This window comes from Amphritea pacifica (assembly GCF_016924145.1).
GTDB classification, from domain to species: Bacteria; Pseudomonadota; Gammaproteobacteria; order Pseudomonadales; family Balneatricaceae; genus Amphritea; species Amphritea pacifica.
In genome coordinates, this window is the sequence record NZ_JAFFZO010000010.1 from 57672 (window position 1) to 115342 (window position 57671).

The window sequence follows — 57671 nt, forward strand, 5'->3', positions numbered from 1 at the left end:
AATGCGCATTGCACCAGACGAGCTGAATAAATTAGATCAACATGCTGAATCTCTGGCCCGTTCATTATACAACAACGGGATTGATTTTGAGATTAAGACGGTCGTAATAAGGCAAAACGATTCTAAACAAGCCCATTGGGTACGCTTTAAGGTTAATGGACACGCTTTTCTCTACAAAAGTGGAGTCTTGCTCGATTCAGACAAAGGCAGCCAGAGGACTTTGGGAAGAAATATTAATTACCTCTCATCACTTTTAGTCGCAGATAAGCATTTAACCAAGGAACATCTAAGAGCGAATAATATTAATGTTCCAAGGGGTGAAAAATTTCGCCGCAGAAACCTGAAACAAGCACTGGATTATTTTGAACAAAGAGCATACCCCTTATGTGTTAAGCCAAACAACGGGCGCATGGGGCATTGCGTAACATCCTCAATTGTATCTTTTGAGCAGTATAAGCGCGCCTTGGACTATGTTGCCGAGAATTACGTCAATATTGTTATTGAGGAGCATGTTGAAGGTGAACATTTCCGTTTTTTTTACGTTGAACCCAACGTTATAGCGATCAGACAGGGGATACCGCTGAGTGTCGTTGGTGATGGCCACAGATCCATAAGCACCCTATTAGACGAGAAGAATCAACAACGGCGTAAGCGCAATCTGGTCACCCACCCTACTGTTGAAATTGATAGTCATATCAATCACTTTCTTGAAGCACAAGGCTATAGTCCATCATCTGTACCTGCGAAAAACAGCCGGGTATTCTTACGCTCATCTGCGGGTCATTCAGAAGCAGCTGATACCATCTTAATTGCCCCAGAAGAGATACACCCTGATTACCTGGAAATTGTTGCTAAAGCCTGCAAATCAGTACCTGGACTTTACTACTCTGGGGTCGATATTGTCATTAAAGATAAAAGCCAGCCGGCCTCTGATGATAATTACTGGCTTATTGAGTTAAATGCCAATCCAGGCTTATCACCCTATTATTATCCATGGGTAGGGGATAAGGTAGATGTATGCAAAAACTTAATAAATTTGATTTCACAGAAGTACCCGTTTAGCTAATAAATCGAACAGCTTACATATACCAGAAAGACATAATGCAGATTAAAAAACTAAATGCTTATACGCGCTGGGGCTATATACCTGAATCAGTTATCATACCCTCTCTCAACGACAAGGAGCGCCATCAATTCGATATTGGTATCGAAAACCTTCTTTGCGAGCGGGAAAAAGTCGAAAAATTTGCAGATGGTACTTACGACGAACTCTTGTTATTCAGTAAAACCCCAGGGGAAAACACTATTTTCTGGTGTTTTAACAATTGGTCTGAGCCCCTACTACTAAATAGACAACTTCCTGAAACCATATCACTTTGCGCTGGGACATCTGCGCATTTATTGACTCAAAAATGGTGGTTTAAAACCCGATTTCATGAGCACTTAGTCGGTCGTTATTTAAACACGCTGGAACAGATACAATTAATTCACAGTGATATGATTATCGGAGGTAACTGCCAGGGGGCACCAATTGCTGAGTCGCTGGCGATACGCATAAAAGAAAAGACAGGGTACGAGCCCCTGCTGATCACTCTAGACTATGTACCCCGTAAACAATACGACGGGCCTATGTTTATGATGTTCGGTGAAGATAGTACTTTCAATCCATTTAATTGCGAAATTGAACCTTTACCTATTTTTCAGAAAAGAAAAGGCGATTGGGGTATTGGGATACTTAACGCAATGCATGGCCAATATTTTCGCGAACCGACCCTGTTTGAGTTACGGGATTACATTCTTACTGCAACAGGCAAGTTTCTTACTCGAAGCAGATTTGAACACAGTTTTTTCTAATTTATTCTGCTTTCAGACTTCCAGGGACTTGTATCAAATCAGCAAACACGCCGCTATCTGACAACTTGCTGATTGGATGCCGGCAACTCGTATCCATTTATAACCTTAACTCCGACATCTAACCCACTGCGACAATCTGCCACATTCATGACTTAAGGCGCTTGGTTATAATTCTGCTTTCTGCCAAGCTAGCGCTATGAACTACACCAGCAACACCCGCCATCAGCTATTGCAGCTCAGTTATATCCGTACGGTCACTATTTTCGGCCAGAGCGGGTTGTTGCTGTACCTGTTTTTTGGCCTGCATGTCACACTTAATTTCTGGCTGATCGCGTTTGCGCTGCTGGCGATGGCGTTGCTTAACCTGTTATCACTCCTGCGGCTGCGCTCCCCCATGCCCCTGACACAGCTGGAGTTTTTCTTTCAGCTGGTTGCAGACATCGCGTTTTATGTCTGCTTGTTATATCAGATGGGTGGCGTGGGCAACCCCTTCTCCGCACTGCTGCTGATCCCCCTGATTATCAGCGCAACCTCACTGCCGCGACAATACACCTGGCTGACTGCACTGATGGTGACCATCAGCTACTCTCTGCTGATGCGCTTTTTTATCCCCATCAACCTGCCGGATACGGGGCATCAGCATCAGGCCGATGCACTGTTGAATCTGCACCTTGCCGGGATGTGGGTTAACTTTATTCTCACGGCAATTCTGATCACCTGGTTTGTTGTGAATATCCGCGAGAATCTGCAGCGTCAGGAGCTGAGCCTGAATCGTGCGAGAGAATCCAACCTGCGCAATCAGCAGTTGCTCTCTCTGGCCACCATGGCCGCCGGTACAGCCCATGAGATGGGAACACCGCTGGCCACCATGCGGGTCCTGCTGCATGAGATTAAACTTGATCACAGTGGAGATCAGGAACTGCTGGAGGATATTGAGATCCTGCAGGCTCAGGTGGAAAACTGTTCCGATCGTCTGAAACACCTGGCGGAATCAGTCAGGCAGGAGCAGCAGGAGTCCCGCGCACTGCCTGCCGCACAATTTTTCGCTGAAATTCTGGACCGCTGGTTGCTGATGCGCCCCACTGCACGCTTTAATCCCCCGGTGATCAACGTCAGTGGTAATCCGGTCATACTCAGCTCTATCCCTCTGCAACAGGCGTTTATTAATCTGTTGAATAATGCTGCTGATGCATCGGATAAGCCGCTGCAGATCGAGGTATCGTCTGATTCACAACAGATACTCTTTACTATTCTGGATCAGGGGCCGGGGATACCTCTGGAGCAGGCGGAACAACTGGGCAGCCCGTTTATCACCACCAAAGGTAAAGGGCTGGGCATAGGACTGTTTCTGACTGCCAGCGCACTGGACAGCTATGGCGGAGAGGTCCGGCTGTTTAATCACCCAGAAGGGGGGACACTGACCGAAGTTAAACTACCGGTCATTAAAGAGGGGCATAACAATGGATACTAATTCGTCAGCTTTGCGTTTTCTGATTGTTGATGATGACGAGACGTTCTCCCGGGTATTAAGCCGGGCAATTAAACGACGGGGTTATGAGACGGCGGTGGCCGGTTCAGCAGAACAGGCTCTGGAGATGTTACAAACCTTTACCCCGGATCTTGCCACTCTGGACCTGAAGATGGATGGTGCCTCAGGCATCACCCTGATTCCCCGTCTGAAAGCACTTAACCCCGATATCAGAATTCTGATTCTGACCGGCTATGCCAGTATCTCTACGGCGGTTGAAGCGATCAAGCTGGGGGCTACCGATTATCTCGCCAAGCCTGCCGATACCGACCAGATTCTCGCAAAATTGAACACTACAGAGCCGGACCCGGATATTGAAATTGCCGATAAACCTATGTCCGTAGGACGACTGGAGTGGGAACATATTCAGAAAGTGCTGACAGAACATGATGGCAACATCTCGGCTACCGCCCGCGCCCTGGGCATGCACCGGCGCACCCTGCAGCGTAAACTACAAAAGCGCCCGGTCAGGGAAGAGCATTAACGTTGCTCGTTGTAGGAGCGGCTTCCAGCCGCGAATGAATATTTTCATATATTCTCGCGGCTGGAAGCCGCTCCTACAAATACAAAGAAGGCTTTTATCGAACAACGAACAAGTGACGTCGAGCAACGAGCAACGGTTTTTAAAGCTTTTTGTGACAATCCAGCCAGATTGCTTTACTGATCATCAATATATTTTTTGGCGTCGAAGGTGCGGATCCAGTCAGGATAGAACACCATCATCCCGGTCATGATGATGCCGTTGAGCAGCCCCTCAGGAAAGACAATAAGTGGCAGTATCTGTATATACTCGCTATAGATCTTATCACTGCTGTAAACGTCACTGATCCACAACAGAAACCCCATGCTCAGCCCGCCAGCGAGGGTCGCCGCCCCCGCTCCCAAAAAAGCACAGAGAAACAGATAGACAAAAAAGTTAGGTGGCAGTCGTGCTTCAACCTGACGCAGAATATAATAGCTAACCAGCGAAGGAATGACGACGGTGCAGAGCCCGTTCACCGCGAAGCCGTCCCAGCCCTCCCGCCCGATCAGGGTAGTCCCCAACAGTGCCAGACTGGCGGACAGAATCGCCAGATCCCAGCCAAACATCAGGGTAAGCACCGTCACCCCGAGAAAATGGATACCCAGTCCGGGCGAGATACCGGCCCGCATCTGCCATAAAATCATCAGCCCGACGGTCGTTCCCAGAAACAGATGTTGCAGCTGCCGGTTACTGACGAGCGTCGACCAGGGCGCAGACCATATCGCCAGCCCCAGCAACAGAAAATAGCCGGCCTGGGCAAACCAGAACCAGAAGCCGGTGATCAGGTCTGTGGTTAAATTCATGACGTTGCCGAATCCCTTGAGTAGACTCTCTAATCAGTGAGTTCTGTCGAGTTTAGCGCGCTGACGGTAAAATAAGATTGTTACAGCTCATTAAAATAGCATCTTCACTGCCATTCCCGCTTGGATAATAGCCTTTACGAATACCATCTTCTGTATAACCCAGCCGCAGATAGAGTCTGCGGGCGGCCTCGTTAGAGCGGCGCACCTCGAGCATATTCCGGTGAATATCGTCGTTGTGAAGCTGCTCATGAACATAGTGCATCAGCTCAGTCGCCAGCCCCTGGCCACGGCACACAGGACGCACGCCGATCTGCAGCAACTCAGCCTCATCCAGAACCGTTGACAGCAGAGCAAACCCTGTCAGTCGCCTCTCCTGCCATACACCATAACAACGATATCGCTGACCAGACAGATACGTGTGTAACTGAGTTTCAGACCAGGGGGAAGCGAAACACAGGGTCTGCAGCTCTGACAGCTGCGACAGATCGTCGACCTTAAGCGGTCGCAGGTGATTATCGCTCATCGCCAGCCGGTTGTTTTTCCAGATGATCGAGCAGCGGCTGCAGATCCTGCCACACCTCCCGCTTGCAGCCCGGCACCATCATCATCTCGGTAAGGCTGGCAGAGGCCAGGGTTTTAACGCTGGAGCGCAGACTGAACAGCATACCGCGCAACTGATCCAGCGGCTCAGTCCGTTCCAGCACCATCTGGGCGGCAGACTCACCCAGCAGTAACACAGTACTCACCGGATTCTTTTGCAAACTTTTCTTCAGTTTATGCTGCACGGTGAGGCGAGCCTGTTCAGCCCCCTGATCCAGCGATTTGCTGGCAAACATCGGCCAGGGCAGGGTATAAAACTCAGCCGCACTACCGCCGCTAAGACCGATAGAGCGCAGAATTTTATCGAGTAGAATCTGGTGATGAGCATCGGCCTGCCCGCTGTTCAGCTGCGCCCGCGCAGACACTGACACCGGCGGCAGAGAATCGATGACCAGGCAGTCCTGATATACCATAAAGGCCAGCTTAAACGGTTTCTGCTCAGTCTGTGCGGCGGGATCGGGGAGATCGATATCCACCGATTCAGAGAGGGTTATATCCGCCACCGCAGTTACAGGAACCGCTTCTGAAGGCGCAGTTGGGGGCACCTCTACCTCAGGCCTTGCTGGCGCAGCGGTTGCAGGCGCATTACCGGCTGATGCCGGTTTCTGCTCAGCCCCAAAACTGGCACTCAGCTCAGCCCGGGCCTGTTTAGCAGCATGAGCGCGATCCGCCGGTTTAAGGATTGGGGCAGATGCCGTGGTAGCAACATCAGCCGCAGTTGCAGGCTGCGGCCAGCAGTACTCCCACACCCAGTCCGGGGTGGGACGGGCACCGGGGAGCTGTCGACGGGGCAGCCAACTGACAATGCCCAGCGTTTCCAGATACTGATTTCGTAGCGACTGCTCCATTATGCTGTTCCCTTTACCCTGAACTGATAACTGAAATTTACGCGTCAGTTAAACCTGCGGATGAGCTTTCTCTTCGGTGGATTCAAGCATATTCAACGCATGGATATAGGCTTTAGCCGAAGCGATGATAATATCGGTATCCGCTCCCAGCCCATTAACGATACGCCCCCCCTTCTCCAGCCGCACAGTCACCTCGCCCTGGGAATCGGTGCCGCTGGTGATCGCATTGACAGAATACAGTTCCAGGCTGGCATCCGACCCAACCAGCGAGGCAATCGCTTTAAATGCCGCATCCACCGGACCACTGCCCTCAGCTTCGGCGGTGTGTTCAGCGTCGCTAACCACGACCGTCACTTTAGCAACCGGCACTTCGCCGGTCTGGGAAGTCACCGAGAGACTGCTGAGCTTAAACTTCTCGTAATGGGATGCACGGGTATCGCTCACCAGCGCCTGCAGATCCTCATCGAAAATCTCATGTTTTTTATCCGCCAGATCTTTAAACCGGGCAAACGCAGTATTCAGTTCAGCATCAGACTCAAAAGTAGTGCCCAGCTCTTCCAGACGAGCCCGGAAAGCACTGCGACCGGAGTGCTTGCCCATCACCATCTTATTGGCGTTCCAGCCGACATCCTGAGCGGTCATAATCTCATAGGTTTCCCGGTGCTTCAGCACACCATCCTGATGGATACCGGATTCATGAGCAAACGCATTAGCCCCCACAATCGCCTTATTCGGCTGCACCGGAAAACCGGTCACACTGGAGACCAGCCGTGAGGCAGGCACGATCTGCGTGGTATTGATACCGGTATGCAGCCCCAGCACATCCTGACGGGTGCGCAGCGCCATAACCACCTCTTCCAGAGAAGCGTTACCCGCCCGTTCACCCAGACCGTTAATAGTACATTCCACCTGCCGGGCTCCGGCACTCACCGCTGCCAGCGAGTTGGCGACCGCCAGCCCCAGGTCGTTGTGGCAGTGAACCGAAAACACCGCTTTATCGGCGTTGGGGATCCGTTGTAACAGCTGCTGAATCGTATGGCCAAACTCTTCCGGCACGGCATATCCCACCGTATCGGGAATATTAATCGTGCGGGCACCAGCATCGATCACCTTCTCGATAATGCGGCACATAAAATCCAGCTCAGAACGGCTGGCATCCTCCAGCGAGAACTCCACATCACTGATCAGGTTTCGCGCCCGCTTAACGGCATAGACTGCCTGCTCCACCACTTTGTCCGGGTCCATCTGCAACTTATACTTCATATGGATCGGCGAGGTGGCAATAAAGGTGTGGATACGGCCGGAATTGGCATTCACCAGCGCTTCACCCGCGCGATCAATATCGGCATCCAGTGCCCGTGACAAAGAACACACCGTACTGTCTTTTATGGTGTCGGCAATCGCTTTAACTGAGGCAAAATCCCCCGGTGAGGCGATCGCAAAACCCGCTTCAATCACATCCACCTGCATTTTTTCCAGCTGTTTAGCTATACGCAGCTTCTCTTCGCGGGTCATCGAAGCACCGGGGCTCTGCTCGCCATCACGCAGAGTGGTATCAAAAATAATTACACGGTTATTATCGGTCATGAGCGGACTCCGGGAACTGATTGGCTGCGACTCTCTAAGGTGCGGCAAACAAGCTGTATTGATTAGTTGGAAAAGGGATCGGCAGCGGGCGGGACTGTAACGCTACAGTCAAAAAATTGCCGGAAAATTAAGGCCATATCCACTATATTATCTGATACAGAGTAATATAACTTCCTGATGGCTATTTGCAACTTAATGACATACAAATAAGCCCCTGTCAGCCTCTCAACTAAAGGGATTCAGCCGATGAGCTATGATCATTTCGATCAACCTGTAGACCGCCATACAACTTCCAGCCAAAAATGGGAGAAATACCGCGACACCGATATCCTGCCAATGTGGGTCGCCGATACCGACTTTATGGCACCCCCCGCAGTGATAGAGGCACTGCAGGCCCGGGTCGACCATGGCATCTTCGGCTATACCAACACTCCCGCAGAGCTCAGCCAGCTGATTATTGAGCGGATGCAAACACTCTATAACTGGAGCATTCAGGAAGAGTGGCTGGTCTGGCTGCCAGGGCTGGTGTGTGGTCTCAATCTGGCCTGTCGCAGCGTCGGGGCCAGCCAGGACGAGGTCGCCACTGCCAAACCGATCTACCCCCCCTTTATGTCCGCACCCCGCTTATCCGACCGGCGCCTGATCACTGTGCCCATGATTGAACAACAGCAGCGCTGGCTGATCGATTTCGACGCACTGGAGCAATCGATTACCGATAGCACCACACTATTGCTGTTCTGTAATCCGCATAATCCGGGGGGCACCGTCTACCGTAAAGAGGAACTGCTGCAACTGGCAGATCTCTGCCTTAAACACGGACTGACCATCTGTTCTGATGAGATCCACTGTGATCTGATTATGGAGCCGGGGTTGAAACATATCCCCCTGGCCTCGCTGAACCACGAGATAGCAAACCACAGCATCACCCTGATGGCCCCCAGCAAAACCTTTAATATTGCTGGCTTAGGCTGCTCTTTTGCCATCATCCCCGATACCCGGTTACGCAAACAGTTTCAACAGGTGCGTAAAGGGATCGTGCCGGACGTCAACCTGCTCGGTTATACCGCGACAATGGCCGCCTACAAAGAGGGAGCACAGTGGCATCAGCAGCAACTGGATTACCTCAAAGGCAACCGCGACTACCTGATGCATGAGATCAATCAGATTCCAGGGCTCAGACTCAACCCGGTGGAAGCCACCTACCTGGCCTGGATCGATGTCTCCGCCGCCAAGCTGGAAAACCCCGCCCACTTCTTTGAACAGGCAGGGGTCGGCATGTCTCCGGGGCGGGATTTTGGCGATGACCGCTTTATGCGACTCAACTTTGGCTGCACCCGCAGCCTGCTGATAGAAGCGGTCGACCGGATACGCCGGGCGATGTTAAGTCAGCTACCCGGAGGGTAGCTCGCTTCGCGAGAGTGGCTAGAACGTCGCTGCGCGCTAGCTAGTGGCTAGACGGAAACTTCGTTTCCTTGCTAGACGTAAAACTTCGTTTTACTTGCTAGAAAAAGAATAGGTACCAGATATCCGCTTTCGACACAAAGCGGACATAAAAATACCGTGACTAGATCGCGGCTGCGCCGCTGGCTAGTGGCTCGAACGTCGCTGCGCGACTCGCTAGAAAAAGCGCAGATAACGTGGGAGCTGCGTATAACCATAACTGCTACATTTTTTCACAATGCGAAGCGGACATTAACATCAAAAACTAAAGGCTTTGACCCCTTAAAGTCCAAGGGGCACGCCCCCCCTATGGCCTACATAATTCTCTGTCTACGCTTCACCGTGGTGGTTCATCTGATTGCGTCCTCACGCATAAAAGTGACTCACTAATCTCAGACTCCGCGCACCGCGCAAGACTCGATACGGGTGAGTGGCTAACTCTTACCCGACAGGGACTTTCACCCTGTAAGTTGTGACAAGCTTCGCTTGTCGCACTAACGCCCGCATTTGGGGCCGTAGTGAAGCGCAGCGTAACGAAGGTCCCAGCCCCGCAGGGGCGAACAACATGCGCTTGTTATGTTTTATGATGTAGGATAAATCAAGTGATTCCTTTCATACCAAACCATATAGAAATGACTGCCATACTGAATCCCCCAAATTCTTTTGGTGCCGCCCAGCCTAAACCTATATGCAGTATCGAATTGATTTAAATCTAGTTCATTCCACCTTTTCCGGGCTTCTTGTGTTATCGAAGAAATTTCTTGCGGATGATGTCGCTTACGTCTTTTTCGCTTCTTACCTTCCCCAGTTTCCATACGGGAAATTTCTGACCAAGTAAGCTCAGACAACGAAACCATTTCACGAAGAATTTCGCCTTCCCATTCTTCATCACTCCAATGCCTATGCTCACCCCAAGACCATTCATCTTCAATATCAGTAATGGCAGTACACCAGGTCATTTTAGTGTCGTAATTGGACGGCTTTTCTTTAAAGATAGGTAATTTAGTTAATGTTTCTTTTCTCAGGAGTGATAGGAACTTTGGGAGGTTCTATATCTTGCCTTTGCTTTAATTGCTTTGGCGTTTTGTAGAGCTCAGAATATTTATCAGCAAGGCGTTGCGCCTTTCGTTGTTTAGCAAGCTTACGTTCTTCCTTGATGGACTCTCTATCCTTAGCCAACTTACAACCCTGAGTAGTACTCGTGAATTTGGCCTTTCTCAATAACTACGTTTGACCTATCCATTGGCGACAAATCCCCTCTCGCATCTTTCCAAGGGGCTTCATCATGAGTCAAATTACTTAGCCACTGAGCTGTTTTATTACCATAAACCTTGAGAACTTGATCCACAGTATCAGATGCCTCATCGTCCAAGTTAGAGGCATCCCCATTTCGAAAAAGAGACGAGTCAACTAAAAATTGGCCGCGATGGACATCATAGATTGAGGGTAATACGGGGCCGTTTGCCCAAGCCTGGAAATCCGCATCAAAAAGCGTACGCTCATCCCACACCATTGACCAAGCTTGACTGTAATAAAGTAGCTTCTGAAGCTTCATGGCTGACATTTCTCCTTGTTTTTCAAGGATGTATCGAGCCACATCAAATTCAGTAGTCATTTTGAATTCCTAAAATACCAATCTTTGCGCTCATTATAGTCATTTACTGTATATTTGAACATTGTGGGCATATTTGCGGTGGGACAGAAACATAACGCCGCGCTCTGCGGAAATTTGGGAGCGCTAGCGAGTAAATTTTCCGCAGCAGCGCCTTGTTATACGCGTTCACGTTCAGCCAATTCTCTTATTAAGTAATAACCTTCGTCGGTTAAGCCATTTTCGAACAGGCCTTCGCCCTCTAGGTCTTCAAGATACTGGCGAGGTAATTCATTAGCTAGAGAGTCAAACTTCTTTTTAACATAAGAACGAGGTGCTTTTAGCACCCTTTCAACACCAAGCTTTCGAATAACGTGAGATTGAGTAAAGTCTAAGGCACCAGGATCTATTTCAAGCGACAATTGTCTAGAACGCTTCCGCTCCATACGTTCCATGAATAAGCGTTTATTCATTCTTGCTAATTCTTTTTGCGCTTCAGCGAGCTCTATTTCTTTTTCACTTAACTGGTCGGTGATAGAAGATTTCTCTTCCTCTTGAAGATTAGAGCGCTCAAGTAGCTGCTGAATAATTTGATTCCTCTCCTGAATTACTTTATCCATTTCTGTTTTTTCTGATTCAATTTTTTTCTTCGTTTCTTCTACTTTCTCATTCGGATTTTCTCTGTAATGCTGCAACGATTCCCGCATTGATGAATAGCCTTCATCAAGGTTTCTTAGCCTTTCACCAAACCCACTCTCCATTTTGACTAATAATTGGGCAATATCTTTAGTGAAATTATAAGTATTGTCATAAAAGGTATTGCTAGTTTCAGTCGCTTTAAAATAGAACAGAGCCGCTAGGCCAACAGAAAACAGAGCTAAAAGCAAAGAAAGCAGTGTTGGAAAATCAACTTTTAAATCAATGGGAGTTAAATAAATCTTGTAAGAAACGACTCCAACTATTGCCAAAGTTGAAATGGCTTTAACCCAATCCCAGAGACCACTACGATTTTTATTTGATTCATCTGACAATTTCGATACTCCTTACGAGCGTATAACAACTTTATTATTGTGCCCATGCAAGGTTCTAAAGCTTGCAAGCTCTGCTACCTTACAAGGTACGTTATAATCCAAGGATGGGTAAAATATGTATCGCAGAAGCCGTAAGTATCAGGAATATGTGACTAAATATGCAAAGGCAAGGGCTGCCAGAGAGGAAAAAAGGATCAATGGTATTCATCCTGAATATCCGTCTGAGTTACCAGCGCTGCGCAGGTTAATCAAAATTACAGACTACGATACGGGTACTCCAGTTACCCACTAGTTTTAACTATATCCTAGTAACCCTATTGATGACTACAACTGCTGTTTTTTCATTGCTTTTTCTAGCGAGTCGCGAAGCGACGTTCTAACAACTAGCAGCCGCGTAGCGGCGATCTAGCGACTGCCCCTCTCAGGCCCGATCAAACGGCAGAGCGATCACGTCACTAATCTGCTCTGTCCCCAGCGCTAACATCACCAACCGGTCCAGCCCCATTGCAACGCCGGCACACTCAGGCATACCTGACTCAAGCGCGTCCACCAGCAAGCTGTCAGTCGGTCTGAGCGGTAACCCCTCGGTCTGTCTTTGGGCGATATCCTTAGCAAAGCGTTTTGCCTGCTCTGCCGCATCGGTGAGTTCGTAGTAGCCGTTCGCTAATTCCACTCCGGCGATAAACAGTTCGAAACGACACGCCACCGGCTGGCCATCCGGGTCTTCAGCGACCCGTGACAGGGCGGCCTGACTGGCCGGGTAATCATAAACGAACACCGCGCCTTTATCGGCCAGCTGCGGTTCTATGACATGGGACATCAGCAAATTCAGCCAGTTGTCGCGGTTATCATCCTCCATTTTAATGTCGATATGCTGACGGGTTATGGCTGCCAGCTCCTGCACGGTAGCTGTTTGCAGATCGAGCTTCAGGTATTGCCGAAACAACGCGCTATAGCTAATACGCTGAAACCCTTTCATACCGATAACCGGCCCTACCAGCGCTTCAACCTCATCCATCAGCTGATGATGATCAAAGCCGGGACGATACCATTCCAGCATGGTAAATTCCGGGTTATGCCGACGGCCGCACTCGCCATTACGAAACGCTTTACAGATCTGGTAGATCGCACCGCTGCCGGATGCCAGCAGTCGTTTCATCGCATACTCTGGCGAGCTTTGCAGATAGCGGGGTTGTTCCTGCTGTCCCGGTAGCGGATGGTAGCGACACTCAATGGTATCAATATAGGGATCACTGACTGCCGCAGAGGTCATCAGGGGGGTTTCCACCTCCAGCACATCACGCGTGGCAAAAAACTCCCGGATCTGCGCAAAGATCTGCGCCCGCTTGCGCAGATTATTCAGCGGAGCTGTCGCTCTCCACAATTGACTCATGGGTGATTACTCTTCAATAAAAACGGCTTTAGAAACAGATCCCTGACCATCGCCGCTCTTGCGCATCCCTGCGCCCGCGGCATACCGTACGTCCTGTCATCGCCGCTCTTGCGCATCCCTGCGCCCGCGGCATACCGTACATCCTGTCATCGCCGCTCTTGCGCATCCCTGCGCCCGCGGCATACCGTACATCCTGTACATAAAAATGGCAGCCGTGGCTGCCATTGGAATCGTAGAAAATGTATTAAACGCGTTAAGAGCCCGGTTATCACCAGCGCAATAGCGTTCAAACCATTTGTTAAGCGCGGGACACGTACTCGCCACTGCGAGTATCGATCTTCAGTATATCGCCCTGTTCGATAAACAGAGGCACCCGCACAACGGCACCCGACTGAAGTTTGGCTGGCTTAGAGCCGCCCTGGGCGGTATCACCCTTAAGGCCAGGATCCGTCTCAGTTACTTCCAGCTCAACAAAGTTGGGGGGTGTAATCGAGATCGGATTGTTATTCCACAGGGTCACCAGACACTTGTCCTGCTCTTTCAGCCACTGATGGGCATCACCAACCGCGGTTTTATCCGCAGCAACCTGCTCATAGCTTTGTGGATCCATGAAATGCCACATCTCACCATCACAGTAGAGATATTCCATATCGGTATCCATAACATCAGCACTTTCAGCGGTCTCATTCGATTTGAAGGTGCGCTCCCAGGTACGCCCGGTAATCAGGTTTTTCAGTTTAACGCGGGTAAACGCCTGACCTTTGCCTGGTTTAACGAACTCAACATCTACCATTGAACAAGGATCACCCTCGATCATCACTTTCAGGCCATTTTTAAACTGGTTGGATGGGTAATTTGCCATATTGATCTCGAATTAGATTAGACTCAGGTGAACTGTTGCCACCGCAAAATTGACACACATTCTACTTGAAAGGAGAATGCGAGCAAATTTTCCAGCGAAATTATTCTACTATGCACTCACCTATTCAGTTGCCGGATACCTGGCAAACCCTACTCAGTCAGACGCTGGAAAGTCCGGAAGCGTTGTTACGCTACCTCCGGTTGCCGGATTCGCTTTTGGCAGGAGCCAACCGCGCCAGCCTGGAATTCGCGATGCGTATCCCCCGCCCCTGGCTGGACCGCATTGAGAAGGGCAACCCGGATGACCCGCTGCTGCGCCAGGTTCTGCCGCTGGCTGAGGAGCTGGACGAGGTGCCGGGATTTACCCGCGACCCACTGGAGGAGAGCCACAGCAACCCGGTTGACGGCCTGATTCATAAATACAATGGCCGGGTGCTGGTGATACTCACCGGCGCCTGTGCGATCAACTGTCGTTACTGTTTCCGGCGTCACTTCCCGTACGCCGAAAACCGTCTGGGGCCGCAGCAATGGCAGAACATCCTTGACTATATTACCGCTGATCCCAGCATCACCGAAGTGATCTTCTCTGGTGGCGACCCTCTGGTTTCCAGCGATTCACGGTTAAATCAGCTGATTACTGATCTTGAGCAGATCCCTCATCTGGCCCGGCTGCGTATTCACAGTCGACTGCCGGTAGTGCTGCCACAGCGGATTACCGAATCTTTCGTCAATGTACTGAAGCAGACCCGCCTAAAGGTGGTGACCGTTATCCACAGCAACCACCCCCAGGAACTGGATATCCATGTTGCCGCAGCGGTACAGCGGCTGACCCAGGCGGGGATTACTGTATTAAATCAGGCCGTGCTCCTGCGAGGTATTAACGACAGCGTCACGACGCTGAAAACACTCAGTGAGCAGCTGTTCGCTATCGGTGTACTACCTTACTATCTGTTTACCTTTGACCCGGTTAAAGGTGCGGCACACTTTGATCTGCCGGATGATGAGGCCCGTCAACTGATGCGACAACTGCAGGACCAACTGCCGGGCTATCTGGTTCCCAGACTGGCCCGCGAGATTCCGGGCAGAGGCTCTAAAACCCTGCTGTTTACGGATCAGGAGTAACCCCGCGATGAGTACAACACCACAGTCACAGATACAAACGGTATTACTGTTTATCGCCGCACTGATGTTTGGTTTTGGCGCACTGGTACAGATCGCTGATCAACGCGATCAGTCCGCAACCCCGGTAACCTACAAAGCCCTGAAAACACCTGCCGATATTGTCCAGCTGACCAATCCCGTCGAAGCCGTTGCCTATACTTCCGTCGTCTCGCTGGCACCACTGCCGGTCGCGGAAAAGAAACAACGCTTTATCGCTTTGCTGTTGCCGGCTATTCTGATCAGTAAGCAGCACCTGCAGCAGCAAAGAAGCCGGCTGGAACAACTACTCTCCCAGTCTGCTCTCAATAGCGAGGAGCAGGCCTGGCTGGAGCAGCTTAAATCAACCTACGATACCGACTCTCCGGCAGAGCTGCGTCAGCGTATGATCGGCCTGCCTAACAGTCTGATTCTGGCGCAGGCAGCCATTGAAACCGGCTGGGGCAGTTCACGGTTTTTCGTGCAGGCGAATAATGTGTTTGGTGTCTGGTCGTTTGACCCGAATGAGAAACGCATCATGGCACAGCAGATGAGAGATGATCAGGCGGTCTTTGTTAAGCGCTACGATTCTTTACTCGGCGCGATTGAGGACTATTTTCTCACTCTGGCGCGGGGCAAGGCGTATATCGAGCTGCGCCAGGCTGCCCGACACACGCAGAACAGTCTCGAACTGATAAAACACCTGCACCGCTATAGTGAGCTGGGGGATGACTATGTTAAGCGACTGGAGACGATGATCCGACAAAATCGTTTACGGCGCTACGACAGCTACCAGCTGTCAACCCGAAGCAATTCTGTCAGCCAGTGAAACTACCGATCATCATCCCCGCTTACATGCTGTAACAGCGCATCCAGAGGCTCAGGCATCCCCAGTCCGTAGCCCTGACCATAATCAACGCCGATCTCTCGCAGCATCTGACATATCTCATCATTTTCGACAAACTCCGCAATAGTGGTTTTGCCCATGACATGACCGATATCGTTGATCGACTTAACCATTGCCTGGTCCAGTTCATCATTGAGAATCCCTTTGACAAACAGACCATCAATCTTGAGATTATCCACCGGCAGATTTTTCAGGTATGCGAAGGAGGAGAGCCCACTGCCAAAATCATCCAGCGAAAACTGACACCCATAGGCCTTCAAGGCGTTAATAAAACGCTGCGCTTCGACAAGATTAGCGATTGCCGAGGTTTCCGTAATTTCAAATTTAACCTTGTATGGCAGCAGGGAGGAACGTTCCAGATGTTTGATAATCGCCTCTTTGATGCGCGGGTCTCCCAGACTGCCACCAGACAGGTTAATGGCACAGCAGCCAAAATACTGACTGAACTGGGTGAAGTTCCGATCCAGCCACTGGAAGGCGTTACCGACCACCCATTCATCGATACGACCGGCCAGTTGATAACGCTCAGCTGCTGGCAAAAAAGCCCCCGGGGGTACAATATTGCCCTCCCGGTCCTTCATCCTCAGCAACAACTCTACATCCGGCTTCAGCTGAGCGTTTTGTAACGGCATAATCACCTGGCCGTAAAGCGTAAAACGGTCTTCATCGAGGGCAGCATTGATCTCTGTCACCCAGTGCATCTCCCCTTCACGCCGGGCCAGCATCTCATTCTCCGGGGTATAGAGATGCACCCGGTTTCGTCCGGCGTCTTTGGCGGTATAGCAGGCAGAGTCGGCCTGTTTCAGAACTTCCGTTAAACTGGCCGAGTGTTCATTAATCGCTACCACACCGATACTGACGCCGATATTGAATGCCTGCTGTTCCCAGCAAAATTTGAAGTCTGCAATAGCATCCCGGACCGTTTCCGCGACAACCTGCGCCTTTTCCAGAGGGCAGTTCTGCAACAGAATACCAAACTCATCCCCGCCAAGACGGGCCAGGGTGTCATTAGACCTTACCCGGCTTTGCAACAGCAGAGAAACCTGCCGCAATAGCTCATCCCCCGCAACATGACCACAGGTATCATTAACCACTTTAAACTGATCCAGATCGAGGAAGCAGAAAGCATGCTGACAACCCGGCTGGCGCTGAGTATTGAACAGCGTCTGCATACGTATCTCAAATTCACGCCGGTTGATCAGGCCGGTCAACTGGTCATGACTGGCATGATAGCTGATCTGTTCAGAGATCAGGCGATTTTCGGTAATATCCTGCAGAGTGACTACATAGTTTGTCAGCACCCCATGAAAATCATAGATAGGGGCGATGTTAACCTGTGCCCAGTAGAGTCCATCCGATTTCTTGCGATTAACAATCTCCCCACGCCAGTTAGGCCTGTCGACCAGCTGCGGCCAGAGATCCGCATAAGAGGTCTCTCCTGGCTGGGGGAAATGGAGCATATTTATCGGCTGTCCGATCACATCTCCGGGCACAAACCCGGTCTCTTCGGTAAATTTAGGGCTGGAATATTCAATCTCACCATCCGGCAGGGTAATCAATACCATGTTGGGGCTGAACTCTACCGCTTTAGATACTTTAACCAGCGCCTGTTCGGCCTTGCTGCGTTCCTCCACCTCATGTTGCAACGAGGCGGTCTTTTCTCTCACCACCTGGCCGATACGCAGGGTGCGGCCGGTAAGCGACAGCAACCAGCCACCGAGCAGGGCCGCGAATAACATCCCTCCCAGTAACACAATCCAGCTGCTCCACTGCGAGAAATGTACGAAGAAGTCGGGTTTGGCGCTGTAAGTAAACTGATAAACCCGCCCCCCGACTGAATACTCTTTGCTCAGACTCAACGGTTCATAAGGGTTATCCATGATCTCACTACCGGTGTATATCGCTTGCCGGTTATCGGTCACATCCATGACGACCACCCCAACCTGTGCAGCCAGATCCTGTCGTTCCCTCAGGACGGAGTTGATAAAATCCCCCACCCGGTACACCGCCGCAACCACACCTTCGTCAGACAGTCCCCGATCGACCCCGTTATGATTGACCTGCAGATAGGCCACAATGCCCTTCTGCTCTCCCGACTCCTGAATCAACCGGACCGGAGCTGTAAATGCAACACCGCTGTGTTCACGCGCCCGTTGCAGCGCCTCTTTCGCCAGCGGATTACTGATTACATTAAATCCAAAAGCCCGTTCATTTTCGACAAACGGTTCAACGTAGGTGACCGGATAATAGACCTCTCTTTGCGGAGCGCTGACCAGCTTCCCGCTATCACCCAGCTCTACGATAGTCAGGGGGATAACGGCGGAAGCTTCATACTCAGAACGGAGTCCGTCGGGTATGCGGGGAATCCACTCCAATGCCTGTATTTCAGGATAGCGTTGCAGCATATGCAGGGTAAAACTGTGAAAATCAGCCGCGCCTATGCTCGTACTGCTCTGAAACAGACTACGTAATGAGAACAGTACCTCTATACCACCATCCAGGCGCACCTTCATATTGGAGTGTAGCTGTTCCACCTCCTGTTTAAACTTCAGAGCCCGTTCCTGCTCCTCATAGTTTCTGGTGATCAGAAAAAGGATCACAATCACCATCAGCAAGCCGCTCATCGGCAACACGATGGCCCATTTACGGGTAAATAAAGTACTCTGCGGACCTGCAAAAAGTGCCAGCAACATCGGTGCAACCACAATCGCGCCGATAGTGTCGCCAATCCACCAGGTTAACCAACTGATGAAAAAGTTCTCCCAGCCAATAACACCAAATACCAGCAGGGTCATAATAGCCATCAGACTCGCCGCAAGCGATGCCAGGGGCCCAATGATCAGCAGAAACAGGGTGATCTGTTTATCATCAATCAGATCCGGCATCCGGCCAAAAAAGCGATATATCAGCCAGACCGCTCCCACCGCTTCAAGAATAGCCGCCATACTGAGCAACAGCATCAGACCCAGAGAGCGAAACAGCCCTGCCGTACTCCCCGCATCAAGCCAACTGCCAGCATAGAACACCATCAGGGCGATAAATAAGCCGAAACAGGCTCGATATCCACGCAGCAGAATAGCGGTAATTGATACCCCCGCCGCGGGCCAGACTGCAGACGCATCGCTGGGTGGGATCGAGAGTAGCCCCACCGAAACCTGTGCCAGAAAAAGATAAGCCAGACCGGGCAGTACATGAGTACAGAACAGGTCAGAAATACGACGTTGCGGCGATTTGACTGGTGGTGAATTTGACGACATACAGCGACTGCGTTCTCTATAATTAATGCTAGCGTGTTTTAAACTCTGCAAACAATGTACCCTAAATCGCTCTTCATAATGAGTTTTAACTACCCAATCTGCCAATTCCGCTATACAGATTAATCACTCATCCCGGGCCGGACGAGATATACAAACAGAACAGTGACTTTCATCAACTCAGATGACTTGATATTTAACTCTATTTCATTAATGTATGGCCGGCTATAAGACGATGTGCATATTTCCAACACCGCATCAGTTATAGCCACCATAGCCAACTGTGTCTGACTAAGCGTTTTATCACCCGGACCACCTGATAAAAAAGGACTTTGAAATGAATACAGATATTTACGCCTCCCCCCAGGCGGCTTTAGAACACTCATCAGATAGTATTGCCCCACTCACACTGAAGCAGATTCTGTTCTCATTTGAGGGACGGATTGGCCGGAAAACATTCTGGCTGGCTTCACTGGCCTCTGCGCTGGTGACATGGGCTATTACGGCAGGTCTGGTGGCTATGCTGGTCGCCGCCATAAACACTTCTAGCGATCCCGCCTCGGGCATTATCACCTATATGGCCCTTACCTTTTTACTCTGTATACCAACAGGCTGGATCGGACTGGCCCTGCAGGCAAAACGCTGGCATGACCGCAACAAGTCCGCCTGGTGGATTCTGATTATGTTTGTACCACTTATCGGCCCGTTCTGGGTGCTGATCGAAGCGGGCTTTCTACCCGGTAGCCCAGAGACTAATGACTATGGGGCACCCAGCGCCTGACTAAAACAAAAAATGCGCAACACCTGAGCAGCGTTGCGCATTTTCCAATACTGGCGATAGTCGTAACCGACGGGTCTGCGATCAGTTTCTCGGCGGCATCACCGGAAACGGTGTCACGGTGCCTTTCACCTCGGTAATTTTTGCCGGACCTTCATGTTTGACTTCATCGATGCGAATAATCGCCTGCATCGGAATATAACTGCGTTCCACATCTTCAAACTGTTTTTTAAGCTTCTCTTCAGAGGGATCAACCACCATCGAGCTCTGACTACCAAAAACGATGTTTTCTACTTCCAGAAAGCCCCATAAATCACTTTGGTAGACATTATGTGCATAGATCTCATAGATCTCGTTCTGATTAAGAAATTTTATCCGGTAGATTGGATCACTGGCCATGTTTCACTGCACTCAAAAAGGGTTTACTGGCGTTATTATGGGGACGCTTTAGCTGATTACAAGTGATTTCCTGAGCGGTTAAAAACTATGCAGCCGGATTGCCATAAAGTATAATTCCCGCCCTTTTAATTTCTCCACGATGCAGAACAGGTGTGCAATGGCCAAAAAGCTATTCATTAAAACCCACGGTTGCCAGATGAACGAGTACGATTCAGCCCGTATGGCTGATCTGCTGGGCGAAAGCCATGAACTTGAGTTAACCGACAATCAGGCCGAGGCGGATGTACTGCTCCTGAACACCTGTTCTATTCGTGAAAAAGCGCAGGAAAAGGTGTTTCATCAACTGGGTCGCTGGCGCAAGCTGAAAGCGAAGAATCCAGAACTGAAGATCGGTGTAGGCGGCTGCGTCGCCTCCCAGGAGGGAGACGCTATTCTGAAACGCGCCCCCTATGTCGATATGATCTTCGGGCCGCAAACCCTGCACCGCCTGCCAGAGATGATCGACCTCACCAACACTGGCACTCAGAAGAAAGGAATTGTCGATATCAGTTTTCCTGAAATCGAGAAATTTGATCACCTGCCCGCGCCCCGGGTTGAAGGTGCTGAAGCCTTTGTCTCGGTAATGGAGGGTTGCAGCAAATACTGCACGTTCTGTGTTGTGCCCTACACCCGTGGAGAGGAGGTCAGCCGGCCGCTGGATGATATCATTACTGAAGCGGTGGAACTGTCCGAGCAAGGGGTGCGGGAGATCCATCTGCTGGGTCAGAACGTGAATGCCTATCGGGGAGCCACCCACGATGGCGACAGTGCAGATCTGGCAGAACTGATTCGCTGCGTAGCCGCCATCGATGGTATCGATCGTATCCGCTTTACCACCTCCCACCCGGTTGAATTCAGCGACAGTCTGGTGGAGGTTTACCGCGAAGTGCCTGAGCTGGTGAGTTTCCTGCATCTGCCGGTGCAAAGTGGTTCTGACCGGATTCTGATGGCGATGAAACGGGGTCATATGGCGCTGGAATACAAGTCCCTGATTCGTAAAATCAGGGCCGCCCGACCCGACATCACCCTGTCATCCGACTTTATCGTGGGCTTCCCCGGTGAAACCGATGCCGATTTCGAAGCTACCATGAACCTGATCGCCGAGATCGGCTTTGATAACTCCTATAGCTTTATCTATAGCCGCCGCCCGGGGACCCCGGCCGCAGATCTGCCCGATGATGTCTCCGACGACACCAAGAAAGAGCGCCTCAATATTCTGCAGGCGCGTATCACCCAACAGGCGATGCAGATCAGCCGCCGGATGGTCGATTCGGTACAACGGATCCTGGTCACCGATTACTCCCGCAAAGACCCGGGTATGCTACAGGGACGCACCGAAAATAACCGGGTGGTTAACTTTCGCTGCGATAATCCGGATCTGATCGGCCACTTCGCCGATGTCCGTATCGTCGAAGCATACAGCAACTCACTGCTGGGGGAGTTAGTTGCCTCAGAACTGGATCAGGACTGGCAATAATGCAACATGCCGGTCAGCATCGCCCGGCATCCTGCTAAACTTAACAGTATCTCTCTATTAAAGGATTCGTTTTTGAACACAGCGCAAACCATTCAGCTCACTCTGGAACCGGATAATCCGCAACACCTGTCCAACCTGTGCGGCCAGCTCGATGAGCATCTGCGTCTGATTGAACAACGACTCGGCATAGAGATCAGCAACCGGGGCAACAGCTTCAAACTGGCGGGCAGATCAAATGTCGTCCGTGCGGGAGCCAAGATGCTGGAGCAACTTTATGAAGATGCCCGGCAAGGCGAGCAGATCACCCCGGACCAGATCCACCTGTTATTACAACAGTCTGGCGTTGAGCAACTGACCGGTGGCGCACCGGCAGCGCCGGTCTACCAGGCAGATATTACCATCCAGACCCGCAAAACCCTGATCCGTCCCCGCGGCCCCAACCAGCAAGGCTACGTACGCTCTATCCTGACCCATGATATCAATTTCGGTATTGGCCCTGCCGGTACCGGCAAAACCTATCTGGCGGTGGCCTGCGCCTGCGAAGCGCTGGAACGCGAGGAAGTCAGCCGCATCCTGCTGGTCCGCCCGGCGGTTGAAGCCGGCGAAAAACTGGGGTTCCTCCCCGGCGATCTGAGCCAGAAGGTAGACCCTTACCTGCGCCCGCTGTATGACGCTCTGTATGAGATGCTGGGAATTGAGCGGGTCAGCAAACTGATTGAACGCAATGTGATCGAAGTCGCCCCGCTGGCCTATATGCGTGGCCGTACCCTTAATGGCTCTTTCGTTATTCTCGATGAAAGCCAGAACACCACCCGGGAACAGATGAAGATGTTTCTCACCCGGATCGGCTTTGGCTCTACCGCAGTGATTACCGGCGACACCACGCAGATAGACCTGCCCAAGGGGGTCCGGTCCGGTTTGATCCATGCCAGTGAAGTGCTTCAGGATGTCAAAGGGATCGGCTTTACCCGGTTTACCGCCAAAGACGTGGTGCGTCACCCACTGGTAGGCCACATTGTTGAAGCCTATGACGAGTACGATAAACGCCAGGAACAACGCGCCGATCAGGCACAGGACAAACGATGAGCTATTTTGTTGACCGCCAGTGCCAGATAGAGGATCACAACCTGCCCTCGGAAGAGCAACTGACACAGTGGGTTACTGCGGCGTTGCATGGGCGGCTGGACGAAGCCGAACTCTCGATCCGTATCGTCTCACCCGAGGAGAGTCGTGAACTCAATCACCAGTACCGGAGCAAGGACAGTTCCACCAATGTACTATCCTTTCCTTTCGAAGTACCCGAGGGGATAGAGCTGTCACTGCTGGGCGATCTGGTGGTGTGTGCCGAGGTCGTCTCCCGGGAAGCCGACGAGCAAAATAAGCCATTATTTAACCATTGGTGCCATATGGTAGTACACGGAGTCTTGCATCTGCTTGGATTCGACCATATAAATAGCGATGAAGCGGAAGAGATGGAACAGCTCGAGCGGGAGATTCTCGCCAGTCTGAATATTCCCGATCCCTATCTGTTAACTGAGTAAGCTAGATAGCGAAACTACGGAGCACCACATGAGCGATGAGCGATCGGGAAATGGGCAGCAAAAGTCCTGGCTGGGGAAACTCACCCAGATATTTTCTGATGAACCGAAAACCCGTGAAGACCTGCTGGCAGACCTGAAAGACGCCACCGACGAGAACGTTCTCGACCAGGAAGCCTTCAGTATAATCGAAGGGGCGATGCAGGTAGCCGACCAGCAGGTGCGGGACGTGATGATTCCCCGCTCACAGATGGTGGTGGTTGAAGCCGACCAGACCCCTAAAGAGTTTCTGCCGATTATTATCTCCTCTGCCCATTCCCGTTTTCCGGTTATCGGCGATAACCCGGACGATATACTCGGCGTGCTGCTCGCCAAAGACCTGCTGTCACTGATTCTTGACGACAATAATCTGGAAAACTTTGATATCAGGCAACACGTCCGCAAGGCTACCTTCATCCCCGAAAGTAAGCGTCTTAACGTGCTGCTCAAAGAGTTCCGCGCCACCCGCAACCATATGGCAATCGTTGTCGATGAATATGCCGGTGTCTCCGGCGTTATCACCATCGAAGATGTACTGGAACAGATCGTCGGCCAGATCGAGGATGAACACGATGTTGAAGATGATGAGGGCAACATCAAACCCTTTGATGACAACGGCTATATTGTCAAAGCCCTGACACCGATTGAAGATTTCAACGAGTTTTTCGATATCGGCATGCCGGATGATGATTTTGATACGATCGGCGGTCTGGTGACACAGAAATTTGGCCACCTGCCACGCAAGGACGAAACAGTGGAAATTGATGCATTTACCTTTAAGGTTCTCAGCGCAGACAACCGGCGAATCCGTCTGCTCCAGGTTATCCGGACAACCCCGGCAGATTACTGATGGCTAACCGCACAACGTTTCTCTTCTGGCGGATTATACTCTGTGCGATCGCCGGCGCCCTTGCCCCTCTGTCGCTAGCCCCCTTTAACTACTGGTATCTGGGCGGAGTCTCTGTTGCCATCCTGTTTATTCTGTTACACAACTGCACACCCCGGGCAGGCGGCTGGCTGGGCTGGTGTTATGGGCTCGGTTTCTTTGGCGCCGGCGTGTCATGGGTGTTTGTCAGTATCCATGAACACAGCAATGCCTCGGGTTTGCTGGCCGGTTCAATGACGGCACTGTTTGTCGCCGCCCTGGCGCTTCTGTTTGCCCTGCAGGGTTGGCTTTACAGCCGTTTTTTTCGCAATGTCGCCGGGTTCTGCGCGCTCTGGATAGCCTTCGAGTGGCTGCGCAGCTGGCTGTTCACCGGTTTCCCATGGCTCTATCTGGGCTACGGTCTGATCGATACGCCGCTGGCCATTTTTGCTCCACTGGGGGGCGTCTGGCTGCTCAGCCTCTATGTAGTCCTGAGCAGCACCCTGCTGGTCACCTTCTTTAAGCGCCTGAAACACCCCCTCCAGGCAGCAACCATTCTGATGATTGTGGGGCTGCCTCTGATTGCCGTACAGCAGCATCAGATACCCCGGAGCTGGACGCTCCCGGTGGGCGAGCCGCTCAGTGTCATGGCGGTTCAGGCCAATATCCCGCAACAACAGAAGTGGCAGCGGAGCGAACTTGAACATATCCTGCAAACCTATGTCGACCTGAGCCTGGACAGCGATAAAGTGGACCTGCTGATCTGGCCTGAAACAGCCATCCCGACCTTCTATCCGAAAGCCAGGGTAATGCTCAGCCCGTTCACGGAGAGGCTGGAGGAGAGCCACACCGCGATGATCAGCGGTATTCCAACGGTCTATATCGATTCAGAACAGCCAAAGGGCAAGCGCTACACCAATAGCCTCACCCTGTTCGCTGGCGGCAGTGGCAACTACGATAAACAGCGACTGGTCCCTTTCGGCGAATATGTGCCACTGGAACGACAGTTACGCGGCATTATCGACTTCTTTGACCTGCCGATGTCTGAGTTCAGTCTCGGATCACCGGATCAGCCGCTACTGGAAGCAGCAGGCAGCCAGATTGCGCCATTTATCTGCTACGAGATCGCCTATCCGGAGTTAGTGCGCCAGCAAAGTCTGAGCAGCGATCTGTTGCTGACTGTCAGTAACGATACCTGGTTTGGCCATTCAAGTGCACCGGCACAACATCTGCAGATTGCGCGGATGCGGGCACTGGAGACCGGCCGCTGGCTGATTCGCTCAACCAATAACGGTATCAGTGCACTGATCAGCCCTGACGGAAATATCAGCACCACTGTACCGCAATATCAACAAGCGGTAATGATCGGTGAGGTGCAGCGGATGCAGGGGCTGACGCCTTATCAGGAATGGGGGATCAAACCCCTGCAGATAGTAGCAGGCCTGATGTTGTTATTCGGTCTGTTCACCGCTCCACGGCGCCGACAGTCGCGTAAAGGTTTCTGAACCACATTTGGGGCAGGCGCTCAGGGGCGCGGTATGGGTGTTAGTGATCTGCTCACCGCAGTCGACACAGACAAAAGTGCCGGCCAGTGCCGTGTCACCGGCGGCGTAGTAGTCCTCTCCCTCCGCCAGGCGCTGTTCCAGCTCGGTGATGCCGATACGGGTGCGATCAGCCAGATCCATTAACTGTTGCGCCACCGTCTGCTCCAGCGCATTGAGATCAAAATTAAGCCAGGCAGCGACCCCTTCACCGGTCTCATGGGCATAATAACCGAGCTGTTTGAGATCTTTTTTCAGATAGGCACTGAGCAGATCCATCTCATCCCGGGTCATCTCTTCGGCAGTCAGTTCCAGCTCGACAGCCTCTTCAATTTTCTCCTGCAGATACTCCCAGGAACGATGCTCAGCGGATTCCAGTTCACGACGTAACCGGCTCAGCACCCGATCATACTGAGCACTACGATCTTTTCCACTGCTATTGTTGCTCATATCCATCTCCAAAGCCGACTAAAAACTATATGTAGCATGGCATATATTGTATCCTATGCGCCACAGACAAAATATTCCATTGACCGGCGTCCAACATCCGCCGGTTTTTATCATCAGAGTCAAAATGAACGAACAATATAAACCGCAGCATATAGAACCTGAAGTCCAGAAACACTGGGTCGACAACCAAAGCTTCAAAGCCACGGAAGACCAGTCCAAAGAGAAGTTCTACTGCCTGTCGATGTTTCCCTACCCAAGCGGTCGGCTACACATGGGGCATGTACGCAACTACACCATTGGCGATGTGGTTTCACGCTACCAGCGGATGCAGGGCAAGAACGTCCTGCAGCCGATGGGGTGGGATGCGTTCGGTCTGCCTGCGGAAAACGCGGCTCTGAAAAATAATGTTCCGCCCGCCAGCTGGACCTATGAAAACATCGATTACATGCGCAATCAGCTGGACCAGATGGGCTTTGGTTATGACTGGAGCCGCGAGGTGGCCACCTGCCACCCATCATATTATCGCTGGGAACAATGGTTCTTCACCCGCCTGATGGAAAAAGGTCTGGTATACAAAAAAGACTCTGAGGTGAACTGGGACCCGGTCGATCAGACCGTTCTGGCAAACGAACAGGTAATCGATGGCCGTGGCTGGCGCTCAGGTGCGCTGGTTGAGCGTAAAAAGATTCCCCAGTGGTTTCTGAAAATCACCGATTATGCCGATGAGTTGCTCGATGATCTGGACAAGCTCGATGAATGGCCGGAACAGGTCCGCACCATGCAGCGTAACTGGATCGGTCGTTCTGAAGGTGTTGAACTGAGCTTCCACGTGGATGGTTTCGGCGAGCTTGAAGTGTTCACCACACGCCCTGACACCCTGCTGGGTGTAACCTATGTTGCCGTCGCCCCCGGCCACCCTCTGGTGCAACAGGCAGCGGCCAATAATGCCGAGTTGACGGCCTTCGTCAATGAAAGCAAAAACATGAAAGTGGCTGAAGCGGATATGGCCACCATGGAGAAAAAGGGCTTTGCCCTGGGCATTGAGGCAACCCACCCACTGACCGGACAGAAGGTTCCGGTGTGGACAGCTAACTTCGTGTTGATGGAATACGGTTCTGGGGCCGTCATGTCCGTTCCGGCCCACGACCAGCGCGATTACGAATTTGCCAAAAAGTATGGTTTGCCGATCAAGCAGGTTATCCGTCCTGCCGATAACAACACCCCGATCAATCTCGATGAGGAAGCGTTCACCGAGAAAGGCGTACTGATGAACTCAGGCAGCTTTGATGAACTGGATTTCGATGTTGCATTCAAAGCGATAGCCTCCGAACTTCAGAGCAAGGGAAAAGGCAAAATCACCATCAACTACCGCCTGCGTGACTGGGGTGTCTCCCGGCAGCGTTACTGGGGCACGCCGATCCCGGTTATCAACTGCGACAGCTGTGGTGCTGTGCCGGTGCCTGAAGATCAGTTGCCGGTCGTTTTGCCCGTTGATGTTACCTTTGATGGCGTCGGTTCACCGATCAAAAAGATGGACAGCTTTAAGCAAACCACCTGCCCCAAATGTGGCGGTGCAGCTGAGCGGGAAACCGACACCTTTGATACCTTTATGGAATCTTCCTGGTATTACGCCCGTTACGCCTGCCGTAATGCAGAGTCCATGCTGGAACCTGAAGCCGCTAATTACTGGCTGCCCGTGAACCAGTATATCGGTGGTATCGAACACGCGATTCTGCACCTGCTCTACTCCCGCTTCTTCCACAAACTGATGCGCGATGAGGGTCTGGTGAACTCTGATGAGCCATTTGAACGCCTGCTGTGTCAGGGAATGGTGCTGGCTGACACCTACTACCGCGAAGATGACAATGGCGGCAAAATCTGGATCTCCCCCACAGAGGTCAAAGTTGAGCGGGATGAAAAAGGCCGGGTAATCAAAGCGGTCCATATTGCTGATGGTGAAGCGGTTGAATCGGCAGGCATGGGCAAGATGTCTAAGTCGAAGAACAACGGTATCGATCCACAGGTGATGATCGACAAATACGGTGCTGACACCGTGCGCCTGTTTATGATGTTTGCCGCGCCGCCCGAGCAATCACTGGAGTGGTCTGACTCCGGCGTGGAAGGCGCTCATCGCTTCCTGCGTCGCCTGTGGAAACTGGTTTATGACCATCTCCAGTATCCCGGTGAGATCGTTGCGCTTGATCCGGACAGCCTTGATGACCGTCAGAAAGAGCTGCGCCGTAAAACTCACGAGACCATCAAAAAAGTATCCGATGACATCGAGCGCCGCCAGACCTTCAATACCGCTATCGCGGCGGTGATGGAGCTGAGCAACGCGATCAGCCGCTTTGTTGATGCCAGCGATCAGGGTCGCGCCGTCGTTCGCGAAGCACTGAGCGCCGCCGTACAACTGCTGGCGCCGATCGTACCGCACATCACCCATCAGCTGTGGGCCGATCTGGGTTACAGCAGTAGCCTGCTGGATGCCCCGTGGCCTGTGGTCGATGAGTCAGCGATGACACTCGCTAACGTACAGATGGTGGTACAGGTGAATGGCAAGGTAAGAGGCAAAATCACCGTGCCTGCAGACTCGGATGAGAGCATTGTGCTGCATACAGCCCTGGCTGATGAAGGGGTTCAGCGCCACCTCGATGGCAAGACCATCCGCAAACAGATTGTCGTGCCAAATAAACTCGTCAACATCGTCGTTGGTTAAGGGGTCAGGGATGAAACGCTGTCGGAACCGTTTTTCAGCTGCTATTTTGCTGACGGCTTGCTGCCTGCTACTGTCCGCATGCGGTTTTCATCTGCGCGGTAGTGCAGATATCGCTGAACCATTACGGCAGCTCACGCTGATCACCCCTGAACGCTCCCGCAGTCAGCTCGAGCCGGTGCTTCGCCGACTGCTGGAAGCCAACGGCATAGTGGTTAACGCGGGCACGGGTTATCTGCTACAAATCATCTCTGAGAAGCGCAGCCGCCGTGAAGCGACCCTGGGTGCCAATGCGGATATTGATGAGTATGAACTCAACACCAAAGTCAATTTCATAGTGAAAGATCCGCAGGGCAACCCCGTTCTCAAGCGCACCCTGCTGGCGGAACGCACTTATGACTATGATGCTGATAAAGAGACCGCCAGCAGCGCTCAGGAAGCACAGCTTTATATAGAGATGGATCAGCAACTGGCCAACCAGATTCTGCGCCTCTACGCCAACCTGAAACCTGCGACTCCCTAGATCACGATGAAGATAAAACCGGAGCAGCTTGCCAACAAACTCGGCCCGCAACCGGCTCCGGTTTATCTGCTCACCGGCGACGAAACCCTGCTGATTGAGGAGAGTAGCGACCTGCTGCGTCAGCACCTCCACTCGATAGGTTTCAGTGAACGGGAAACTCTGCACGTTGAGGGAGGCTTCAAGTGGGAATACCTGCTCGAATGTGCCAATGCCCTCTCCCTGTTTGCCGAACAGAAGATTATTGAACTCCGACTGGGCAGTCACAAACTCAACAAGCAGGCCAGCGACATACTTCAGGAATACCTGAAACGGCCCGCTGAAGACAATGTATTACTGATCATTGCGAATAAACTCGACGGTACAGCGAAACGAAGTGCCTGGTTTAAAGCGATTGATCAGCAGGGCATAATTGTTGAAGTCTGGCCGGTAGAACTGCAACAGCTTCCCGGCTGGATCAATAGTCGTGCTCAGCAGATCGGCCTGACGCTGGAGCCTGATGCAGTTCAACTGCTCTGTGAACGGATCGAAGGTAACCTTCTGGCAGCCAAGCAGGAACTGGATAAACTCAATCTGCTGTACGCCGGACAAACCGTTACCGCAGACATGGTGATGGACAGTGTCTCTGACAGTTCCCGATATGACATCTACGGTCTGACTGAAGCCGCCATCCTGCAACAGATTCCCCGCTGCAATAAGATTATCGAGGTCCTTCGCCAGGAAGGTACCGAGGCCTCTGTCGCGCTGTGGGCGATCGCCCGGGAAATCCGCTCGCTGATCGCTATCCAGAACGGCCTGCAGAAAGGCACCCCGCTGGATACCATCTGCCAGCGTGAACGGATCTGGGGCAATCGCAAAAACCAGATGCGTAACGCGGCCAGCCGTTTTTCACCGGACACGCTCAACAGCATGCTCAGCCGCTGCGCAGAGGCCGATACACAGATTAAAGGCGCCCTCGGGGATCCCTGGCTGACACTCAGCGGAATCACCCTCCAGCTGGCCGGAATCGAATTGAATTTAGAGCGCTAAGAGAATAACACCGCTACGTAGCTGAAACCCGGCAAACGGAAAATTGCCGTTTTCTCTGCCAGAATGAGTGCTTTGATATGTACGTAAAACGATGAAATTGACCTCTGCTGAGCAGATAAGCGATACTCATAACAGGTTCTCAGAAGGAAACTGGCTGTGATAACGACAAGACCTATCATTTTATCCGTTATATCTTTCCTGTTTCTATGCGGCTGCTCTGACAGTGCTCCTCAAACCGACTCAACCGATGGCGAAAAACTTTATGGTCTCTACTGCGAGACCTGCCATAAAAGCGATGGCAGCGGTAAATTTCTGAAAGGCATCCCTGCGAACAGATATACCTCCCTGCAAAAAGATCAGGTGATCATGCTAATTCGCCAGGGAGACCCCTCACGCCCCGATATGCCAACCTTCACCAACCTCACAGAAGAGCAGGCCTCAGCAATAGCTGACTACCTTTTCAGTCTGAAAATTTATTGAATTAAAAGCAGACCGCCGTTAAAAGCAGACCGCTGAACAAGTTCAGCGGTCTGCTTTTAAACCAAAGAATGCGTAACTTTCGTTTCCAGCGCTATATTGTCATCCAGAGGACAACGGTGACAGACCGCTTCAAAGAATGCCTGTTTCTCTTCTTCACTCAGGTCGGCGTCGATCTTTGCACTGACGGTGATGGTCTGAAAGCCAACCCGGTCCTCTGTGGGTTTACCCAACAGGCCGGCAGGATTCATAGCGCCATCGACATCGATGTCGATAGAGCGCATCTCAATTTTCTGCTGAGTGGCGGCAATACGGGCAATACTGGCGATGCAGCCTGCCAGTGAAAAGAGAAAGAACTCCAGAGGGGTTGGACCTTCATCGGTGCCGCCCGCCTGCTTGGGCTGATCGATGGTAACTTTGTGGCCACGAATATCGGCATGTACCTGACAGCCCTCTTTCATGGTGGTTGAGACAGAGATAACTTTGTTGGCAGACATAATAAACACCCTAAATTAATAATATATAAGAAAAATCTAATATATGTATTATTGCACAATTGCAGCGGTGATTTAAAGATAAATACACGCGGGAAAGGTAGTTTACTATCGATAAGAATCAGCGAGGTCCGGGATGCCGTGCTGGCAGAAAGTATTCACAAACAAAGACCAGTAGGACAGCAAAAGCGATCACTTTGGCAAACAGTTGCGCCTGTGGATACCCCCCCGTATGCCCGGACATAATCATCAAGGCAGCCACCAGCAACAGGAAGACAATAAACAGGTGCATCGGTCTGCGAAAACCAATATCTGATAGCTTTGCAGTCTTAATCGCCGCCACAGTAACCAGCATTCCCAGTGCGCCACCGACCAGTACATCGACTGGCCAGTGCGCGGCAACCATCACCCGACTCAAACCAATCAGCCCACCCGACAACAGCAGACCAATACGCAGCAGTCGATGGTTAAAGAAGTAATAAGCCACCGCGACAAACGCAAACGCCGTAAAAGAGTGTCCCGAGGGAAAACTGCCATTTCTCAGCGCCTTGCCCACCAGATTATACTCCCCGCTCAATAACGCCACGGGAGGACGCTCAGCGCCGAACAGCGTTTTCAATCCGTGGGTCGCCAGGGTGCCATAGATCGCGGCAATAAACAGCACCCAGAGCAGCTCGGGCTTGCGCCGGGCAACCAGCAGCGCCAGTGTCAGCACAAAGGTGGTATCCCCCATAAAGGTAACGATCTGCCAGAAGGTTGCAGGAAAACAGGGGGTAAACTGATTCAACAGATGAAATGCGCCGTGATATCCGGCTACCAGCCAGAGCAGCAGAGCCCCGCCCAGCATTGCCAGAGCGATCTGTGTTAAACGCTTTAACGCCAGCGAGTCATCCCGCTCGCAAAAACGTTCTTTGGAACGGTGCAACTGCGCAGGCAGCTCAGCGACGATAAAGCAGGCTTTAATTTGCGACAGCAGGTGTTGCATCACGCCACTCCACCAGTCTGATACCACCCTTACTGAACAGCAGCTCTAATACCGCATCGGGATTTTGCTGCTGCAGCTTCAACAGGTTATCTGCATCCGTAAAGATCACGTCTCCCGCCTCAGGGGAACGGTCCTGCGGCGTAATCGCATCACGGTAGACACTGAAGCTCGGCCGGTGAACGCCATAGGCGATCACATGTTTGTCACTCAGTTTGCGGGCAATCGCAGCCGCTTCCTGAACCGGCTGCTGCTGTAATCCAGCCATCACCTGAATAAAAAAGGTAAATACAAACAGCGTCTGAATAAAACCGATCGCAACAAACTTCGCAGGACGCTCCAGTTTAGCGGTAAAGATGACCACTAACGTTAACAGCAAAGCAACAATACTGGCGGTAATATAAGCGGTGCCAGCCACATCCCAGACCCGCGCCAGCATCTCCTGCTCGTAAAGTTTTTTACTGCTGCCTGCAGCAGCTTCGAGAATCCATGGCAATGCCAGCATCAGCACGAAGAACAGTAGAGGAAATACCAGCCCCCAACTGCGGAACAGACGTTCGCGATTATGAGCAAACAACATCAGCAAACCGCTGATACCGTACACCACATAATGCGGTAGCTGAGTACCCGAGAATGAAACCAGTACAAAAACCACGCCCAGCCATATCATGAGATAGAGCGTTAGTGAGTCCTTACGCAACTCACGCAAATTACGCAGCAGGGTAAACAGTGCCGCGCTGAACGGTAACAGCACCAGCGGCAGAGCAAACAGGTAATACCAGAGTTTACCGCCATGTCCCTCCCGGGTATCACTGAAACGTTTCAGGTTGTGGTCCAGCAGAAAGCCCTGAAAGAATCCCAGCCCCTGATCCTGATATACCAGCCACAACCATGGCGTCAGGATAGCCAATAGCAACGCCCAGCCCGGCAGATAAAAGATAGCTGCCAGCCAGCGACGCCATACGCCCTGAATCAGATAGAAGATACCACTGACCAGCAGTGGCACCAGCACCGCTACCGGGCCTTTGGCCAGCAGACCCAGTGCCATCCACAGATAGACCCGCAACAGCAGCGATCGTGTCGGGTTCTGCCAGTGACGCCACATATCCAGCAGGGTCAGGGTGAGAAACAGGTTGAGCCAGGCATCAGCAATGGCTGCTTTGCCAATAATGCCGATCCACAGGGTATTCGCCATAATCAGCACGGTGTACAGCGCTGTAGTGCGGTTCCATTGCTGACCGGCGAAGCGATAACAGGCCAGCAACCAGCAGCTGGCCGCAATGGCAGAGGGTAGCCGCAGTGAAAACTCGCTCAGATCAAACAGCGTAACGCTGAGTGCCTGAAACCAGTAACTCAGTATGGGCTTATCGTAACGGGGTTCACCATCCAGATAGGTCGCGGCAAAGTTGCTGTTGGTCAGCATCTCCCGGGTGGCTTCGGAAAAGGCTCCCTCATCAAGATCGAACAGAGAGAAGCCCCAGATATTCCAGAAGAAAGCTAAAAACAGTGCGGCAAACAGCAGCCCGTAATGCAACAGATTACTTTGGCGCAGAGTCGGCGTCATGCGCAGTGGTCCCATCCGTTACGTCGGGTTGCGGGGCATACCACCGCCCTTCATCGTCATTATTCAGTTTTTCCCGCAGGGTATAACCGCGGGTATTAGACGTTTCAAAGAAGATCCGCGACATCATCTCTGCCAGCACACCGGTGGTGATGAACTGCAGAGAAACCACCAGCAGGAAGATACCGATCATAAACAGCGGCCGGCCACCAATATCTTCTCCAAGGAACAGCTTAACCCCTGTCAGCCAGGTCATAATCAACGACCCCAACACCCCCATACCCAGGCCAAGGTAGCCAAAAAAGTGGCCGGGACGGGCTTTAAACTTCAGGAAGAAGAACACCACCAGCAGATCAAGGATAACCCGGAAGGTGCGGGACAGACCGTACTTCGACTCGCCAAACTGGCGGGCATGGTGATCAACCACGGTCTCACCAATGCGTGACGGTTTGGTCACCGAAGCGACCCATACCGGAATAAAGCGGTGCATCTCACCAAACAGGCGCACCTGTTTGATAACACTGGCACGATAAACTTTCAGGCTGCAGCCATAGTCATGCAACCGTACGCTGGTCACTTTAGCGATCAGGCGGTTGGCCTGACGGGAGAAGAATTTACGGGTCGACTCATCTTCCCGCTGTTTGCGCCAGCCCTGCAACATATCCAGGTCACGTTCTTCCATCTCAACGATCATGCGCTGTATATCGGCAGGATCATTTTGCAGATCGCCATCCATGGTGACAATAATTTCACCCCGGGCGGCATCAATGCCCGCCTGCATCGCAGCGGTCTGACCAAAGTTACGCTGCAGTTCCACTACCCGCAAATGATCACCCCACTGAGTCTGGGCTTCATAAAGCCGCGAAACCGTATTGTCCGGACTACCATCATCGACACAGATAAGTTCCCACTTACCGGCATAATCGCTGAGGCACTCGTGCACCCGCTCAACCAGCGGAAAAACACAATCCTCTTCTTTATACATCGGTACGACGATCGATAATGATTTCATAAATTATCCGGATTCAGATCATTAAAAAGTGTAAGCGGACTCTATCACAAAGCCCTTTTGATATGAAGGTAAAGCCCGTCATATCAAGCACTGCAGCTCATTCAGCTTCTGCTGTCAGGCCCCCTTCACGATAAAAAACTTTCGCGACCAGCCAGCCTAAGCCAAAAGCAACAAAGGACATCAGCAGCAAAAACAGATGCAGCTGTACTGCAACTTTAAGCAGCGCCGTGGTGTCGATTGCATAGAACTTCCCAGCCAACACAAAGGCGGCCTCAAAGGTGCCAGAACCCGCGACCCCGTGGATCGGCAGAATCGAGGAGAGATCCGCCACCGCAACACTGGAAACCGCCTGCACCAGAGTCAGTTGAGACAGCTGTAACACCACCCCCAGAAACGCCAGCAACTTGGTTAGCCACACCGCATAGGTGACAATAACAATTGCGCTAAAGTGTCCACCCCGGGTTGGTAAAACCGCAAATGTCTGCGCCAGTTGCTGCAGCTTCTGACTGCTGAACCGTCCCAGCAGCCAGATAACCACACGCTTACCCCGATCAAACAGCAACAGGGCGGCGACCGTAATCAGCGCCAGACCAACAGCGGCCATGGGATTAACCTGCCACAGAGCCAAAACCCCGGCAACCGACAGCAACGCCACCAGATCCAGCAGACGATAGAGCAAGAGGTGAGATGAGGAACTCATCAGCCCAATACCAAAATAGCGTTTGATCAGTACCGGAAACGCCACCTCACCGGTGCGCATCGGTAACAGATTATTGAGCAGGTTATGGTTGGTGCTGAGATAAAACATTCGGGGATAACGGGAGGCAGGCAACTCAAAGCTGATTTTTATCCGCCACGCCCGTAACGCATTACTGCTGAGTGACAGGATCGCCAGCATCGCCAGCGTTTCAGCTGAGAATCCCTGCCAGGATGTCAGCAGGCTGTACCAGCCGATTTTATATTCCACCACCGCCAGGGTGACGACCAGAATCACCACTGACAGTAACAGTTTAAGCAGTTGTGCGCGGCGCATCAGCTGATTGTTTCACCTTTAGCCTGCAGATCGGCATGATAGGATGAACGCACCAGAGGCCCACTGGCAACCTGTGAGAAGCCCAGTTCTTTTGCTACCTGTGCATATTCATCAAACTCTTCCGGGGTGACATAACGATCCACCGGCAGATGATCACGGCTGGGCTGCAGATACTGACCAATAGTGAGCATATCCACATCATGAGCCCGCAGATCTTTCAGCACAGCGATAATCTCCTCTTTGGTCTCACCCACGCCAACCATCAGGCCAGATTTAGTCCGCACATCGGGACAACGCTGTTTATATCTCTGCAGCAACGCTAATGACCACTGATAATCAGCGCCCGGACGCACCTTACGGTAGAGTCGCGGTACGGTTTCCATATTATGGTTAAACACATCTGGCGGCGTTTGTTGCAACACATCCAGTGCGATATCCATGCGACCACGGAAATCAGGCACCAGGGTTTCCACCTGAATCGACGGAACCGCTTTGCGGGTTTCGGTGATACAACGGGCAAAATGCTCTGCCCCGCCATCGCGCAGATCATCCCGATCCACCGAGGTAATCACGACATAGCGCAGCCCCATATCCGCAATCGCTTCAGCCAGTTCAGCAGGTTCATTTTCTGGCAAGGGTTTGGGACGACCATGGGCAACATCACAGAATGGACAGCGACGGGTGCAGATATCCCCCATAATCATAAAAGTGGCGGTACCATGGCTGAAACATTCACCCAGATTCGGACAGCTGGCTTCTTCACATACCGAAGCCAGTTTATGCTTACGCAGCTTGTTTTTGATTCCCTGCACTTTGGGCGAGGTGCCCAGGGATACCCGCAGCCACTCAGGCTTGCGCAGAATCTGGTCCCGTTCGGTGGGAATTACCTTAACCGGGATGCGGGAGACCTTTTCCGCCCCGCGCAGTTTGACACCGGCTTCAGCACGCTGTGGCTTATCGGCTGCAGCAACTGCACTTTGCACATTTTCACTATTCTCAGACATCAGTACCTTCCAACGAGTTAGCATTGGTGCGCTCGTTATAGTCGAGTCTTTTCACCAGTATTTCTGTAAGTAAATCCTTAACGGATTCCCTGTCGAGCGTGTCGACCAGGTTTTTCAATCGGGTAACTGCCATACCGGCATAACCACAAGGGTTGATCCGGTTAAAAGGTTCGAGATCCATATCCAGATTAAAGGCCAGTCCGTGAAACGAACAGCCTTTACGCACCCGCAATCCCAGCGAGCAGATTTTTGCATCGTTGACATAAACACCGGGCGCATCCGCCCGGGCATAGGCGTCGACACCATAGTGTGACAATAGCTCAACAATGCTGGCTTCCATACGCGCAACCAGCTCTTTAACGCCAAACTTTTTCCGCCGCAGGTTGAGCAACAGATAGACCACCAACTGACCCGGGCCGTGGTAGGTGACCTGGCCACCACGATCAACCTGAACCACCGGAATATCGCCGGTACCCAGGAGGTGCCCGGCGTCACCGGCATGCCCCTGAGTAAACACCGGGTGATGTTCCAGCAGCCAGATCTCATCAACGGTATTATCATCCCTTGCGGCGGTAAAGTGTTGCATCGCCTGCCAGGCAGGCAGATATTCCACCAGCCCCAGATCACGTACCACTATCTGTTCAGACAGTGCCATCACATCACCATCTGTACACGCCCGGTGCCAAGCAGATCCTCATGCAACGCTTTAAGCTGATCATGCCCGGTGGCGGTAATCTTCATGCGCAGCGAGACAAAAGTACCCTTACGGCTACCCTGAATCTCAATTTTAGTGATATCCAGATCGGGCACATGGATACGTAGCACCTCGATCACAACCTCTTGAAAATCGGGGCCATCCCGGCCAATCACCTTGATCGGGTAATCGGGACAGGGGAACTCAATTTTCGGTGCGTCTTGCTCAGTTTGTTGCGCCATCGCTATCTCTCACATACTCAGCCGTTCATCAGATCGTTCTGATAACGGGTAAACAGTTCAAACATTCTCGCCCACAGAGGGCCTTTATTTCCGTCAGCCACCGGCTGACCATCAATTTCAAGCACCGGCACGACCGCCCGGGTTGAACTACTGATCCAGACCTCGTCAGCGGCCATCAGACGGTCATAATCGATATCCACTTCCTGAGTAGGAATCCCGTCCTCCGCTGCCAGCTCCAGAATCAGCTCGCGGGTTGTGCCTCCAAGAATTTCAGAGCCCCGTTTAGGAGTGTAGATCACACCCTTATCCACCAGCATCAGATTACAGGAAGCACCTTCGGTCAGCAGACCGTCCCGGATCATCAGGGCTTCATCCACCCCTGACTGCCGAGCCTGCTGCATCACCAGTATATTGGGGAGCAGGCCGGTACTCTTAATATCACAACGTCCCCAGCGCAGATCGGCGGTCACAATCGCCCTCACACCAGCGATGGAATCAGCCCCGGCAGCATAAATATTCTTGATCGGGCTGCAGCAGGCAAACACCGTGGGCACCATATCAGCAGCATAAATATGACTGCGGTTACCGGAACAGCCCCGGCTGATCTGAAGGTACACTGACAGATTGCCACCACCATTCATCTCTACCAACCGGGTTAAGATCGTTTTCCAGTCGTGATCTGCATTGATCTGAATCGCTCTGAGGCTATGCTCGAGTCGCTGCAGATGCTCATCCAGCCGAAACCCCTGGCCCCGGTAAAATGGGATCACTTCATATACGCTGTCGCCAAACAGAAAGCCGCGGTCAAATACCGAGACGGTCGCCTGCTGTTGCGCAATGAACTCGCCATTCAGAAATACTGTATCCATCTTTATTTAACGACAGATGCCCGGACTCAGATTGGATCCTGAGCCCGGGCATCTGTGTCCAGCCCCTCGGGGTCAGTTAATCAGGTTATAAAAGAATAGCGCGATAGCATCCCAGATGCGTTGTAAAAGTCCCGCTTCGGCAATACTTTCCAGTGCGATAACCGGTGCTTCAGCAACCACTTTATCCTCAAGCATCACTTTCAGACTGCCAAAGCTCTGACCTTTTTCGATCGGTGCCTTAATCACTTTATCGAGATCCAGAACCGCTTGTAGTTGCTCACCCTCCCCCCGGGGAATGGTGATTGCCATCGCATCTTCCAGACCGACTTTCAACTGATTCTGCTGTCCGGCCCACACTTTAGCGGTTTCCAGCACCTGACCCGCATCATAGAGTTTATGGGTTCGGAAATAGCGGAACGCGTACGCCAGCAGTTTCTGACTCTCCTGCGCCCGCGCCTCTTCACTGCTGGTGCCCATCACCACGGTGATCAAACGCATCCCGTCCCGTTTTGCAGAGGCCACCAGGCAGTAACCGGCCGCATCGGTGTGGCCGGTTTTCAGGCCATCAACAGAATCATCCCGCCACAGCAGTTTATTGCGGTTAGGCTGACGAATCTTGTTGTAGGTAAAATACTTTTCAGAGTAAACCCCATACTGCTCCGGGTATTTCTGAATAATAGCCTGCGCCAGCAGCGCCAGATCGTACGCCGAAGAGTAGTGATCTTCTGCGGGCAAACCGGTGGCGTTCATAAAGTGAGAGTTTTTCATACCCAACAGGGCGGCATGCTGGTTCATCATATCCGCAAAAGCCGCTTCGCTACCGGCAATATACTCCGCCACCGCCACACTGGCATCATTGCCCGACTGTATAATGATACCCTTCAGCAGATCACTCAGAAGAACCTGCGTTCCCTCCTGAATAAACATCCGTGACCCCGGAGCACGCCAGGCCTTGACGGAAACCGGCACCATATCGCTCTTACTGATATTGCCTTTGGTCAGCTCGCCTTCAAGAATATAGCTGGTCATCATTTTGGTCAGACTGGCAGGAGGAAAACGTTCATCCTCCCGGCTGGCCATAATCACTTTACCGGTGTCGGCATCCATAACAATATACGCCCGGGCAGCTACCTGAGGCGGAGCCGGGGTAATCTTCGCCGCCTGCACCGGCAGTGACGAGAGACAGATTGAAAGGAGAAACAGGCGAAATATCAGCGAGCGAAAAGCAAATTTTCTAATCATAGTGTTTTATAAATACTTTTATTACGGTTACAGAGGGTCCAGATACAGCTGAGACCTGAAAACAGCCCAAAGGTTCGACCACACATCTGCGGTTTACTTCAGCAAATCCAATTAACGCCGCCTAGTCTACCAAATGTGGACGCAGATAGCCTGCCGCTTCTATTTTTGAAACCAGTGCCGCCAGATTAGCATTCAGCTGCACCGGTCCGACCTGCACCCGGTATAAGGTTCGATCAGGCAGATTCAAAGGTACGATCCGGACCTGATAGCCCGGCAGCATCTGCAGCAGTTGCTGCTTAGCCTCCATCGCAGTCGTTTGTAGCCCAAACGCACCGACCTGCAGATAACGTTTGCCGACAATCGAAGCGCTGGGCTGCGGCGGTGCCGTGGTTTTGACGCTGTCAGCGACTATCGCGGCTGATGAGGTACTCCAGCTAGCGGGATCAATCGCTTCAACCTCTACATGGGCGGTTCCCCCTCCAAGCATATCCAGCTTAGATGCTGCGGCGTAGGAAAGATCAATAATGCGACCGCCATGAAACGGCCCGCGGTCATTAACCCGGACAATCACCCGTTTACCATTACTGAGATTGGTCACCTGAACATAACTGGGCAGCGGCAGCGACTTATGGGCGGCACTCATACCATACATATTGTAGGTTTCGCCATTTGAAGTCTTGTGACCATGAAATTTTTTGCCATACCATGAGGCCACACCGCGCTCTTTATAACCGCGGCTGGAAGCCATCACATGATAGGTTTTACCCAGCACCGAATAGGGGCTTTTATTACCCCCACTGCTTTTTGGCTCAACCCGGGGCACCGCATCCGGCACATGGGACACATCCACCCGGTTTGACGGGCCGTAATCCTTCTCGACAGCATACCGGCCACTGGGGGCAGAGGAACATCCGCCCAGCACCACGAGCAACAATAACGCTGTCAGATTGGGGATTACTCGTTTCATGAATTAACCTGCCACTCCATTCTGTTGTCTGGCCTGCACCTGGTGGCGCTTCTCCGTTATCGCCTGACTCAGTTCATAGACCGCCATGGCGTACAAGCGGCTGTGATTGTAACGGGTGATAACATAGAAGTTGTGTAACCCAAACCAGTGCTGGAACTCACCATCAGTTTCCAGACGGATCAGAGTTGCTTTGCTGTCAGCATCCAGTCCTTTACGGGTACGGATACCCCGTTCCGACCACTGCGCCAGGGTCAGCTCAGGCTTCAGATCGCCATTAATCCAGGCTTCATCCGCCAGTTGCTCCATCACTACATTACTGCGCACAGGTTCACCCGCTTTCCAGCCATGAGCCTGGAAATAGTGGGCAACGCTGCCAATAGCATCGACCGGATTATTCCAGATATCTTTCTTGCCATCGCCATCAAAATCAACAGCAAAGCTTCTGAAGCTGCTGGGAATAAACTGTCCGAATCCCATGGCGCCAGCATAGGAGCCTTTTAAGCTGAACGGATCAACCCCCTCTTCCCGCAGCAGGTAGAAATACTCTTTTAGCTGCCCCTGAAAGAATTTGCCCCGCGGAGGGTAATCAAAACCAAGCGTCGACAACGAATCGACCACCCGATAGCTGCCCATATTGCGTCCATAGCGGGTCTCCACACCGATAATAGCGACAATAATCTGTGCGGGAACACCGTAAGTCTGTTCCGCCCGTTGTAGCGCTTCAGCATACTGATCCCAGAATTCAAGGCCCTGATCTATGCGGGCATCGCGCAGAAAGATATTGCGATACTCGCCCCAGTTAAGGCGTTTTTCTGCCGGCCGGGAGATCGCTTTAAGAATACTTTCCTGACGTTCAGCTGAATCCAGAACTGTCCGGATCTCCTTTTCATCGAACCCCTCTTGCGCCATTTCGGCGATAAACGGCTGGGCTGCTGGGTGATCGCCATATCCATGAGCCGCTGCCTGCCCCCCCCATAACAGACCCGTACTGAGAACAGCGCTACTGAGCCACTGTGAAAATTTTGTTCTGAACATATCACCCTACCTATATTTGCCAAAACCACCTGGCATTCCCTGAACCATTGAAGCGCTTAACACGGCTCTCAGCTGAATCCTGACTTTATCACAGTGACACCAGAACAAAACCGCTGAGTTATTATGTTTATTGAATCTGCCCTCTTAATGGCTGATCATCTGCCGGTGCGCCTGAACCGACATCAGCAAGCCAAACCCTGCCATCAGAGTCACAATCGAGGTGCCCCCGTAGCTGACCAGTGGCAGCGGTACCCCCACAACCGGCAAGATGCCACTCACCATACCGATATTGACAAAGACATAGACAAAAAAGGTCAGCGTGACACTGCCAGCTACCAGACGACCAAAACTGTCCTGGGCCTTAGACGCAATAACCAGTCCCCGGGCAATAATCATCAGATAGATCCCCAGCAGCATCAGAATGCCGATCATCCCCAGCTCTTCGCCCATGACCGCAATAATGAAGTCCGTATGACTTTCCGGCAGAAAGTCCAACTGAGACTGGGTACCCAGCATCCAGCCTTTACCCTCTATACCGCCGGAACCGATGGCGGCCTTCGACTGAATAATGTTCCAGCCCGCGCCCAGAGGATCACTTTCAGGGTCCAGAAAGGTCAACACCCGCTGCTTCTGATAATCTTTCATCACCATCCACAATCCGGGCAGGCCCGCCGCTGCAACCGCTAACGCGCCAAAGATATAACGCCAGTAGATACCGGAAAGCAGCAATACAAACACACCGGAAGCGGCGATCAGCAGTGATGTCCCCAAATCCGGCTGTTTCATAATCAACACCACTGGCACGAAGATCAGCACCAGCGAGATCACAATATGACGAAAGCTTGGCGGTAATGGCCGGTTAGCCAGATAACAGGCTACCATCAGCGGCAATACCAGTTTGACAATCTCCGCTGGCTGGAAACGAAACCCGGGCAGGGCGATCCAGCGTTGCGCGCCTTTCGCCCCCACCCCCACCAGCAGCACGGCCAGCAGCAATCCCAACGAGATGACATACATTGCCGGTGCCCAGCGGGCAAACAACTGAGGCCGCAACTGGGCGAACACCGTCATCACCACCAGTCCCGCGCCCATCCGCACCGCCTGACGCACCACATAGCCCATATCACCACCGGAGGCACTGTATAGCACTAACAGCCCATAACCACACAGCACCAGAATAAACAGCAGCAACCAGGCATCCAGGCGGGTGTAGGACCAGAGTCCCCGGCGCCGCGCCAGGTGCGGCTGGGCATCGGGCATAGTACGCTGAAAATCAGCCATCCTTTGCGACTCCTGCCAGCTCATCCACTTCCGAATCCTGACGTTTAAGCTGCATAAAGGCGTCGATCACATCCCGCGCTATCGGTGCCGCTGTACTGGATCCCCCGCCGCCATTTTCAACGATCACCGAAACCGCAATTTCCGGATTGTCGGCTGGCGCAAAAGCGACAAACAGGGCGTGATCGCGATGACGTTCTGCCATGCTGTCAGCATCGTAGACCTCATCCTGCTTAATTCCGACCACCTGAGCCGTACCGGTTTTACCGGCAATCTGAAAGTCCAGCCCATGGCCTATTTTACGGGCGGTCCCCCGGGGGCCGTGAACAACGGCGATCATGGCATCGATTATCCGCTTCCAGTACTGGTTATTTTTCAATTTAATATCCGGTAATACCGCTTTAGTGCCTTCCAGTCCACTGATATCAACCACACTACCTTCGGTCAACTTGTCAGCTTTATGCTTGTTATGCTTCATCACGCCTTTCAGCATACGCGGCTGCTTCCATTCGCCACGATTGGCCATCACTTCGGCGGCCGTTGCCAGCTGCAACGGGGTTGCCAGCATCCACCCCTGCCCGATACTCAGGTTAAGGGTATCGCCGGCAAACCAGGAACCCCGGCCGGTTTTTTTCTTCCACGCCTTTGAGGGCAGGATGCCTGGCAGCGCCTCCGGCAGATCAAGGCTGGTGACCTGACCAAAACCAAACCGCCCGAGATAATCGGAGATAATATCCACTCCGGCACGGTTGGCAACATCGTAGAACCAGACATCACAGGACTGATAAATGGCCATATCCAGACCCACTGTGCCATGCCCCCCATGCTTCCAGTCACGGTAACGGCGCCCACCACTGGTCAGGGTATAAAACCCGGGATCGAAGATGGTATGCGTGGGGCTGACCACACCGCTATCGATCACTCCCATCGCTACCATCGGTTTAATCGTAGACCCCGGCGGGTACTGTCCCCGCAGCGCCCGGTTAAAGAGTGGCAGATCGGGCGACTCCCGCAGGGCTTTATAGTCTTTGGTACTGATGCCGGTGACAAACAGGTTGGGGTCATAACCCGGATTACTCACCAGCGCAAGGATACCGCCAGTTTTAGGATCGATCGCCACAATCGCAGCCCGACGTCCCTCCACCAGTTTTTCAGCTGCTTGCTGCAAACGGATATCCAGATAGAGGACGATATCCTTACCCGGCACCGGATCTGTTTGCTCAAGTACCCTCATCACCCGTCCCCGGGCATTGGTTTCCACTTTGTGATAGCCAACCTCTCCGTGCAGCAGCGGCTCGTAAAACCGCTCAATCCCCAGTTTTCCGATATAGTGGGTGGCACTGTAGTTTTTCGGATCGACCCGCTTCAGCTCTTTCTCGTTGATGCGGCCAACATAGCCCAGCGCATGTACCAGACTCGCCCCGAACGGGTAGTAACGGATCAGATCGGCCTCGACCTGCACCCCGGGCAGACGCTGATAATTAACCGCGATACGGGCAATCTCATCGTCGGTCAGACGAAACCGTAAAGGCACCGTTTCATAGGGCCGACGACGCTGTTTAAGACGTCTATGGAATGACTCCAGCTCCCGCTCGCTGATGGGAATCAGCTTTTGCAACTCTGCCAGGGTAGCTTCGAGGTCCCCGACCTTCTCTTTCAGCAGGGTGACACTATAGCTGGGCCGGTTATCGGCCAACAGGGTGCCGTTGCGGTCATAGATCAGACCACGGGTGGGGGCAACCGGTTGTAACTGGATACGGTTATCATCGGATACGGCGGCAAGCTGATCATGCTGAATCACCTGCAGATAGTAGAGACGGCCGATCAGAACCCCCATCAACAGCACCACAATCACAAAAGCGATCAGCGCACGTGACAGAAACACCCGTCCCTCTTTTGTGTGATCCTTCAGGCTATCAAACGCGGACATCTAAGCAATTCTTCACAGATATGTGTATCAGATTATTTATGATAGGGATGGCCCTGTATGATACTCCAGGCCCGATATAACTGTTCAGCCAGCAAAATACGCACCAGCGGATGCGGCAGGGTAAGGCCCGAGAGAGACCATTTCTGATCAGCGATGGCAACACACTCCGGTGCCAGTCCATCAGGCCCTCCAACCAGCAGGCAGAGGTTCTGCCCGGACATCTGCCACTGCTCTGCCTGCTCCGCCAACTGTTCAGTACTCCAGTTTTTACCGCCCACTTCAAGTGCGATCACCCGATCCCCCTTAGGGATCGCCGCCAGCATCTGTTCTCCTTCCTGACGTTTGGCCCGGGCCAGATCCGCCCCTTTTCCCCGATGACCGAGAGGGATCTCCACCAGCTCCAGAAAGAACTCATTGGGCAACCGTTTGAGGTATTCATTAAAACCTTCGGTTACCCAGCCAGGCATTTTAGTGCCTACGGCGATAAGGCGTATTTTCATGTTAAAGCGGATCCCTTTTGTCGCTCCCCCAAAACAGAGGTGAGCGCACGACAGACAACGATAACTTAGTCGCAGAAGCGTTTAATGTGCTGTGTCCTGCCCCACTTCCTCATCAAAGCCCCAGAGTTTTTCAAGATCATAGAAGCTTCGGGCATCCGGCATCATCACATGCACCACCAGATCACCCAGATCTACCAACACCCACTCGCCGGTATCCTGCCCCTCGATCCCCAATGGCATCAGGCCTTTATGCTTCATCTCTTCCTGCACATGCTGTCCTATGGACATCACATGGCGCTTAGAGGTTCCGCTGGCAATCACCATCCGGTCAGTCACTGTTGATTTATTGGTGACATCAATCTCGACGATATCCCGTGCTTTCATATCATCAAGGGCTTCACGTACAGCGCTGATCATCTGATCCATTTCCATTAGTAATTATTTACCTTCATTATGTTGCTCAAAATTATAGAGCCGGTTTTGTTTTATATAGTTCCACACCGCATCCGGTATCAGATAACGGGGAGATTGCCCCCCACTGATCAGTTCCCGGATCTGGGTGGCTGAGATTCCCAAAGGCGTCAGTTCACGAAAAATCACATGACCCGCAGGTTTTTGCAGCATGGCGTCGACATCATCGATCTCATGCTCGTGGCTGATCTGCTGCATCTGAGCGCAGGGTTCATAGATCCAGCCGGGCCGCTTAACCACCACAATATGGCAGAGATTCAGCAGTTCAAACCAGCGATCCCATTGCGGCAGTGACAGATAAGCATCCATTCCAAGAATCATGCAGACCGGCACTTGCCGCCCCAGTTCCCGGCGAAAAGATTCCAGTGTCAGTACAGTATAGGAAGCATTAGCTGAGATAACCTCCCGCTCATCAGCCACCAATGCCGGTTCATCGGCAACCGCCAGACGCACCATATCCAGACGCTGCTGACCACTGCGTTCCGGCTGTTGCCGATGAACCGGAGCTTTGGAGGGCATAAGGGTTACCTGCCTGACGCCCAGCCATTGTTGAATTTCCAGCGCGGTGCGCAGATGGCCATTATGAATAGGATCAAAGGTCCCACCCATAAAGACTTTGACGGATTCGCTCATCAAGCGTTACTGACGAATATGGCCATCACCCAGCACCACATACTTTTGTGAGGTCAGCCCCTCAAGGCCTACCGGCCCGCGGGCATGAATTTTATCCGTTGAGATACCAATCTCAGCCCCCAGCCCATACTCGAAACCATCGGCAAAGCGGGTCGAGGCGTTAACCATTACCGAACTGGAGTCCACTTCACGCAAAAAGCTGCGGGAGCGGGTGTAATTTTCCGTGATAATGGCATCGGTATGATGAGAACCGTACTGGTTGATATGTTCAACCGCCTCAGCCATATCGCGGACTACCCGGATCGACAGAATGGGGGCCAGATACTCGGTTTGCCAGTCCTCTTCGGTTGCTGCGATAATATCCGGCAATACTTCACGGGTTTTGTCGCAACCGCGCAGCTCAACCCCAATCGACTGATAACGTTCAGCTAACTCAGGCAGAATCTCTGCCGCACGGGATTCATGCACCAGCAGTGTTTCCATAGTGTTACAGGTGCCGTAGCGATGGGTTTTGGCATTAATCGCCACATTGATCGCCTTGGTTTTATCAGCATCTTCATCAATATAGACGTGACAGATACCATCCAGATGCTTGATGACCGCTACTTTGGCATCACGACTCACCCGTTCAATCAGGCTTTTCCCACCCCGCGGCACAATCACATCGACATATTCATGCATCGTAATCAGTTCACCCACCGCTTCACGATCCGTAGTTTTAACCACCTGCACCGTGTGCTCTGGCAGTCCCGCGACTCTGAGCCCTGTCTGAATACACTCAGCAACCGCTGCGTTACTGTGAATTGCTTCCGACCCGCCCCGCAAAATAGTCGCATTGCCGGACTTCAGGCAGAGACTGGCCGCTTCCACCGTCACATTGGGACGGGACTCATAAATAATGCCGACCACCCCGAGAGGCACACGCATCTTACCCACCTGAATACCGCTGGGCAGGTAGTTCATATCGGTGATCGCACCGATCGGATCCGGCAGAGCAGCAACCTGGCGTAAACCTTCGATCATGGTATCGATCTGAGACTGCTTCAGTTCCAGACGATCCAGCATTGCATCATCAAGACCATTGGCACGGCCCTGCTGCAGGTCTTCAGCATTTGCCGCAACCAGCTTTTCACGGGACGCATCAATCGCATCCGCCATCGCCAGCAACGCGCGGTTCTTTATTCCGGTATCAGCTTTCGCAATGTCGCGGGAGGCAACGCGTGCCTGCTGACCCAGTTCTGCCATGTACTCTTTAACGTTCATAACCTTCCTTCTCCGTCGAGACCGGCCATTATAACCTGCCCGGCAGCGGGGGTCATCGACAGAGAAAGCAAAACAGCAAAAAAGCCGTTTTTGCGAAGTGACTTAACTGCTATTATCTGCAGGCTTTACTGCCCCGGAATATGTAGCCGTCGGAATATGGATAAACCGCTTCGTTTTACAACCATGATCAATCAGCGTACCCGGCTGATGATGACGCTTGGCTGCATCTTGCTCGCAGGCCTGCTGCTATCCGGCATCTACCTCACCGTTGTAGCAGGGAAAATCGCCCAGCTACAGACTCGCCAGCAGGGAGAGCTGCTGGGGCAACAAACAGTTACCATGATCAAACCCGCTCTGCTGGCAGGAGACTCTGTCAGCCTCAACTACGTTCTCAATCAACTGGTAAAGCAGCCTGACATCGACGCCATCATCCTCACCGATCCGAGAGAACGACTACTCGGCCGGGCAGGAGATATCCGCCAGGACAATCTTATCCAGCAGGATGTACTGATCCGACAGCAGGATGAGACCCTGGCCATCCTTGAGCTATACCTGAATCCGCAAGCGAGCAGATCAAACTTTAACGCGCTGCTGGTACAGGCTGCCATTCTGGCCCTGATAACGGTTATTGCCGCCCTCACCGGTTGCTGGTTCAGCCTGAGCCGCAACACGCCCTCCCCGGCAACTAACACTGAGCCTGCGTTAAACGCAGACGATGCCGCCCCATCAGTAGCAGCGGATGACGAACACTCAACAGAGTTACTCGCTGACAGATCCGCGCAACACAACGAAAGCCACCCGGATGAGCTGGTGGATCTGTTAAGGCCGGATGACGCTGCACCGCATATGCCTGGCTTTGCCCCCTTCTGCGATCACAAAGAGCGGGCAGAAACCAAAGCCCCAACCGATACTATGACTGATGAGGTCAGCGTAGAAGAGATTAGTCTGGAGACACAATCCCGCCAGCGGACACCCAATCCACTGTTTGGCAACAGTCAGCATGAGATTCAGCTGGATCTGTATGCGTTTGAACAGGAACTGGAACTGATCGTCGCCGCAGAAGAAGCGGGTTATCTGCTCTATCTTGATCTGTCATCCGGTCACTCAGATAACCTGGCCAGCGAAGAGCAACTGGAACTGCAGGAGTACTATTACCGCATGCTCGACATGGTGATCGCTATCTATCAGGGTGAAGCCACCCGAATCGGTAACGGCGATCTGCAACTGGCATTTCTGAAGCCCCACAAGGATGACTCCCACGGAATCAATGCGATCTGCGCCAGCCAGCTGTTTAACCGCCTTTACAAACTCTTCAACCAGCAACGCATCCGCAGCTTCAAACCCGTCCTGAATCTGCATATGGCGCTGGTGCGCGGTCATTATAAGAAACTCCCGCGGATGCAGGAGGAGGCCCGTTATCTGACCCATAGCACCGACAGCAACGAACTGGTAACCCATACCGCCCTCAGCGAAGCACCTGATCTCAAGGTCAGCCTGCTGGCCGGTGCTGATATCCTGCGCGCCGAAGAAGATAAAGTGCTGATCAGATCCGTTAATGATAACTATCAGAAGTTACTGGATAAGCAGGCGCGCCATCTGCTCAGCAAAATTTTTCCCTGAGCCAGCACAGGGCAAAGGCGATACAGATCAGCTATAGATTGCGCAACACCTGTATCTGTAATGCCGAATGGTATTCACCTATGCTCAGCTCACTGATGACAACCCGGGTATCCCCATGCTAACTGAACTGCTGATCCTGTTTACTGCCGGCTTCTTTGGCGGAGTGCTCAACTCCATTGCCGGAGGTGGCAGCTTTATCACCTTTCCAGCACTGCTGCTGGCAGGGGTCCCCCCTATCAGTGCCAACGCCACCAATACATTCGCATCCTGTTCAGGTTATATGAGTGGCACCTGGGCTTTCAGAAAAGATCTTCTGGCGATTAAAGACCAGTTGCCACGCGTTATCCTGATCAGTCTGATAGGCGGTATCTGCGGCGCATGGCTGCTACTACAGACCCCGGAAGCCTCTTTTGAGACTGCGGTCCCCTGGCTACTGCTATTTGCCACCCTGCTGTTTATCTTCGGAGGACAACTAAACCGGACACTCAGGCAACTGGGAACAAGGCATCGCCATGCCTCAACGGCGGCAGCAACACTGCTCACCCTCCTGCTGTTTGGCGTGTGCCTCTATGGCGGGTTCTTTAATGCCGGACTCGGCATTATATCCCTTAGCTATCTGGCTCTGGCCGGATATACCGACATCAACCGGATGAACGGTCTGAAACTACTGATATCAACCTTTGTATCGCTGATCGCAATTGCGATGTTTATCTATGATGGCGTGATCGCCTGGTATGAAGGCTCAATCGTACTGACAGGCACAGTGGTTGGGGGCTATGTCGCCGCCCATCTATCGCGAAAACTGCCTCAACAACAGGTACGCAACTTCGTGAGTGTTGCCAGCATCGGCATCACCCTGTATTTTTTCTATGACGTATATCTGTAACCAGTTGATAACATCGCAACAAGCGGACACTGATAGCCCACAATAACCGGTCAGACTCATGGATATAATGACACTGCTGCTGTTTATACCGGCATGTTTCGCACTGAACATGTCGCCCGGCCCCAACAATCTGATGGCGATGAACAATGCCACGCGTTATGGCTTTCATAGCGCCCTCTTTGCCGGTGCAGGACGACTGATCGCCTTCGCGGGGATGATCTTTCTCGCAGCAGCCGGGCTTGCCGTTATCCTGCACACATCCGCAGCTATCTTCACGGTGATCAAAGTTACCGGCGCATGCTATCTGTTCTGGCTGGCATTCAAGCTTTGGACAGCCGATACCCACAGCGAGGAAACAGCGCAGACACAGGAGAATAAGAAACAGTTTGAACTAATGCAGCAGGAGTTCTTTCTCGCTGCAGGTAACCCTAAAGCGATCCTGATATTCACCGCCTTTTTACCGCAGTTTGTCACAACTGAGGCACCGGCAGGCCTGCAGTTTTTTACACTGGGCTTCACCTTCCTGCTGCTTGAGTGGCTGGCGATTGCGATTTACGCACTGTTTGGCCTCTATCTGCGCCAGTGGTTTGCCGAGCCTCTCAAACGGCAGCTATTTAATCGCAGCTGCGGCACCCTGCTGGCAAGTGCAGGCATCGGACTGCTGTTTACCCGCCGCAACTGAATGACACAGCACCGCTGGCTGACACGTCATCCGGATGCACGGCTATTCTACCCAATCCGAGCATTAGCCTTCGTTAAAGTTGATGAAGATCAACTCCCGCCGTAACACTACGCTATAACTTTATTAAAAGGCAGAGAGCTAATCTCCCAGATACAACATTTCTCTCTCAGACTAATTGTTATCAGAAATGACCCAAAGCCTGTGCTACAACGTATAGCCACGGTTGAGATTATCCTCAGCAAACATCTCTGTATATGGAAGGAGTATATGCATGAATCAACTACTTCGGAGCATCAGCGTCCGGTCAAAGCTCTTGCTATTGGTTGCAATCGCCATTATCAGCCTGATCATGATTGTTACGCTCTCCCTGTTAAAACTTCAAGGGGACCTTCTTGATCAGAGAAAAATGGAGATGGAAAACCTTACCGGCGCCGCCTACTCATTAATTGACCATCAACAGAAAATGGTTGAGTCGGGAAAAAAGTCTGAGGAAGCGGCCAAACAAAGCGCTCTGGAGTCAATCCGGAGCCTGCGTTATGGTGAAGATGAGTATTTCTTTGTTCTCAATACTCAGTCCAAAATGCTAATGCACCCAACTAATAAGAAGCTTGAAGGTAGCAGCGTCGCGGATATGAAAGATAATAACGGCACGCCGTTTATGCAGGAGTTAGTTAAAGCCGCAACACAGAACCGCACGGGAGGCTTTGTCGAATATCTGTGGCCTCACCCTGACCTCTCGGAACCACAAAGGAAAATCTCCTTTGCACGCCTTCACCCTCAATGGAACTGGATAATATGCACCGGCGTATTTACCCACGATATCGATGAAGAGTTCTGGCATGTGCTCTGGCAGGAAGTAGAGATCCTGGCGATAGTTCTGATCATTATGGGAGTCGTATCAGCACTGATTGCCAAATCAATCATTGACCCGGTTAAAGCACTCACCGCTGTCATCTCCAGAACCGCCGAGACTAAAGACCTGACACTTCGCTCAGAGATACAAAACACTGATGAATTCGGCACCATGGGGCAGGCATTTAATGAGATGATGGCCAGCTTTCACGACCTTATTATGGAGCTCACCGCCGCAACATCACAGGTTGCCAGCTCGGCCACCGAGCTATCCGCCACCACGGCTCAAACAAGTCGCGGAATGGAGCAACAGCAGGATGAAACCTCACTGGTTGCATCCGCTATGACCGAGATGACCGCGACGGTCCATGAAGTCGCCAAGAACACTCAGGACGCCGCTTCGGCATCCTCGCAGGCAGCACAAGCCGCAGAGTCCGGAAAACAGATCGTTGATGCAACCATCACTGCAGTACAAACCCTCTCAGAACGATTAGCCAAGTCTGCTGAACTGACTCATACTCTGGAGGCTGAAAGCACTAACATCGCCAACATACTGGAAGTGATCAACAACATTGCTGAACAAACCAATTTGCTGGCTCTTAATGCTGCAATCGAAGCGGCGCGCGCAGGCGAGCAGGGACGGGGATTTGCAGTGGTTGCCGATGAGGTCAGATCGCTGTCCAGCCGAACAGCTGAATCAACACAGCAGATCGCCCAGGTGATCGAGCGCTTACAGTCAGGAACCAAAGCCGCCGTTAATGCGATGCAGGCCAGCAGCACCGAAGCTGACACTGTGGTTCAGCAAACCCTGACAGCCGGAAAGTCTTTAAATGAGATCACTGCAGCGGTTGAACAAATCAACGCGATGACCATTCAGATTGCCAGCGCCTCGGAAGAGCAGAGCCTGGTTTCTGAAGAGATCAACCAGAGTGTGGTTAAGATAAACGGTGTATCAACTGACAGCGCAGAAGGCTCCAATCAGATCGCTCAGACCTGCGAAGAGCTGGCACGGCTGGCTGAACATCTGAAAGAGATTTCGGAACGTTTCACCGTCTGACAAGCCAACGGCAGGGTAAAAAAAAGGAGCGCATCAGCGCTCCTTTTTTTATCGCTTAAAGAAGTATTACTTCTTCGCTTCCATCTGTGCCTTGATCAGGTCACCGATAGTGGTAGGACCAGCAGTCTCAACCGGCGCATCAGCCACAGCTTTGATAGCCGCTTTCTCATCTGCCTGGTCTTTAGCCTTAACAGACAGAGTGATAGAACGATTACGACGATCCAGATTAACGATCTTCGCTTCCACTTCGTCGCCTACTTTCAGGACAGTCGAAGCATCTTCGATGCGATCGATGCTGATATCAGACACTTTCAGGTAACCTTCAATGCCTTCAGCCAGCTCAATGTTCGCGCCTTTAGCGTCTACAGACTTAACGATACCCTTAACGATAGCGTTTTTGTCGTTTGCAGCAGCATACTCAGAGAACGGATCGCTTTCCAGCTGCTTGATACCCAGAGAGATACGCTCTTTCTCAGCATCGATAGACAGGATAACGGCTTCAACCTCTTCGCCCTTCTTGTATTCACGCAGCGCAGTTTCGCTATCCGCATCCCAGGAGATGTCAGACATGTGAACCAGACCGTCCAGATCGTTATCCAGACCCACGAAGATACCGAAGTCAGTGATAGTCTTGATAGTACCGGTAACTTTGTCGCCCGCAGCAAACTGCTCAGCGAAAGTAGACCATGGGTTAGCGATGCACTGTTTCATACCCAGAGAGATACGACGACGCTTCTCATCAACATCAAGAACCATAACCTCAACTTCGTCGTTCACCTGAACAACTTTAGATGGGTGGATGTTCTTGTTAGTCCAGGACATTTCAGACACGTGGATCAGACCTTCAACGCCATCTTCGATAGACGCGAAGCAGCCGTAGTCAGTCAGGTTAGTTACACGAGCAGGAACCTTAGTGCCAGCAGGGAAACGCGCCAGGATAGAAGACCATGGATCTTCGTTCAGCTGCTTCAGACCCAGAGACAGACGGTTAGTCTCTTTATCAAACTTGATGATCTGTACAGTGATCTCATCACCCGGTGTCAGCATATCGCTAGGATGAGAGATACGCTTCCAGGCCATATCAGTGATGTGCAGCAGGCCGTCAACACCGCCCAGATCTACGAATGCACCGTAGTTGGTCAGGTTCTTAACATAACCTTTAACCTGCTGACCCTCTTCCAGGGTACTCAGCAGCTCATCACGCTGCGCACTGTTAGCTTCTTGCAGAACAGCACGACGGGAAACAACGATGTTGTCACGTTTCTGGTCCAGCTTGATCAGTTTGAATTCCAGTTCCTGACCCATCAGGTGGTCAACGTTCTTAACCGGACGCACATCTACCAGTGAACCTGGCAGGAAGCCATTGATCTTGTTAACGGTAACGGTGAAGCCACCCTTAACAGTACCGCTGATGTAACCTTTAACAGTTTCTTCAGCTTCGAATGCAGTTTCCAGAACACCCCAGGATTCAGCGCGCTTCGCTTTCTCACGGGACAGGCGTGTTTCACCGGAACCATCTTCAACGCTTTCCAGAGTAACCTTAACCATGTCACCCACCTGAACTTCAAGTTCCTGGGCATCATTAAGGAACTGGCTGCGGGCAATAACTGCCTCAGACTTCAGTCCAGCGTTTACGGTAACCCAGTCACTATCGATGTCGATAACTTCACCCATAACCAGGGTACCAGGTACCATTGCAACGAGTTCAAGGGATTCTTCAAATAAGTCAGCAAAGCTTTCGGTCATGCTTTTTCCTATACAGCGAACACGATTCAGGCGCATGTTCGCGGGGGGTAATACCTGTATTGTCAGTTGATACAGGGCAGTTTAATTATCCTGAGCGGTTGCAAATACTGACTAAAAAACAACCATTCGGGAGAGTGTCAGGCGCGGTATTTTACAGATAACTTGTTCAAGAAGGAAGCAATTGCGCGCTCTGAGTGGCTATTTTTCAGTCACCCGGGACTAAAACATTCACCTGACGCCCGATGCAGAGGGTAAAAGTTAAAAAAAAGAGTGACCAAAGATCACTCTTTTACCCATATCAGTGACACTATTCTGCGTCGGAAGCTGGCTCTTCAGCTGAGGCTTTAACAATCACATCGAGGGAATCGACCCGCTGATAGCCGCGAGGCAGTTTGTTACCCCGACGCCCCCGTTCACCGCGATAGTGTTCCAGATCGGAAGGCTTCATCTTCAGATGCTGACGACCAGAGTTAACCTGCAGTGTATCCTCGGCTGACAGCGTCACCAACGCTACCAGCAGCTCATCTCTTGAGGCCGCCCGGGCGGAGGGGATATTGATAATCTTATTGCCTTTACCGCGACCCAGCTCCGGCAGATCCTTAACCGGGAAGACCAGCATCCGCCCCTCATTGGTCACAGCCACCAGCAGATCGGTTTCTTTATTTTTCAGCGGCATCGGCGGCATTATTTTTGCGCCTTTCGGCAACGTCAGGGCAGCCTTACCGGTGCGGGTTTTACTGGTCATATCGGCAATTTTAGTTACGAAGCCGTAACCGGCATCCGACGCCAGCAACACCGCATCACCATCTTTGCCCGCGATAGCGCCATCAATGGTCGCCCCTTTCGGCAGTGTCAGCTTACCGGTAATGGGTTCACCCTGACCCCGCGCGGATGGCAGGGTATGCGCCTCAAGGGAGTAGGCCCGTCCGGTACTGTCCATGAGGATGATCGGCTGATTCATCCGCCCCAGACATGCCAGTTTAAAGCCATCGCCGGATTTATAACTCAATCCCTCAGGGTCGATATCGTGACCTTTGGCGGAACGAATCCAGCCCTGTTTAGAGATTACCGCGGTGATCGGTTCAGCGGTCAACAGGGCTTTCTCATCCATCACTTTTGCCTCTTCCCGGGCAACGATGGGTGAACGGCGATCATCGCCATACTCTTTGGCATCAGCTTTCAGCTCATCACGGATCAGCTTGCGCATCAGCTTTTCAGAGCCAAGAATCTCTTCAAGATAGTTCCGCTCTTCGGTCAGCTCATCGATCTCGCCACGGATCTTAATCTCTTCCAGTTTGGCCAACTGACGCAGCCGGATCTCAAGAATCGCTTCCGCCTGAATCTCGGTGATACCAAAACGCTCAACCATCACCAGCTTCGGTTTCTCTTCAGTACGGATGATCTCAATCACTTCATCAATATTGAGATAAGCGACCATCAGACCTTCAAGAATATGCAGCCGGGCCAGCACCTTATCCAGGCGGAATTGCAGCCGGCGACGCACCGTTTCAGTACGATACACCAGCCACTCGGTAAGGATCTCCCGGAGGTTTTTCACCTTGGGGCGGCCATCAATACCGATCATATTCATGTTAACGCGGTAGGTGCGTTCAAGATCGGTACTGGCAAACAGATGCGCCATCAGCTGTTCAACATCGATGCGGTTGGAGCGCGGCACGATCACCAGACGGGTCGGATTTTCATGGTCAGACTCGTCCCGCAGATCAGACACCATCGGTAATTTTTTCTGCTGCATCTGCTGAGCGATCTGCTCCAGCACTTTCGCCCCGGACACCTGATAGGGCAGCGCAGTAATCACAATATCGCCCTGTTCGCGGCTGTAAACAGCACGGGCACGCAGGCTGCCCTTGCCGGTTTCATACATCTTCTGCAGTTCGTGGCGCGGGGTTATCAGTTCAGCATCGGTGGGCATATCCGGCCCCGGCACTATCTCGCACAGCTCTTCGATGCTCATCCCTGGTCTGGACAGCAGCTTGATACAGGCCTCGGTGACCTCCCGCAGGTTATGGGGCGGGATATCGGTCGCCATACCCACCGCGATCCCGGTGGTGCCGTTCAACAGAATATTGGGCAGTCGGGCAGGCAGGGTCATCGGTTCTTCAAGGGTACCATCAAAGTTTGGCCCCCACTCGACCGTCCCCTGACCCACCTCTTTGAGCAACACCTCGGCGTACCTTGCCAGTTTGGACTCAGTATAACGCATCGCGGCAAAAGACTTAGGATCATCGGGGGAACCCCAGTTACCCTGACCGTCGATCAGTGGGTAGCGATAGGAGAATGGCTGCGCCATCAGCACCATCGCTTCATAGCAGGCACTATCGCCGTGAGGATGGAATTTACCCAGCACGTCACCCACGGTACGCGCCGATTTTTTA

At 52.2% G+C, this 57671-nt stretch carries 54 protein-coding genes (1 of these 54 only partly in view); 21 read left to right on the top strand and 33 right to left on the bottom strand.

The window, feature by feature from the left end; all coding sequences use genetic code 11:
- Nucleotide 1: 1 nt before the first annotated feature.
- The 4 genes from JW499_RS07100 to JW499_RS07115 all read left to right on the top strand — a co-directional run bounded on the left by JW499_RS07100 (nucleotide 2) and on the right by JW499_RS07115 (nucleotide 3866).
- Entirely contained in the window at nucleotides 2-1066 is a 1065-nt protein-coding gene (locus tag JW499_RS07100) for a hypothetical protein (protein WP_205209944.1), read from the top strand.
- Between the two features lie 35 nt (nucleotides 1067-1101).
- Complete coding sequence (locus JW499_RS07105) at nucleotides 1102-1854, top strand: hypothetical protein (RefSeq protein WP_205209945.1); 753 nt, start codon at nucleotides 1102-1104, stop codon at nucleotides 1852-1854.
- Between the two features lie 196 nt (nucleotides 1855-2050).
- Entirely contained in the window at nucleotides 2051-3325 is a 1275-nt protein-coding gene (locus JW499_RS07110) for an ATP-binding protein (protein WP_205209946.1), read from the top strand.
- Complete coding sequence (locus JW499_RS07115; protein WP_205209947.1) at nucleotides 3315-3866, top strand: response regulator transcription factor; 552 nt, start codon at nucleotides 3315-3317, stop codon at nucleotides 3864-3866. Before JW499_RS07110 ends, JW499_RS07115 begins: the two co-directional genes overlap by 11 nt.
- 173 nt (nucleotides 3867-4039) lie before the next feature.
- Here the strand turns inward: JW499_RS07115 and JW499_RS07120 are convergent, their stop codons facing one another.
- The 4 genes from JW499_RS07120 to JW499_RS07135 are packed head-to-tail and all read right to left on the bottom strand — an operon-like array spanning nucleotide 4040 to nucleotide 7743.
- Nucleotides 4040-4708, bottom strand: a complete 669-nt coding sequence (locus tag JW499_RS07120; protein WP_205209948.1) for an energy-coupling factor ABC transporter permease — start codon at nucleotides 4706-4708, stop codon at nucleotides 4040-4042.
- 52 nt (nucleotides 4709-4760) lie between these two features.
- Nucleotides 4761-5231, bottom strand: coding sequence for a ribosomal protein S18-alanine N-acetyltransferase (rimI, locus tag JW499_RS07125; protein ID WP_205209949.1), 471 nt, complete (start codon nucleotides 5229-5231; stop codon nucleotides 4761-4763).
- On the bottom strand, nucleotides 5221-6156 hold the full coding sequence (locus tag JW499_RS07130; RefSeq protein ID WP_205209950.1) for a uracil-DNA glycosylase family protein: 936 nt from the start codon (nucleotides 6154-6156) through the stop codon (nucleotides 5221-5223). The genes rimI and JW499_RS07130 overlap by 11 nt, the downstream gene beginning before the upstream one ends.
- 48 nt (nucleotides 6157-6204) lie before the next feature.
- Nucleotides 6205-7743, bottom strand: a complete 1539-nt coding sequence (locus JW499_RS07135) for a 2-isopropylmalate synthase (RefSeq protein WP_091360664.1) — start codon at nucleotides 7741-7743, stop codon at nucleotides 6205-6207.
- Between the two features lie 246 nt (nucleotides 7744-7989).
- Between JW499_RS07135 and JW499_RS07140 the strand changes: the two genes are divergently transcribed.
- Nucleotides 7990-9147: a MalY/PatB family protein gene (locus JW499_RS07140; RefSeq protein ID WP_205209951.1), complete on the top strand. Its 1158-nt coding sequence runs from the start codon at nucleotides 7990-7992 to the stop codon at nucleotides 9145-9147.
- 617 nt (nucleotides 9148-9764) lie between these two features.
- Here JW499_RS07140 and JW499_RS07145 read toward each other — a convergent pair.
- The 6 genes from JW499_RS07145 to efp all read right to left on the bottom strand — a co-directional run bounded on the left by JW499_RS07145 (nucleotide 9765) and on the right by efp (nucleotide 14060).
- Nucleotides 9765-10142, bottom strand: coding sequence for a hypothetical protein (locus tag JW499_RS07145; RefSeq protein WP_205209952.1), 378 nt, complete (start codon nucleotides 10140-10142; stop codon nucleotides 9765-9767).
- Nucleotides 10143-10185: 43 nt separating this feature from the next.
- Entirely contained in the window at nucleotides 10186-10362 is a 177-nt protein-coding gene (locus JW499_RS07150) for a hypothetical protein (RefSeq protein ID WP_205209953.1), read from the bottom strand.
- A 1-nt stretch (nucleotide 10363) separates the two neighbouring features.
- Entirely contained in the window at nucleotides 10364-10798 is a 435-nt protein-coding gene (locus tag JW499_RS07155; protein WP_205209954.1) for a Panacea domain-containing protein, read from the bottom strand.
- Nucleotides 10799-10953: 155 nt separating this feature from the next.
- The gene (locus JW499_RS07160) at nucleotides 10954-11805 is read right to left on the bottom strand and encodes a hypothetical protein (RefSeq protein WP_205209955.1); all 852 of its coding nucleotides are present in this window, start codon (nucleotides 11803-11805) and stop codon (nucleotides 10954-10956) included.
- A 421-nt stretch (nucleotides 11806-12226) separates the two neighbouring features.
- Nucleotides 12227-13198, bottom strand: a complete 972-nt coding sequence (gene epmA / locus JW499_RS07165) for an EF-P lysine aminoacylase EpmA (RefSeq protein ID WP_205209956.1) — start codon at nucleotides 13196-13198, stop codon at nucleotides 12227-12229.
- A 298-nt stretch (nucleotides 13199-13496) separates the two neighbouring features.
- Nucleotides 13497-14060: an elongation factor P gene (gene efp / locus JW499_RS07170; RefSeq protein WP_091362051.1), complete on the bottom strand. Its 564-nt coding sequence runs from the start codon at nucleotides 14058-14060 to the stop codon at nucleotides 13497-13499.
- 110 nt (nucleotides 14061-14170) lie between these two features.
- Between efp and epmB the strand changes: the two genes are divergently transcribed.
- Together epmB and JW499_RS07180 are read left to right on the top strand one after the other, a co-directional pair.
- Nucleotides 14171-15181 (top strand): EF-P beta-lysylation protein EpmB, encoded by a 1011-nt coding sequence (epmB, locus tag JW499_RS07175; protein WP_205209957.1) that lies wholly within the window; start codon nucleotides 14171-14173, stop codon nucleotides 15179-15181.
- Nucleotides 15182-15188: 7 nt separating this feature from the next.
- Nucleotides 15189-16025: a glucosaminidase domain-containing protein gene (locus tag JW499_RS07180; protein WP_205209958.1), complete on the top strand. Its 837-nt coding sequence runs from the start codon at nucleotides 15189-15191 to the stop codon at nucleotides 16023-16025.
- 2 nt (nucleotides 16026-16027) lie between these two features.
- Here JW499_RS07180 and JW499_RS07185 read toward each other — a convergent pair whose 3' ends face one another.
- The gene (locus tag JW499_RS07185; RefSeq protein WP_205209959.1) at nucleotides 16028-19360 is read right to left on the bottom strand and encodes an EAL domain-containing protein; all 3333 of its coding nucleotides are present in this window, start codon (nucleotides 19358-19360) and stop codon (nucleotides 16028-16030) included.
- 334 nt (nucleotides 19361-19694) lie between these two features.
- On the opposite strand from JW499_RS07185, the gene JW499_RS07190 reads away from it, so the two are divergent.
- On the top strand, nucleotides 19695-20138 hold the full coding sequence (locus JW499_RS07190) for a DUF805 domain-containing protein (protein WP_205209960.1): 444 nt from the start codon (nucleotides 19695-19697) through the stop codon (nucleotides 20136-20138).
- Nucleotides 20139-20219: 81 nt separating this feature from the next.
- On the opposite strand, the gene JW499_RS07195 is transcribed toward JW499_RS07190, so the two are convergent.
- Nucleotides 20220-20534 carry a DUF1820 family protein gene (locus JW499_RS07195; RefSeq protein WP_205209961.1) on the bottom strand — a complete coding sequence of 105 codons (315 nt, stop codon included), beginning with the start codon at nucleotides 20532-20534 and terminating at the stop codon, nucleotides 20220-20222.
- A gap of 157 nt (nucleotides 20535-20691) precedes the next feature.
- On the opposite strand from JW499_RS07195, the gene miaB reads away from it, so the two are divergent.
- The 5 genes from miaB to lnt all read left to right on the top strand — a co-directional run bounded on the left by miaB (nucleotide 20692) and on the right by lnt (nucleotide 25997).
- Nucleotides 20692-22050 carry a tRNA (N6-isopentenyl adenosine(37)-C2)-methylthiotransferase MiaB gene (gene miaB / locus JW499_RS07200; RefSeq protein ID WP_205209962.1) on the top strand — a complete coding sequence of 453 codons (1359 nt, stop codon included), beginning with the start codon at nucleotides 20692-20694 and terminating at the stop codon, nucleotides 22048-22050.
- Between the two features lie 72 nt (nucleotides 22051-22122).
- Nucleotides 22123-23136, top strand: a complete 1014-nt coding sequence (locus JW499_RS07205; RefSeq protein ID WP_205209963.1) for a PhoH family protein — start codon at nucleotides 22123-22125, stop codon at nucleotides 23134-23136.
- Complete coding sequence (gene ybeY, locus JW499_RS07210; RefSeq protein WP_205209964.1) at nucleotides 23133-23591, top strand: rRNA maturation RNase YbeY; 459 nt, start codon at nucleotides 23133-23135, stop codon at nucleotides 23589-23591. The genes JW499_RS07205 and ybeY overlap by 4 nt, the downstream gene beginning before the upstream one ends.
- Before the next feature lie 28 nt (nucleotides 23592-23619).
- Nucleotides 23620-24477, top strand: coding sequence for an HlyC/CorC family transporter (locus JW499_RS07215; RefSeq protein WP_205209965.1), 858 nt, complete (start codon nucleotides 23620-23622; stop codon nucleotides 24475-24477).
- Nucleotides 24477-25997: an apolipoprotein N-acyltransferase gene (gene lnt / locus JW499_RS07220; protein ID WP_205209966.1), complete on the top strand. Its 1521-nt coding sequence runs from the start codon at nucleotides 24477-24479 to the stop codon at nucleotides 25995-25997. The genes JW499_RS07215 and lnt overlap by 1 nt, the downstream gene beginning before the upstream one ends.
- Here lnt and JW499_RS07225 read toward each other — a convergent pair.
- Entirely contained in the window at nucleotides 25944-26483 is a 540-nt protein-coding gene (locus JW499_RS07225) for a zinc ribbon-containing protein (protein WP_205209967.1), read from the bottom strand. The genes lnt and JW499_RS07225 overlap by 54 nt on opposite strands.
- Before the next feature lie 124 nt (nucleotides 26484-26607).
- Here JW499_RS07225 and leuS point away from each other — a divergent pair, with 124 nt between their 5' ends.
- From leuS to JW499_RS07245, 4 genes are all read left to right on the top strand, one after another.
- On the top strand, nucleotides 26608-29199 hold the full coding sequence (leuS, locus tag JW499_RS07230; protein WP_205209968.1) for a leucine--tRNA ligase: 2592 nt from the start codon (nucleotides 26608-26610) through the stop codon (nucleotides 29197-29199).
- Nucleotides 29200-29209: 10 nt separating this feature from the next.
- Complete coding sequence (locus JW499_RS07235; protein WP_205209969.1) at nucleotides 29210-29719, top strand: LPS-assembly lipoprotein LptE; 510 nt, start codon at nucleotides 29210-29212, stop codon at nucleotides 29717-29719.
- Nucleotides 29720-29725: 6 nt separating this feature from the next.
- Nucleotides 29726-30745 (top strand): DNA polymerase III subunit delta, encoded by a 1020-nt coding sequence (gene holA / locus JW499_RS07240; protein ID WP_205209970.1) that lies wholly within the window; start codon nucleotides 29726-29728, stop codon nucleotides 30743-30745.
- Between the two features lie 156 nt (nucleotides 30746-30901).
- Nucleotides 30902-31225 carry a c-type cytochrome gene (locus JW499_RS07245; RefSeq protein WP_205209971.1) on the top strand — a complete coding sequence of 108 codons (324 nt, stop codon included), beginning with the start codon at nucleotides 30902-30904 and terminating at the stop codon, nucleotides 31223-31225.
- 56 nt (nucleotides 31226-31281) lie between these two features.
- On the opposite strand, the gene JW499_RS07250 is transcribed toward JW499_RS07245, so the two are convergent.
- The 18 genes from JW499_RS07250 to JW499_RS07335 all read right to left on the bottom strand — a co-directional run bounded on the left by JW499_RS07250 (nucleotide 31282) and on the right by JW499_RS07335 (nucleotide 48432).
- Nucleotides 31282-31719 (bottom strand): OsmC family protein, encoded by a 438-nt coding sequence (locus JW499_RS07250; protein ID WP_205209972.1) that lies wholly within the window; start codon nucleotides 31717-31719, stop codon nucleotides 31282-31284.
- A 118-nt stretch (nucleotides 31720-31837) separates the two neighbouring features.
- Nucleotides 31838-32701, bottom strand: coding sequence for a phosphatase PAP2 family protein (locus tag JW499_RS07255; protein WP_205209973.1), 864 nt, complete (start codon nucleotides 32699-32701; stop codon nucleotides 31838-31840).
- A complete protein-coding gene (locus JW499_RS07260) occupies nucleotides 32676-34277 on the bottom strand; it encodes an ArnT family glycosyltransferase (protein WP_205209974.1) in 1602 nt (533 codons plus the stop codon). The genes JW499_RS07255 and JW499_RS07260 overlap by 26 nt, the downstream gene beginning before the upstream one ends.
- The gene (locus JW499_RS07265) at nucleotides 34237-35271 is read right to left on the bottom strand and encodes a glycosyltransferase family 2 protein (protein ID WP_205209975.1); all 1035 of its coding nucleotides are present in this window, start codon (nucleotides 35269-35271) and stop codon (nucleotides 34237-34239) included. The genes JW499_RS07260 and JW499_RS07265 overlap by 41 nt, the downstream gene beginning before the upstream one ends.
- A 97-nt stretch (nucleotides 35272-35368) precedes the next feature.
- Entirely contained in the window at nucleotides 35369-36304 is a 936-nt protein-coding gene (locus tag JW499_RS07270) for a lysylphosphatidylglycerol synthase domain-containing protein (RefSeq protein WP_205209976.1), read from the bottom strand.
- Complete coding sequence (lipA, locus tag JW499_RS07275) at nucleotides 36304-37308, bottom strand: lipoyl synthase (protein WP_205209977.1); 1005 nt, start codon at nucleotides 37306-37308, stop codon at nucleotides 36304-36306. Before lipA ends, JW499_RS07270 begins: the two co-directional genes overlap by 1 nt.
- The gene (gene lipB, locus JW499_RS07280) at nucleotides 37301-37963 is read right to left on the bottom strand and encodes a lipoyl(octanoyl) transferase LipB (RefSeq protein ID WP_205209978.1); all 663 of its coding nucleotides are present in this window, start codon (nucleotides 37961-37963) and stop codon (nucleotides 37301-37303) included. Before lipB ends, lipA begins: the two co-directional genes overlap by 8 nt.
- Nucleotides 37963-38244: a YbeD family protein gene (locus JW499_RS07285; protein ID WP_205209979.1), complete on the bottom strand. Its 282-nt coding sequence runs from the start codon at nucleotides 38242-38244 to the stop codon at nucleotides 37963-37965. The genes lipB and JW499_RS07285 overlap by 1 nt, the downstream gene beginning before the upstream one ends.
- Before the next feature lie 17 nt (nucleotides 38245-38261).
- A complete protein-coding gene (locus JW499_RS07290) occupies nucleotides 38262-39113 on the bottom strand; it encodes an aminotransferase class IV (RefSeq protein WP_205209980.1) in 852 nt (283 codons plus the stop codon).
- A gap of 72 nt (nucleotides 39114-39185) precedes the next feature.
- The gene (locus tag JW499_RS07295; protein ID WP_205209981.1) at nucleotides 39186-40355 is read right to left on the bottom strand and encodes a D-alanyl-D-alanine carboxypeptidase family protein; all 1170 of its coding nucleotides are present in this window, start codon (nucleotides 40353-40355) and stop codon (nucleotides 39186-39188) included.
- A 121-nt stretch (nucleotides 40356-40476) separates the two neighbouring features.
- Nucleotides 40477-41322: a septal ring lytic transglycosylase RlpA family protein gene (locus JW499_RS07300; protein ID WP_205209982.1), complete on the bottom strand. Its 846-nt coding sequence runs from the start codon at nucleotides 41320-41322 to the stop codon at nucleotides 40477-40479.
- A 3-nt stretch (nucleotides 41323-41325) separates the two neighbouring features.
- Entirely contained in the window at nucleotides 41326-42357 is a 1032-nt protein-coding gene (mltB, locus tag JW499_RS07305; RefSeq protein WP_205209983.1) for a lytic murein transglycosylase B, read from the bottom strand.
- 144 nt (nucleotides 42358-42501) lie between these two features.
- A complete protein-coding gene (rodA, locus tag JW499_RS07310; protein ID WP_091362010.1) occupies nucleotides 42502-43638 on the bottom strand; it encodes a rod shape-determining protein RodA in 1137 nt (378 codons plus the stop codon).
- Entirely contained in the window at nucleotides 43631-45565 is a 1935-nt protein-coding gene (gene mrdA, locus JW499_RS07315) for a penicillin-binding protein 2 (RefSeq protein ID WP_205209984.1), read from the bottom strand. The genes rodA and mrdA overlap by 8 nt, the downstream gene beginning before the upstream one ends.
- A 32-nt stretch (nucleotides 45566-45597) precedes the next feature.
- A complete protein-coding gene (rlmH, locus tag JW499_RS07320) occupies nucleotides 45598-46065 on the bottom strand; it encodes a 23S rRNA (pseudouridine(1915)-N(3))-methyltransferase RlmH (RefSeq protein ID WP_205209985.1) in 468 nt (155 codons plus the stop codon).
- Nucleotides 46066-46146: 81 nt separating this feature from the next.
- Nucleotides 46147-46497 carry a ribosome silencing factor gene (gene rsfS, locus JW499_RS07325; protein ID WP_091362004.1) on the bottom strand — a complete coding sequence of 117 codons (351 nt, stop codon included), beginning with the start codon at nucleotides 46495-46497 and terminating at the stop codon, nucleotides 46147-46149.
- A gap of 6 nt (nucleotides 46498-46503) precedes the next feature.
- A complete protein-coding gene (gene nadD / locus JW499_RS07330; RefSeq protein ID WP_205209986.1) occupies nucleotides 46504-47169 on the bottom strand; it encodes a nicotinate-nucleotide adenylyltransferase in 666 nt (221 codons plus the stop codon).
- A 6-nt stretch (nucleotides 47170-47175) separates the two neighbouring features.
- Nucleotides 47176-48432 carry a glutamate-5-semialdehyde dehydrogenase gene (locus JW499_RS07335; protein ID WP_205209987.1) on the bottom strand — a complete coding sequence of 419 codons (1257 nt, stop codon included), beginning with the start codon at nucleotides 48430-48432 and terminating at the stop codon, nucleotides 47176-47178.
- A gap of 156 nt (nucleotides 48433-48588) precedes the next feature.
- Here JW499_RS07335 and JW499_RS07340 point away from each other — a divergent pair, with 156 nt between their 5' ends.
- From JW499_RS07340 to JW499_RS07355, 4 genes are all read left to right on the top strand, one after another.
- On the top strand, nucleotides 48589-50052 hold the full coding sequence (locus JW499_RS07340; protein ID WP_205209988.1) for a hypothetical protein: 1464 nt from the start codon (nucleotides 48589-48591) through the stop codon (nucleotides 50050-50052).
- A gap of 115 nt (nucleotides 50053-50167) precedes the next feature.
- Nucleotides 50168-50938: a sulfite exporter TauE/SafE family protein gene (locus tag JW499_RS07345; RefSeq protein ID WP_205209989.1), complete on the top strand. Its 771-nt coding sequence runs from the start codon at nucleotides 50168-50170 to the stop codon at nucleotides 50936-50938.
- 58 nt (nucleotides 50939-50996) lie between these two features.
- Nucleotides 50997-51620, top strand: coding sequence for a LysE family translocator (locus JW499_RS07350; protein WP_205209990.1), 624 nt, complete (start codon nucleotides 50997-50999; stop codon nucleotides 51618-51620).
- A 271-nt stretch (nucleotides 51621-51891) separates the two neighbouring features.
- Nucleotides 51892-53529, top strand: a complete 1638-nt coding sequence (locus tag JW499_RS07355) for a methyl-accepting chemotaxis protein (RefSeq protein ID WP_205209991.1) — start codon at nucleotides 51892-51894, stop codon at nucleotides 53527-53529.
- Nucleotides 53530-53595: 66 nt separating this feature from the next.
- Here the strand turns inward: JW499_RS07355 and rpsA are convergent, their stop codons facing one another.
- Nucleotides 53596-55275 (bottom strand): 30S ribosomal protein S1, encoded by a 1680-nt coding sequence (rpsA, locus tag JW499_RS07360; RefSeq protein WP_205209992.1) that lies wholly within the window; start codon nucleotides 55273-55275, stop codon nucleotides 53596-53598.
- A gap of 307 nt (nucleotides 55276-55582) precedes the next feature.
- On the bottom strand, nucleotides 55583-57671 hold the 3' portion of the coding sequence (gene parC, locus JW499_RS07365) for a DNA topoisomerase IV subunit A (RefSeq protein ID WP_205209993.1). The gene runs 197 nt beyond the window's last position; only the last 2089 of its 2286 coding nucleotides appear in the window; the start codon falls outside the window, past its right edge — the gene reads right to left on this strand; it ends in the stop codon at nucleotides 55583-55585.

Excerpts from the sequence above, each read along its gene's own strand:
- JW499_RS07180 (WP_205209958.1), top strand. The coding sequence starts at position 15,189 with ATGAGTACAACACCACAGTCACAGATACAAACGGTATTACTGTTTATC.
- lipB (WP_205209978.1), bottom strand. The coding sequence starts at position 37,963 with ATGGCACTGTCTGAACAGATAGTGGTACGTGATCTGGGGCTGGTGGAA.
- leuS (WP_205209968.1), top strand. The coding sequence starts at position 26,608 with ATGAACGAACAATATAAACCGCAGCATATAGAACCTGAAGTCCAGAAA.
- ybeY (WP_205209964.1), top strand. The coding sequence starts at position 23,133 with ATGAGCTATTTTGTTGACCGCCAGTGCCAGATAGAGGATCACAACCTG.
- nadD (WP_205209986.1), bottom strand. The coding sequence starts at position 47,169 with ATGAGCGAATCCGTCAAAGTCTTTATGGGTGGGACCTTTGATCCTATT.
- JW499_RS07355 (WP_205209991.1), top strand. The coding sequence starts at position 51,892 with ATGAATCAACTACTTCGGAGCATCAGCGTCCGGTCAAAGCTCTTGCTA.
- JW499_RS07140 (WP_205209951.1), top strand. The coding sequence starts at position 7,990 with ATGAGCTATGATCATTTCGATCAACCTGTAGACCGCCATACAACTTCC.
- JW499_RS07190 (WP_205209960.1), top strand. The coding sequence starts at position 19,695 with ATGAATACAGATATTTACGCCTCCCCCCAGGCGGCTTTAGAACACTCA.
- JW499_RS07285 (WP_205209979.1), bottom strand. The coding sequence starts at position 38,244 with ATGGCGCAACAAACTGAGCAAGACGCACCGAAAATTGAGTTCCCCTGT.
- lnt (WP_205209966.1), top strand. The coding sequence starts at position 24,477 with ATGGCTAACCGCACAACGTTTCTCTTCTGGCGGATTATACTCTGTGCG.
- JW499_RS07255 (WP_205209973.1), bottom strand. The coding sequence starts at position 32,701 with ATGCAACACCTGCTGTCGCAAATTAAAGCCTGCTTTATCGTCGCTGAG.
- JW499_RS07250 (WP_205209972.1), bottom strand. The coding sequence starts at position 31,719 with ATGTCTGCCAACAAAGTTATCTCTGTCTCAACCACCATGAAAGAGGGC.
- JW499_RS07130 (WP_205209950.1), bottom strand. The coding sequence starts at position 6,156 with ATGGAGCAGTCGCTACGAAATCAGTATCTGGAAACGCTGGGCATTGTC.
- mltB (WP_205209983.1), bottom strand. The coding sequence starts at position 42,357 with ATGTTCAGAACAAAATTTTCACAGTGGCTCAGTAGCGCTGTTCTCAGT.
- JW499_RS07225 (WP_205209967.1), bottom strand. The coding sequence starts at position 26,483 with ATGAGCAACAATAGCAGTGGAAAAGATCGTAGTGCTCAGTATGATCGG.
- lipA (WP_205209977.1), bottom strand. The coding sequence starts at position 37,308 with ATGTCTGAGAATAGTGAAAATGTGCAAAGTGCAGTTGCTGCAGCCGAT.
- JW499_RS07335 (WP_205209987.1), bottom strand. The coding sequence starts at position 48,432 with ATGAACGTTAAAGAGTACATGGCAGAACTGGGTCAGCAGGCACGCGTT.
- rodA (WP_091362010.1), bottom strand. The coding sequence starts at position 43,638 with ATGGCTGATTTTCAGCGTACTATGCCCGATGCCCAGCCGCACCTGGCG.
- JW499_RS07235 (WP_205209969.1), top strand. The coding sequence starts at position 29,210 with ATGAAACGCTGTCGGAACCGTTTTTCAGCTGCTATTTTGCTGACGGCT.
- JW499_RS07115 (WP_205209947.1), top strand. The coding sequence starts at position 3,315 with ATGGATACTAATTCGTCAGCTTTGCGTTTTCTGATTGTTGATGATGAC.
- JW499_RS07350 (WP_205209990.1), top strand. The coding sequence starts at position 50,997 with ATGGATATAATGACACTGCTGCTGTTTATACCGGCATGTTTCGCACTG.
- JW499_RS07260 (WP_205209974.1), bottom strand. The coding sequence starts at position 34,277 with ATGGGACCACTGCGCATGACGCCGACTCTGCGCCAAAGTAATCTGTTG.
- miaB (WP_205209962.1), top strand. The coding sequence starts at position 20,692 with ATGGCCAAAAAGCTATTCATTAAAACCCACGGTTGCCAGATGAACGAG.
- JW499_RS07340 (WP_205209988.1), top strand. The coding sequence starts at position 48,589 with ATGGATAAACCGCTTCGTTTTACAACCATGATCAATCAGCGTACCCGG.
- efp (WP_091362051.1), bottom strand. The coding sequence starts at position 14,060 with ATGGCAAATTACCCATCCAACCAGTTTAAAAATGGCCTGAAAGTGATG.
- holA (WP_205209970.1), top strand. The coding sequence starts at position 29,726 with ATGAAGATAAAACCGGAGCAGCTTGCCAACAAACTCGGCCCGCAACCG.
- JW499_RS07155 (WP_205209954.1), bottom strand. The coding sequence starts at position 10,798 with ATGACTACTGAATTTGATGTGGCTCGATACATCCTTGAAAAACAAGGA.
- epmB (WP_205209957.1), top strand. The coding sequence starts at position 14,171 with ATGCACTCACCTATTCAGTTGCCGGATACCTGGCAAACCCTACTCAGT.
- JW499_RS07215 (WP_205209965.1), top strand. The coding sequence starts at position 23,620 with ATGAGCGATGAGCGATCGGGAAATGGGCAGCAAAAGTCCTGGCTGGGG.
- rpsA (WP_205209992.1), bottom strand. The coding sequence starts at position 55,275 with ATGACCGAAAGCTTTGCTGACTTATTTGAAGAATCCCTTGAACTCGTT.
- JW499_RS07270 (WP_205209976.1), bottom strand. The coding sequence starts at position 36,304 with ATGCGCCGCGCACAACTGCTTAAACTGTTACTGTCAGTGGTGATTCTG.
- JW499_RS07120 (WP_205209948.1), bottom strand. The coding sequence starts at position 4,708 with ATGAATTTAACCACAGACCTGATCACCGGCTTCTGGTTCTGGTTTGCC.
- JW499_RS07265 (WP_205209975.1), bottom strand. The coding sequence starts at position 35,271 with ATGAAATCATTATCGATCGTCGTACCGATGTATAAAGAAGAGGATTGT.
- JW499_RS07110 (WP_205209946.1), top strand. The coding sequence starts at position 2,051 with ATGAACTACACCAGCAACACCCGCCATCAGCTATTGCAGCTCAGTTAT.
- JW499_RS07105 (WP_205209945.1), top strand. The coding sequence starts at position 1,102 with ATGCAGATTAAAAAACTAAATGCTTATACGCGCTGGGGCTATATACCT.
- JW499_RS07345 (WP_205209989.1), top strand. The coding sequence starts at position 50,168 with ATGCTAACTGAACTGCTGATCCTGTTTACTGCCGGCTTCTTTGGCGGA.
- JW499_RS07145 (WP_205209952.1), bottom strand. The coding sequence starts at position 10,142 with ATGACCTGGTGTACTGCCATTACTGATATTGAAGATGAATGGTCTTGG.
- JW499_RS07185 (WP_205209959.1), bottom strand. The coding sequence starts at position 19,360 with ATGTCGTCAAATTCACCACCAGTCAAATCGCCGCAACGTCGTATTTCT.
- rsfS (WP_091362004.1), bottom strand. The coding sequence starts at position 46,497 with ATGGAAATGGATCAGATGATCAGCGCTGTACGTGAAGCCCTTGATGAT.
- rlmH (WP_205209985.1), bottom strand. The coding sequence starts at position 46,065 with ATGAAAATACGCCTTATCGCCGTAGGCACTAAAATGCCTGGCTGGGTA.
- rimI (WP_205209949.1), bottom strand. The coding sequence starts at position 5,231 with ATGAGCGATAATCACCTGCGACCGCTTAAGGTCGACGATCTGTCGCAG.
- JW499_RS07135 (WP_091360664.1), bottom strand. The coding sequence starts at position 7,743 with ATGACCGATAATAACCGTGTAATTATTTTTGATACCACTCTGCGTGAT.
- mrdA (WP_205209984.1), bottom strand. The coding sequence starts at position 45,565 with ATGTCCGCGTTTGATAGCCTGAAGGATCACACAAAAGAGGGACGGGTG.
- epmA (WP_205209956.1), bottom strand. The coding sequence starts at position 13,198 with ATGAGTCAATTGTGGAGAGCGACAGCTCCGCTGAATAATCTGCGCAAG.
- JW499_RS07300 (WP_205209982.1), bottom strand. The coding sequence starts at position 41,322 with ATGAAACGAGTAATCCCCAATCTGACAGCGTTATTGTTGCTCGTGGTG.
- JW499_RS07195 (WP_205209961.1), bottom strand. The coding sequence starts at position 20,534 with ATGGCCAGTGATCCAATCTACCGGATAAAATTTCTTAATCAGAACGAG.
- JW499_RS07295 (WP_205209981.1), bottom strand. The coding sequence starts at position 40,355 with ATGATTAGAAAATTTGCTTTTCGCTCGCTGATATTTCGCCTGTTTCTC.
- JW499_RS07100 (WP_205209944.1), top strand. The coding sequence starts at position 2 with ATGCGCATTGCACCAGACGAGCTGAATAAATTAGATCAACATGCTGAA.
- JW499_RS07290 (WP_205209980.1), bottom strand. The coding sequence starts at position 39,113 with ATGGATACAGTATTTCTGAATGGCGAGTTCATTGCGCAACAGCAGGCG.